This window comes from Kitasatospora sp. NPDC003701 (genome assembly GCF_053587085.1).
Map to the genome: position 1 here is coordinate 171498 of NZ_JBSFNM010000003.1, position 56550 is coordinate 228047.

Genomic DNA, 56550 nt, shown 5'->3' on the forward strand with positions numbered 1-56550 from the left:
CGAGCTTGATGCCCTGCTCGGCGAGCGCCTTGAGCTCCGGCTCCACGACGAACTCGCGGATGTCCGGGGTGAGCAGCGAGTCGAGGTCGATGTCGCTGGCGTGCTGCGAGGAGACGACCACCGTGTCGAGGCGGACGGCCTTGTCGCCGTCGTACTCGATGGTGACCTGGGTCTTGCCGTCGGGGCGCAGGTACGGGATCGTCCCGTTCTTGCGGACCTCGGAGAGGCGACGCGACAGGCGGTGCGCCAGGGTGATCGGCAGCGGCATGAGCTCGGGCGTCTCGTCGGACGCGTAGCCGAACATCAGGCCCTGGTCACCGGCGCCCTGCTTGTCCAGGTCGTCCTCGTCACCCTCCACCCGGGCCTCGTACGCCGTGTCGACACCCTGTGCGATGTCGGGCGACTGGGCACCGATGGACACCGACACGCCGCAGGAGGCGCCGTCGAAGCCCTTCTTGGAGCTGTCGTAGCCGATCTCCAGGATCTTGTCCCGGACGAGCTGGGCGATCGGCGCGTACGCCTTGGTGGTCACCTCGCCGGCCACGTGCACCTGGCCGGTGGTGATGAGCGTCTCCACGGCGACCCGGGACGTCGGGTCCTCTCGCAGGAGAGCGTCAAGGATGGTGTCGCTGATCTGGTCAGCGATCTTGTCGGGGTGTCCCTCGGTCACGGATTCCGAGGTGAACAGGCGGCGAGACACAGCGCTCCCTGGGGTTGCAGCGGCTGCTGACTGAAGGCCCCCGGCGAACCGGGGACATCCGGAAAGACTTGATTCCTGGAGTGTAACGGTCAGCTACCGGCTATCGGGACTCGATTCCGGAAAAGGAGACCGGTTGCTCACCTCTTGAGATCACTCGGCGACCGGTTGCCACCGCTTCACGACCAGGTCCCAGACCACGTCGGCGAGCGCCTCCTTGGGCCCCACCGGCACCGCCGTCTCACTGCCGTCCGAGCCCAGTACCACGGCCTCGTTGACGTCCGTACCGAACGCCTTGCCGTTGCCGACCTCGTTCACCACCAGCAGGTCGCAGCCCTTGCGGGCGAGCTTGGCGCGGCCGTTCGCGAGCACCTCGTCGGTCTCCGCCGCGAAACCCACCACCAGTTGACCCGAACGGGGTCGGTGGGCGGAGAGCTCGGCCAGGATGTCCGGGTTGCGGACCAGCGCGACCGGGGCCGGCTCGACCCCGTCGACCTTCTTGATCTTGCCGCTGGCGTACTCGGCCGGCCGGAAGTCGGCGACCGCGGCGGCCATCACCACCGCGTCGGCCCCGGCCGCCGCCTCGAGCGCGGCCTCCCGCAGCTCCAGCGCGGTCGAGACGTGCACCACGTCCACCCCGGCCGGGTCGGGCAGCTCCGCGTTCGCCGAGAGCAGCGTCACCCGGGCGCCGCGCGCCGCGGCGGTCGCGGCGAGCGCGTAGCCCTGCTTGCCGGAGGAGCGGTTGCCGAGGTAGCGCACCGGGTCCAGCGGCTCACGGGTGCCGCCGGCCGAGACCACCACGTGCCGGCCGGCCAGGTCGGCGGCGGCGCCGCCCCGGCGCAGCAGCGCCCGGCAGGCGTCGACGATCGCGGACGGCTCGGGCAGCCGCCCCTTGCCGGTGTCCTTGCCGGTCAGCCGCCCGACGGCGGGCTCCAGCACGACGACGCCCCGGCGGCGCAGCGTGGCCACGTTCTCCCTGGTCGCCGGGTGCTCCCACATCTCGGTGTGCATGGCGGGTGCCAGGACGACCGGGCAGCGCGCGGTGAGCAGGGTGTTGGTGAGCAGGTCGTCGGCCAGCCCGTGGGCCGCCTTGGCCATCAGGTCCGCGGTCGCGGGGGCGACCACGACGAGGTCGGCGCTCTGCCCGATCCGCACGTGCGGCACCTCGTGGACCCGCTCCCAGGTCTCGGTGGCGGCCGGCCGGCCGGAGAGCGCGGCCCAGGTGGCCTCGCCGACGAAGTGCAGCGCGGCCTCGGTCGGCACCACGGTGACCTGGTGGCCGGATTCGGTGAACCGCCGCAGCACCTCGCACGCCTTGTAGGCGGCGATGCCGCCGCTGACGCCGAGGACGACGCGCGGGGCGTCCGCCCGGTCCGTGCTCGCGCTCATGCTTCCCACTCTCTCCTCGCTCGGGACGTGCTCACCCTACGACCCCCCGCCGGCCGGCGGCACGGTGCACCCCGCCCCGCCCCGGCCCGCGCCCGCGGGCACCGGCCGGCATCCGGCTCCGGGCACGCCGAAGGGCCCGCCGGAACGGATCCGGCGGGCCCTTCGACAATTCGACAGAACGAGAGGAGGCCGACTCAGGCCGCCTCGATCGCCTCCGCGGTGAGCATGCCGGCGTTGATCTCGCGCAGCGCGATCGACAGCGGCTTCTCGTGCACGTGGGTGTCGACCAGCGGGCCGACGTACTCCAGCAGGCCCTCACCGAGCTGCGAGTAGTACGCGTTGATCTGGCGCGCGCGCTTGGCGGCGTAGATCACGAGGCTGTACTTGGAGTCGGTGGCCTCAAGCAGCTCATCGATCGGCGGGTTGATGATGCCCTCGGGCGCGGTCATGGAAGAGGACACGCGAAAACCTTCCGAAAGGTGGAAAAGACAGACAGGTCAGGCTACACCGAGCAAGGCTAGCAGTTCGGCCGCTACCTGCTCGACCGAGGTGTTGACAAGACTCGTGTCGAACTCCGGCTCGGCGGCCAGCTCGACCTTCGCCGCGTCCAGCCGCTTCTCGATCACGTCCTGCGGCTCGGTGCCCCGGCCGGTGAGCCGGCGCACCAGCTCGTCCCAGCTCGGCGGAGCCAGGAAGACCAGCTGCGCCTCCGGCATCGACTCGCGCACCTGGCGGGCGCCCTGCAGGTCGATCTCCAGCAGGACCGGCACGCCGGCTTCCAGCTTCTCCAGTACGGCCTGGCGCGGGGTGCCGTAGCGGTTTCCCGCGAACACGGCCCACTCCAGCAACTCGCCGTTGGCGATCAGCTTGTCGAACTCGTCGTTGTCGACGAAGTGGTACTGGACCCCGTGCTGCTCGCCCGGCCTCGGGTGGCGGGTCGTCGCCGACACCGAGAGCCAGACCTCGGGGTGCTGCTTCCTCATATGAGCGACGACCGTGCTCTTGCCGACCCCCGAGGGGCCGGAGAGCACGGTCAGCCGCGGACGCTCACTCATGCACCGATTATCCCGGATCGCGGACGCTCCCGGGACCACGGGGGCACGGTCAGGCGGCACCGCCGCCGAACTCCCGCTCCAGGGAGGCGATCTGGTTCGTACCGAGGCCACGGACACGACGGCTCTCACTGATGCCGAGGCGCTCCATGATCTGCTTGGCGCGGACCTTGCCCACGCCCGGGAGGGACTCCAGCAGTGCGGAGACCTTCATCTTGCCGATCACGTCGTTGTCGGCCTTGCCGGCCTTGATCACCTCGTGCAGGGAGGCGCCGGAGTGCTTGAGCCGGTTCTTGACCTCGGCGCGCTCCCGGCGAGCCTCGGCGGCCTTGGCGAGCGCGGCGGTGCGCTGTTCAGGGGTAAGGGGCGGAAGAGCCACGCCGTTCACCTCAGGGTGTGGAAGGAAGGGATTGAGCTATGACTGGTTTGGTTCCCAGGGCACCGGTTGCAGTGGAACCTCACGGCTCTGACCTGCGAGAGCAACGGGAATCGCCGCTCTTCGATGACCTATCGCCGGACACTACCCGGATTGCGGCGCCACGTCAGGAAAAGAACACGAAAAGTCCTGGTCAGCCAAGGCCGACCAGGACTTTCCCGGGCAAAATGACCGCGATTGCGGACCTTTGGCACCGCCGATGTGACGGCGCTCACGTCAAGTGGCCCGGTCCCGCGCCACCCCGTCGCGCCATCGCAGCACATCACGCCACCTCTCCGGCGGCCGTTCCGCACCCTCCGGCAACCCTCCGGCAGCGCCGCGGCAGCCGTCCGGCAGCGCCCCGACGGCGCTTCGGCGCCCGCTACTTCACCGCGTCCGCGTACTCCTGGACGAAGCGCTCCGCCGCCTCCCGCAGGGCCGGCACCGACGGCCCGTGCCGCAGGACGTCCCGGCTGACGCTCGGCACCACGTTGCGCACCGAGGAGCCGAACACCCGCGGCAGGTCCGCCATCGTGGCGCCCTGGGCGCCGATCCCCGGAGCCAGCAGCGGGCCGTTGATCGCCAGGTCGACGCCGGCGTCCGCCAGCGTCGCGCCGACCACCGCGCCGAAGGAGCCGAGCGGCTCGGCGCCGGCGTTCTCGGCGGCCAGCTGCCGCAGCACCGAGGCCGCCACCGACTCGCCGTCCGCGCCGGTCGCGCGCTGCACCTCGGCACCCTCCGGGTTGGAGGTGAGCGCCAGCGCGAACACCCCCGCACCGCCGGCCGCCGCCAGGTCGAGCGCCGGGCGCAGCGAGCCGAAGCCCAGGTAGGGGCTGACGGTCACGGCGTCCGAGAAGAGCGGGCTGCCCGGCGCGAGGAAGGCCTCCGCGTAGGCGGCCATGGTGGAGCCGATGTCGCCGCGCTTGGCGTCCATCAGGACCAGCGCGCCGGCCGCGCGGGCCTCCTCGACGGACTTCTCCAGCACCGCGACGCCCTTGGAGCCGAAGCGCTCGAAGAAGGCGGCCTGGGGCTTCAGCACGGCCACCCGGTCGGCCAGGGCCTCGACCACGGTGCGGCTGAAGGTCTCCAGGCCCGCGACGGAGTCCTCCAGCCCCCAGGCGGCGAGCAGGGCGGCGTGCGGGTCGATGCCGACGCAGAGCTGGCCGCGGGTGTCGAGGGCGTGGCGCAGGCGGGCACCGAAGGGGGCGAGGGTCATGACGTCCTTCCAGGGCGTACGGCGTGGGTGAGGGGGTGCGGGGGCGGCCGGCGGCGGCACGGGACCGCGGCCGGCGCTCCGGGGGCCGGCTGCGGCGCTCAGGAGGCCTTGGCGCTGCCGACGGCGGCCGCCAGGTTGCGGAAGCCGCCGGCCCGGACGCGGGCGGAGAGGCCCTTGTGGATCCGCCGGCACCAGAACGGGCCCTGGTAGATGAAGGCGCTGTAGCCCTGGACCAGGTCGGCGCCGTGGACGATGCGCTGCCAGGCGTCCTCGGCGGTCTCGATGCCGCCGACCGAGACCAGGACCAGCCGGCCCTCGGTGCGGGCGCGCAGGCGCTGCAGCACCTCCAGCGCGCGGGCCTTGAGCGGGGCGCCGGAGAGGCCGCCCATGCCGATCTCCTCGATCCGCGCGGCGCTCTCGCGCAGGCCCTCGCGGCCGATCGTGGTGTTGGTGGCGATGATGCCGTCCAGGCCCAGCTCCAGGGCGAGGTCGGCGACCGCGTCGACGTCCTCGTCGGCCAGGTCGGGGGCGATCTTGACCAGCAGCGGCACGTGGTGCGCGGTGGAGCGGTCGGCGGCCTCACGGACGGCGGCGAGCAGCGGGCCGAGGTGCGAGACGGCCTGGAGGTTGCGCAGGCCCGGGGTGTTCGGCGAGCTGACGTTGACCACCAGGTAGTCGGCGTACTTGGCCAGCCGCTCGGTGGACTTCACGTAGTCGCCGATCGCGTCGGCCTCCTCGACCACCTTGGTCTTGCCGATGTTGATGCCGACGACCGGGGTGGAGCTGGTGTGCGGGCGCCGGGCGAGGCGGTCGGCGACCCGGGCCGAACCCTGGTTGTTGAAGCCCATCCGGTTGATCAGCGCGCGGTCCTCGACCAGGCGGAACAGCCGCGGGGCCGGGTTGCCGGGCTGCGGCTCACCGGTGACGGTGCCGATCTCGACGTAGTCGAAGCCGAGCATCGACAGGCCGTCGATGCCGACGCCGTTCTTGTCGAAGCCGGCCGCCAGGCCGAACGGGCCGGGCAGGTCGAGGCCGAGGGCGGTGGTGCGCAGCGCCCGGTCGCGCGGGGCCAGCACCAGCCGCACGAGGGAGCGCAGGCCGGGCACCGAGGAGGCCAGCCGGACCCAGAAGAAGGCCAGGTGGTGGGCCTTCTCGGGGTCCATCTTCTTGAAGACGAGGTCGAACAGGAGCTTGTACAAAACGGGCCTCCAACGTGGGCGGGCGCGGCCGTCGCAAAGAAGGGTGGTGGGCATGGCAGTGGGGGGCACCCGGCGGTTCGGTGCCCCCCACTGCGGTGGTGCTACTTCGTGCGGCCGGCGTTGATCAGCTGGGCGTGCTCCTGGAGCGACATCACCCCGACCTCGTCGCGCAGCAGCGCGTCGATGCCCTGGACGGCGGCGCCCATGGCCTGGACGGTGGTCAGGCAGGGCACGGCGCGCGCGACGGCGGCGGTGCGGATCTCGTAGCCGTCGAGGCGGCCACCGGTGCCGTACGGCGTGTTGATGATGAGGTCGACCTCACCGTCGTGGATCAGCTGGACGATGGTCCGCTCGCCGTTCGGGCCCTCGCCCTCGCTGTGCTTGCGCACCACGGTGGCGGGGATGCCGCCGCGCTGCAGCACCTCGGCGGTGCCGGCGGTGGCGAGGATCTCGAAGCCGAGGCCGACCAGCGCGCGGGCCGGGAAGACCAGGTTGCGCTTGTCCCGGTTGGCGACGGAGACGAAGACCTTGCCCTTGGTCGGCAGCGCGCCGTAGGCACCGGCCTGCGACTTGGCGTACGCCGTGCCGAAGACCTTGTCGATGCCCATGACCTCGCCGGTGGAGCGCATCTCCGGGCCGAGCACGGTGTCCACGCCGCGGCCGTAGATGTCGCGGAAGCGGCTCCACGGCATCACGGCCTCCTTGACGGAGATCGGGCAGTCGGCGGGCAGGGTGCCGCCGTCGCCCTCGGCCGGGAGCAGGCCCTCGGCGCGCAGCTCGGCGACGGTGGCGCCGAGCGAGATCCGGGCGGCGGCCTTGGCCAGCGGCACCGCCGTGGCCTTGGAGGTGAACGGCACGGTGCGGGAGGCGCGCGGGTTGGCCTCCAGCACGTACAGGATGTCGCCGGAGAGGGCGAACTGGATGTTGATCAGGCCGCGGACGCCGACGCCGCGGGCGATCGCCTCGGTGGAGGTGCGCAGCCGCTTGATGTCGTAGCCGCCGAGGGTGATCGGGGGCAGCGCGCAGGCGGAGTCGCCGGAGTGGATGCCGGCCTCCTCGATGTGCTCCATGACGCCGCCGAGGTAGAGCTCGGTGCCGTCGTAGAGCGCGTCGACGTCGATCTCCACCGCGTCGTCGAGGAAGCGGTCGATCAGCACCGGGTGCTCGGAGATCAGGCCGGCGTGCCGCTCCAGGTAGGAGGCGAGCGAGGGCTCGTCGTAGACGATCTCCATGCCGCGGCCGCCGAGCACGTAGGACGGGCGGGCCAGCACGGGGTAGCCGATCTCGTCGGCGATCGCCTTGGCCTCCTCGAAGGAGAAGGCGGTGCCGTGCTTGGGGGCGGGCAGGCCGGCGTCGCGCAGCACGCGGCCGAAGGCGCCGCGCTCCTCGGCGAGGTCGATCGCCTCGGGCTGGGTGCCGACGATCGGCACGCCGTTGTCCTTGAGCGCCTGGGCCAGGCCGAGCGGGGTCTGGCCGCCGAGCTGGACGATCACGCCGGCCAGCGGTCCGGCCTGCTGCTCGGCGTGGACGATCTCCAGCACGTCCTCCAGGGTGAGCGGCTCGAAGTAGAGCCGGTCGGAGGTGTCGTAGTCGGTGGAGACGGTCTCCGGGTTGCAGTTGACCATCACGGTCTCGTACCCGGCGTCGGCCAGCGCGAAGGAGGCGTGGACGCAGGAGTAGTCGAACTCGATGCCCTGGCCGATGCGGTTCGGGCCCGAGCCGAGGATGATCACCGCGGGCTTGGTGCGCGGGGCGACCTCGTTCTCCTCGTCGTAGGACGAGTAGAAGTACGGGGTCTTGGCGGCGAACTCCGCGGCGCAGGTGTCGACGGTCTTGAACACCGGGCGGATGCCCAGCGCGTGCCGGACCTCGCGGACCACGTCGGGGCGCAGGCCGCGGATCTCGCCGATCTGCTGGTCGGAGAAGCCGTGCCGCTTGGCGTGGCGCAGCAGCTCGGGGTGGAGCTTGTCGGCCTCGGCCAGCTCGGCGGCGATCTCGTCCAGCAGGAAGAGCTGGTCGACGAACCACGGGTCGATCTTGGTGGCCTCGAACACCTCCTCCTCGGTGGCGCCGGCCCGGATGGCCTCCATGACGGTGTTGATCCGGCCGTCGGTGGGCACCGCGGCCTTCTCCAGCAGCGCGGCCTTGTCGCCGACGGGGCCGGCCCAGGTGAACTGGGAGCCCTTCTTCTCCAGCGAGCGGAGCGCCTTGTTGAGCGCCTCGGGGAAGTTGCGGCCCATGGCCATGGCCTCGCCGACGGACTTCATGGTGGTGGTCAGCGTCGCGTCGGCGCTCGGGAACTTCTCGAACGCGAAGCGCGGGACCTTCACCACGACGTAGTCGAGGGTCGGCTCGAACGACGCCGGCGTCTGCTCGGTGATGTCGTTGGGGATCTCGTCCAGCGTGTAGCCGACGGCGAGCTTCGCCGCGATCTTGGCGATCGGGAAGCCGGTCGCCTTCGAGGCCAGCGCTGAGGAGCGCGAGACGCGCGGGTTCATCTCGATGACGATGACCCGGCCGTCCTCGGGGTTGACCGCGAACTGGATGTTGCAGCCGCCGGTGTCGACGCCGACCTCGCGGATGACGGCGATGCCGACGTCGCGCAGGATCTGGTACTCGCGGTCGGTCAGCGTCATCGCCGGGGCGACGGTGATCGAGTCACCGGTGTGCACGCCCATCGGGTCGAAGTTCTCGATGGAGCAGACGACCACGACGTTGTCGTTCTTGTCGCGCATCAGCTCCAGCTCGTACTCCTTCCAGCCGAGGATGGACTCCTCCAGGAGCACCTCGGTGGTCGGCGAGAGGGTCAGGCCCTGGCCGGCGATGCGTCGCAGCTCGTCCTCGTTGTGGGCGAAGCCGGAGCCGGCGCCGCCCATGGTGAAGGAGGGCCGGACCACGACCGGGTAGCCGCCGAGCGTGTCCACGCCGGCCAGCACCTCGTCCATGGTGTGGCAGATCACCGAGCGGGCCGACTCGCCGTGGCCGATCTTGGCGTTGACGGCCTCGACGACGCCCTTGAAGAGCTCGCGGTCCTCGCCCTTGTGGATCGAGTCGACCTTGGCGCCGATCAGCTCCACGTTGTACTTGGCGAGCACGCCGTTGGCGTCGAGCGCGATCGCCGTGTTGAGCGCGGTCTGCCCGCCGAGGGTCGGCAGCAGGGCGTCGGGGCGCTCCTTGGCGATGATCTTCTCGACGAACTCCGGGGTGATCGGCTCGACGTAGGTGGCGTCGGCGATCTCCGGGTCGGTCATGATCGTGGCCGGGTTGGAGTTGACCAGGACGACCCGCAGGCCCTCGGCCTTGAGCACCCGGCAGGCCTGCGTGCCCGAGTAGTCGAACTCGGCGGCCTGGCCGATCACGATCGGGCCGGACCCGATGACCAGGACGGACTTGATGTCGGTGCGCTTAGGCACGCTGGCCCTCCATGAGCTCAACACTGTTCTTGTCGTCGCCCCGCATGAGCGCGACGAACCGGTCGAAGAGGTAGGCCGCGTCGTGCGGGCCGGCTGCCGCTTCAGGGTGGTACTGCACGCTGAAGGCGGGCACGTCCAGCGCCTGGAGACCCTCGACCACGTCGTCGTTGAGGCAGACGTGGGAGACCTCGACCCGGCCGAAGGGCGTGTCGCTCACCTTGTCGAGCGGTGCGTTCACGGCGAAGCCGTGGTTGTGCGCGGTGACCTCGACCTTGCCGGTGGTGCGGTCCTGCACCGGCTGGTTGATGCCGCGGTGGCCGTACTTGAGCTTGTAGGTGCCGAAGCCCAGCGCGCGGCCGAGGATCTGGTTGCCGAAGCAGATCCCGAAGAACGGGGTCCTGCGCTCCAGCACGCCCTGCGCCACGGCGACCTGGTGGTCGGCGGTGGCCGGGTCGCCCGGTCCGTTGGAGAAGAAGACGCCGTCCGGGTTGACCGCGTAGATGTCCTCCAGCGTGGAGTTCGCCGGCAGCACGTGCACCTCGATGCCGCGCTCGGCCATCCGCTGCGGGGTCATCGCCTTGATGCCGAGGTCCAGCGCGGCCACGGTGAACTTCTTCTCACCGACGGCGGGCACCACGTACGGCTCGCTGGTGGCGACCTCGGGGCAGAGGTCGGCGCCCTTCATCTCGGGCGACTGCTGCACCCTGGCCAGCAGGGCGGCGTCGTCCGCCAGCGCCGGGCCGGAGAAGATGCCGCAGCGCATCGCGCCGCGCTCGCGCAGGTGGCGGGTGAGGGCGCGGGTGTCGATGCCGCTGATGCCGACGACGCCCTGGTTGACGAGCTCCTCGTCGAGCGAGCGGCGCGAGCGCCAGTTGGAGGCGACCCGGGCGGGGTCCCGCACGATGAAGCCGGCGACCCAGATCCGGTTGGACTCGTCGTCCTCGTCGTTCCAGCCGGTGTTGCCGATCTGCGGGGCGGTCATCGCGACCACCTGGCGGTGGTACGACGGGTCGGTCAGGGTCTCCTGGTAACCGGACATGCCGGTGTTGAAGACCGCCTCGCCGAAGGTCTCGCCGATCGCGCCGTAGGCCTGGCCACGGAAGGTCCGGCCGTCCTCCAGGACGAGCACGGCGGGGACGCGGTCCCGCCGTTGGCGCTGCGTGGTGGGGGCAGGTGCGGTCATTGAGCGGCCTCTTCCGTCTTCGTCTGCGTACGTGTTGCAAGGTGAGCGATCGCCTCGACCCAGGCGGCGTGCTCGTCGGGGTGGTCGGCCCGGAAGCCGGAGTCCAGTGCGGTGCCCTCGTGCGTCCAGGTGACGACGAGCAGTCCGGACGGCACGACCTTGCCGGCGATCCCGGAGTCCGTCCGGGCCCCGGTCAGGTGCTCGGCCGGGATCCAGAAGTCGACGTCACCGGGGCGCTGCACCAGCAGGCCGTCCGCGCCGAGGGTCAGGTCGGCACGGCTGCGGGTGCCCAGGCCGTGCGCGACGACCCGGTCCAGCCAGTTCCCGGCGGTGGTGGTGCCGTGGTACCGGCCGCTGCTCTCCAGGATGGTCCGGCCGGCGCGAGCCGGCACGGCGGGCAGCGGCGGGATGCCGGACTGCAGGGTGCGCCGCCAGTTCCAGCCCTGGCGCATCAGCCAGTAGACCAGCCCGATCACCAGCAGCAGGCCGACGGCCCAGCCGATGTACCCGGGCCAGTTGGTGACCTTGGCCTGCTCCTGGGCGAGCGGGGCGAAGGTGTTCACGCGAGCCCGCCCTGCTCGACCAGCTCGCCGGCCAGCACGGTGGCGGCGCCGCGCAGGAAGGTGGCGTGCACCCGTCCGGGCAGGTCCAGACCGCGGTAGGGGGTGTTACGGCTGCGGGTGGCGAAACTGTCGGGATTCACGGCACCACGGTACGCGGGATCGAACAGCACCAGGTTCGCGGGCTCACCGACCGAGACGGGCCGCCCGTGGCCGGTGAGACGGCCGATCCGGGCCGGGCGGTGCGACATCCGGTCGGCGACGCCCTCCCAGTTCAGCAGGCCGGTGTCGACCATGGTCTGCTGCACCACCGAGAGCGCGGTCTCCAGGCCGACCATGCCCATCGCGGCCACGGCCCACTCGCAGTCCTTGTCCTCGGACGGGTGCGGCGCGTGGTCGGTGGCGACGGCGTCGATGGTGCCGTCCGCGAGCGCCTTGCGCAGCGCCTGGACGTCGGCCGCGGTGCGCAGCGGCGGGTTCACCTTGTACACCGGGTCGTAGGAGCGGACCAGCTCGTCGGTGAGCAGCAGGTGATGCGGGGTGACCTCGGCGGTGACGTTCCAGCCCTTGGCCTTGGCCCAGCGGATGATCTCCACCGAGCCGGCCGTCGAGACGTGGCAGACGTGCAGCCGGGAGCCGACGTGCGCGGCGAGCAGCACGTCACGGGCGATGATCGCCTCCTCGGCGACGGCCGGCCAGCCGCCGAGCCCGAGCTCGCCGGAGACCTGGCCCTCGTTCATCTGGGCGCCCTCGGTGAGCCGCGGCTCCTGGGCGTGCTGGGCGACGACCCCGTCGAAGGCCTTCACGTACTCCAGGGCCCGGCGCATGATCACCGCGTCGTCCACGCACTTGCCGTCGTCGGAGAAGACCCGCACCTCGGCGGCCGAGTCGTGCATCGCGCCCAGCTCGGCGAGCTTCTTGCCCTCCAGGCCGACGGTGACGGCGCCGACCGGCCGCACGTCGCAGTAGCCGGACTCCTGGCCGAGCCGCCAGACCTGCTCGACCACACCGGCGGTGTCCGCCACCGGGAAGGTGTTGGCCATCGCGTGCACGGCGGTGAAGCCGCCCATCGCGGCGGCCTGGGTGCCGGTGAGCACCGTCTCGGCGTCCTCGCGGCCGGGCTCGCGCAGGTGGGTGTGCAGGTCGACCAGGCCGGGCAGGACGATCAGGCCGGTGGCGTCGATCTCGATGTCCGCCTCGACCGCGAGCGCGGTGCCGATCTCCTTGACCACGCCGTCGGCGAGGTGGAGGTCCTGCGGGGCGCCGCCGAGGATCTGGGCGTTGCGGATCAGGTAGGTGGTCACTGAGCGGTCTCCACGGAGTCGGTGCGGGGGGCGGCGTCGGCGAGCGTGGCGCCGCCGAGCAGCAGGTACAGGACGGCCATCCGGACGGAGACGCCGTTGGCGACCTGCTCGACCACGGTGCAGCGCGGCGAGTCGGCGACCTCGGCGGTGATCTCCATGCCGCGGACCATCGGGCCCGGGTGCATCACGATGGCGTGGTCGGGCAGCTTCGCCATCCGGCTGCCGTCCATGCCGTAGCGGCGGCTGTACTCGCGCTCGGTCGGGAAGAAGGCGGCGTTCATCCGCTCGCGCTGCACCCGGAGCATCATCAGCGCGTCGGTCTTGGGGAGCACGCTGTCCAGGTCGTAGCTGACCTCGCAGGGCCAGTTGTCGATGCCGATCGGCACCAGCGTCGGCGGGGCCACGAAGGTGACCTGGGCGCCGAGCGTGGTGAGCAGGTGGACGTTGGAGCGGGCCACCCGGCTGTGCAGGACGTCGCCGACGATGGTCACCCGCCAGCCGGCCAGGTCGCGGCCGAGGCCGGCGTTGAGGTGGCGGCGCATGGTGAAGGCGTCGAGCAGCGCCTGGGTGGGGTGCTCGTGGGTGCCGTCACCGGCGTTGATGACGCTGCCGTGCAGCCAGTCGGACTGCGCGAGCCGGGCCGGCGCGCCGGAGGCGTGGTGCCGGATGACGACGGCGTCGGCGCCCATCGCCTGCAGGGTCAGCGCGGTGTCCTTGAGGCTCTCGCCCTTGGAGACCGAGGAGCCCTTGGCGGAGAAGTTGATGACGTCGGCGGAGAGCCGCTTCTCGGCGACCTCGAACGAGGTCTTGGTGCGGGTGGAGTCCTCGAAGAAGAGGTTGACGACGGTTCGACCACGGAGCGTAGGCAGCTTCTTGACGGCCCGTCCGGAGAGCTGGGCCAGCTCCTCGGCGGTGTCCAGGATCAGCAGCGCGTCGTCGCGGGTGAGATCGGCGGCGGAGACGAGGTGGCGCTTCACGCGGGTTACTCCGGGAGGTGCGGTTCGGACGGCCGGGAGGCCAGGGCCTGCGAGCTGCGCTCACCGCGCGGGGACCGCGCGGCGGCCGCGGTGTCGCGGTCGCCGACCAGGACGGCGTCCACGCCGTCGCTGTCGGCGAGGCGGACCTGCACGGCCTCGCGCAGCGAGGTGGGCAGGTTCTTGCCCACGTAGTCGGCGCGGATCGGCAGCTCGCGGTGGCCGCGGTCGACCAGGACGGCGAGCTGGACGGCCCGCGGGCGGCCGATGTCGCTGAGCGCGTCGAGCGCGGCCCGGATGGTGCGGCCCGAGAAGAGCACGTCGTCGACGAGGATGACGAGCCTGCCGTCGATGCCGCCGGCCGGGATCTCGGTGTGCTCCAGGGCCCGGGCGGGCTTCAGCCGCAGGTCGTCCCGGTACATGGTGATGTCCAGCGTCCCGAACGGGATCTCCCGGCCGGTGATCTGGGCCAGCCGGTCGCGCAGGCGGCGGGCGAGGTGCACGCCCCTGGTGTGGATGCCGAGCAGCACGACGTCCTCCGCGCCCTTGGCGCGCTCGACGATCTCGTGCGCTATCCGGGTGATCACCCGGGCGATGTCCGTGCCGTCCAGCACCTGGTGCGGCGGGCGCGGCGTCGTTTCGTGTTCTGCGGTCATGCCGAAGCGGACCTCCTTCCCCGCCTCACTGGACGGGCCTTAAAGGATGCCTGGAACGCCCCCGCCGACGCGGCGCGGGCTCCGGTCATCGTACCAGCGCGGCCGACGGCAAACAGGCCTCCATGATTCCGCTTCACCCGGTTAACGTCCTCGACGCACCGCCGATGCGGGCCATTCGCACGACTGCCCCATTCGGCTTGACGCAGCTACCTCACTCTACGTAACCTCACAGTGAGTTACGAGACTGACGTCGAACCCACCGGTAACGGCGTCGGCAATCGCCCGTGACCCACCACTGAACGCGAAGCAATCTCGTCCGGGGAGATCAATGTCCAGCGACTACGCGAAGCAACTCGGAGGCAAACTCCGAGCGATCCGCACTCAGCAGGGGCTCTCCCTGCACGGTGTCGAGGAGAAGTCCCAGGGGCGCTGGAAGGCAGTCGTCGTCGGCTCGTACGAGCGCGGTGACCGTGCGGTCACCGTGCAGCGGCTGGCCGAGCTGGCGGAGTTCTACGGCGTCCCGGTACAGGAGCTGCTGCCCGGCGGTACGCCCGGTGGTGCGGCCGAGCCGCCGCCGCGCCTCGTCCTGGACCTGGAGAGACTGACCCAGGTCCCCTCCGAGAAGGCCGGTCCGCTGCAGCGCTACGCCGCGACCATCCAGAGCCAGCGCGGTGACTACAACGGCAAGGTGCTCTCGATCCGCCAGGACGATCTGCGCACCCTGGCCGTGATCTACGACCAGTCGCCGTCGATCCTGACCGAGCAGCTGATCTCCTGGGGCGTCCTGAACCCCGACGCGCGCCGTGCGGTGCGCGAGGAGGAGGCGAGCTGAGGCTCGCCCGCACCGGCTCCCGACCGCAGGAACAGGCAGGGCCCAGCAGAAACGTCACGGCGCGGCACCCCGATCCGGGGGCCGCGCCGTCGCGCGTGCGGCCGCCGGCGCCGGGCCCGGGGGTCCACGGGGGCCCTCAGCGGACCGTGCCCAGGCTGTAGCCCGGCTCCGCCGCCACGCCGTCCAGCCGCACCGCCGCCGCGGTCGGCGCCCAGTCCTGTCCGCCGCTGGCCCAGGCCCACGCCGTCCGGCGGAAGCCCCGGTCGGCGGCCCCGCCGCGGGGCTCGTCGGCCGCCGCCGAGCCCCGGGTGCCGTGCAGCACCGCCAGCGCCGGCAGCTCCCTGGTCAGGCCCGCGCAGAGCACCGCGCAGACCAGCTCCAGGTCCTCGTCGTTGATCCGCACCACGCCGTCCTCCCACTGGAGCACCCGGGCGGTGGCCGTCAGCCGGCCGCCGGGGGCGTCCACCGCGAGGCGCAGCTCGTACACGCCGCCGCCGGCGCCGACCAGCATCCGCCGGAACACCTCGGCGCCGCGCTGGTAGGCCTCCCGCACGGAGCGGCCGCGCTCCTCGTAGAGCCCGCCGTCCAGCAGCAGGTCCGCGTGGCGCAGCGTCAGCCCGTTCTCCCGGGCCCGGACCAGCCGGGGCACGAAGTCCCCGGCCAGGTCCTCGCCCTGGTAGGCGAGCAGCTGGGTCTGCAGCGGCGGATTGACCAGGTAGCGGTCGCGGGCGCCCGGCTCGGCCGGGTCGAGGCCGTGCAGCAGGCAGAACTCCTCGAAGTCCTGCGGGTGGAACATCCGGGCCCGGACGGTGTCGAAGCCGCGCCGGGCCTCGGCGAGCAGCTCGGCGGTGTCGCGCAGGTAGCTGTCGTAGTCCGGGGCGTCGGACAGGCGCCAGGCGCCGGCCCGCTCGAAGTCGGCGGCGCTGGTCAGCACACCGATGACGAAGGCCTGTTCGGCGCTGTCCGCCCGGCGGCGCTCGTGCCGCGACCGCGCGCGCGGGCGGGGGCCGGCGGCAGTGCAGTCGGGGGTGCGGCGGGCGCGGCCGTTGCGGCTCATCGGAGGCTCCTGGGGCGGTGGCGGTCGGCGGCGGGGCTGCCGTCGACCGTTGTCCTCCCCAGCCCCGCGTGTCGCACACGTACGGCGTGTCACAGGAATGTAACCGACCGTGAGGCGGGCGTGTCGCGGCCGCCGGAGGCCCCGACCGTGGTGCGGCCGGCCCGGCCGGACCGGTCGCACCACGCCGTCAGGCCGCCCCGGTCACGCCGGTCGCGGGACCCGGGCGAGCTGGCGGGACTGCGCGACGAGGCGGCCGGACTCGTCCCAGACCTCGGCGTCCTCCTCGAAGTAGCCGCCGGCCACGTTGCGGGTGGCGTGGGTGACGCGCAGCCAGCCCGGCACCGGCTTGGCCCGCAGGTGGACGGTCAACTCGATGGTGGGGGCCCAGCCGGGCATGCCGAGGTCGAAGGTGACCGGCGGCAGGGCGTCGGCGACCAGCAGGAGCAGCAGCGGGTCGGGCTCGCGGCCGTCGGCGAGCCGGAACCAGCCCTGGATCCGGCCGTGGCCGGAGGGCTGCCCGAGCGCCCAGCCGATGGTGGCCGGGTCGAGCCGCAGGTCGAACCGCTCCAGCAGGGCGGCCTGCGCGATCAGTTCCTTGGGGGCGTGCTCGACGCCGATGCACTGGTCCGGCGGCGGCAGCTGCGGCGGCTGTGCGGTGGTGCGCACGTCTCCGGCGGCGTCGGCGAGGTCGCCGTGGGTGGCGACCACGCGCAGCCGCTCCACGCCGTCCTGGCTGAGCGAGGCGGTGCCGGTGGAGAGCGAGCGGCCGGCGCGGAGCACCTCGGTGCGGACGGTGGCCGGACCGGGGTGGGAGGCGGACAGGTAGTACCCGCTGATCGAGACCGGGTCGGCGTGGTCGCCGTGCTCCAGGGAGAGGGCGTGGCCCGCCATGGCGAGCAGCAGCCCGCCGTTGACGCCGCCGCCGATCTGCCAGCCGGCGCCCAGTTCGCCGTCGTAGCGGCCCGGCTCGGCCGGGTGCCGGGTGAGGGCGATGCCCTGGTCGAACTCGCTGCGGATCGCCGTGGTCATGGGGGGTGGCCTGCCCTTCGCTGCGGGGGTCACCGGCGAGCGGGGTCACCGGCGCACCAGGTTACTGGCGAGTAGGCCCCCAACATACGCCACCCGGGGCGAACGCACGACGGCCGCCGGACCCCTGACGGGATCCGGCGGCCGTGCGTCGGGGTGCTGCTACCGGCGGATGCTCGGCTTGAGCTCCAGGAAGCGGGCGAGCAGGCCGTTGACGAAGGCCGGGGAGTCGTCCGTGGAGAACTCCTTGGCGATCTCGACGGCCTCGTCCAGGACGACCGCGTCCGGGACGCCGTCCTCCCAGATCAGCTCGTACGCACCGAGCCGCAGGACGTTGCGGTCCACGATCGGCATCCGGTCGAGCGTCCAGCCCACCGCGTACTCGGAGATGAGGTCGTCGATCCGGCGGGCGTGCTGGACGTACCCCTCGATCAGCTCCATGGTGTACTCACCGACCTGCGGGGTGCCCTCGTCCGGCTTGGGCTCCCGGGCCCGGGCCACCCAGTCGGCGAGGACCCGCTGCGGGTCGACCCCGCGGTGGTCGGCCTCGAAGAGGATCTGGAAGGCTCGCGTACGGGCCTTGCTGCGTGCGGCCGACACGGACTTACTTCACCCGGCCGAGGTAGCTGCCGTCGCGGGTGTCGACCTTGATCTTCTCACCGGTCACGATGAACAGCGGGACGGCGATCTCGGCACCGGTCTCCAGGGTGGCCGGCTTGGAGCCACCGGTGGAGCGGTCGCCCTGGACGCCCGGCTCGGTGTGGGAGATGGTCAGCTCGACCGAGGCCGGGAGCTCGATGTACAGGGGGGCGCCCTCGTACATGGCGACCAGGGCCTCGAAGCCCTCCAGCAGGTACTTCGCGGCGTCGCCGACGACGGCGGGCTCGATCGTGGTCTGGTCGTACGTGTCCGTGTCCATGAACACGAAGTTCTCGCCGTCCTTGTACGAGAACTGCATGCCGCGCTTGTCGACGTTGGCGGTCTCGACCTTGGTGCCGGCGTTGAAGGTCTTGTCGACGACCTTGCCCGTCAGGACCTCCTTGAGCTTGGTGCGCACGAAGGCCGGGCCCTTGCCGGGCTTGACGTGCTGGAACTCGACGACGGACCAGAGCTTGCCGCCCTCCAGCTTGAGAACCATGCCGTTCTTGAGATCGTTCGTGGAAGCCACGGGCGCACTTACTCCTGGATATAGCTGTCAAGGAACCAAGGGGTGCGTCCTGCCGCCTGCGGCCGCCTCCGGGCGGCCGCGGGTCACAGGGCGAGGAGCTCCTTGGTGGTGATGGTGAGCAGCTCGGGCCCGCCCTCTTCGAGGGGGCGCACCACGAGCGTGTCCTCGATCCGGACACCGCCCCGACCCGGGAGGTGAACCCCTGGGCCGACGGTGACCGGCACGCGGCTGTCCAGTTTACCCATGTCCGACGGCCCGAGGCGCGGGGCCTCCCGGATCTCCAGCCCGATGCCGTGCCCGACGGGGTGCGGCGAGCTCTCGGTGTGCCCGGCCGCGTGGAGGATCTCCCGGGCGGCCTGGTCGGGCACGTACTGCTCGACGCCCGGGCCGAGCGCCTCCCGCCCGGCCCGCTGGGCCCGGAACACCAGCCGGTGCAGCTCGACCTGCCAGGGCGCGGGGGCCGCGCCGATCACGAAGGTCCGGGCGGTGGAGACGCCGTACCCGCGGTACTGGGCGCCGAGGACGACGGTGAGGAAGTCGCCCTCCTCGACCCTCCGGTCGGTGGGCTGGTGGGCCTGCTGGCCGGAGTGGCTGCCGGTGCCGACCGAGACCGGGAACGCCGCCCGGTCCGCACCGTGGTCGATCATCCGGCGCTCCAGCTCCATCGCCAGGTGCCGCTCGGTGCGGCCGACCAGGATCGACTCCAGCAGTTCGCCGAGCGCCTGGTCGGCGATCTCGGCCGCGATCCGCAGGTCGGCGATCTCGTGCTCGTCCTTGACCACCCGCAGCCGTTCGACCGCCCGGCCGAGGTCGCCCAGCCGGACGCCCTCCGCCAGGCCCGCCACCGCCCGGTGCCGGGTGACGGTCAGGTCGTGCTCCTCCACCGCCAGGTCGGCCACCTGCAGCCGGGCCGCGGCCGCGGCGGCCGCCAGCGCGGTGTCCGCCCCCGCCGCCACCGGTACCCGGGTGACGTCCTCGGCGATCAGGTGCTCACCGGTGTCGTCCGGCGGCAGGTCGTCCGGCAGCGCCAGCAGCACCTGCTCCCGGGTGAGCAGCAGCGTCGCGCCGCACGGCGGGCACCCGGTCAGGTACCGCACGTTCGCCGCCCGGGTGATCAGCGCCGCATCGGCCCCGGCCGCACTGCAATGCTCCCTCAGACGCTCCCGCCGGCCCGCGTACGCATCAGACATGCGTCGAGCCTACGGAGCCGCACCACGATCCGCCCGCCGAGCGGATCCGACCGGGCACCGGGCGGGCGGGGCCCGGGCGGTGACGCGCCCGGCGCCGCTCGGATGCGACCGGTGCCGGGCGGGTGCGCCGGGCGGACGGGCAGATGTGCCGGGCGGACGGTCGGAGCCGGCGGCGCAGCGCGAGCCCCGGCGCGTGCGCGGTCGCGCGCGACTTACGGCCCGCGGCCGGTGGCCCGCGGCCACCCGGGAATGGGCGGGGGCGGGGCCGCGTTACACCTCACGAAAACGACTTCCATTTCGGTGTGCGGCTTTCGGCCGGGCACCCGGCCGGCTCCCGCCGAGCCGCCCCTTCCAGGAGGAGGACTCATGGCCCGCAGCGAACTGCGCCCCGTCGTCAAGCTCAGGTCCACGGCCGCCACGGGCTTCACCTACGTGACCCGCAAGAACCGCCGCAACGACCCGGACCGGCTGGTGCTGCGCAAGTACGACCCGGCCGCGCGCCGGCACGTCGACTTCCGCGAGGAGCGCTGACCCCGCCGCCGCACCGAGCCCCGCCCCGTCCCTCTCCCCCTCGACCCGAGAGGAGCCCCGCTGATGAAGCCCGGCATCCACCCCGTCTACCGCCCGGTCGTCTTCCGCGACAAGGTCGGCGGCCTGACGTTCCTGACCCGCTCGACCCTGGTCCCCGGCCGGACGACCGAGTGGCAGGACGGCACCACCCACCCGGTGGTCGACGTCGAGATCTCCTCGGCCAGCCACCCCTTCTACACCGGCCAGTCCCGCGTCATGGACACCGCCGGCCGCGTCGAGCGCTTCCACCGGCGCTACGGCACGCAGCACAGCTGAGCCCGCCGGACACGGGGAGCGGCGCCCACCCGATCGGATCGGGTGGGCGCCGCTCCGTGAGCGCGACCGGGCGCGGCCGGGCGCGGCCCGGCTACTTCGCGATCTCGGCGGAGTCCTCGGTCCCGGCCGCCCCCTGGGCGGGCACCCCGCCGGCGGCCTTCACCGACTGCGGGCTCCAACGCCGCTCGACGCCGGCCAGCCGCCAGTAGGCGATCGCCGCCGCCCAGACCACCACGAACAGGCCGACGATCACGTAGCCGACGTTGTCCAGCGAGAGGTCGGCGATCCAGCCGCTCACCGGGTCGGTGAGGTCCAGCTTCTCGTGCAGCACGCCGACCAGCTCGATGGTGCCGATGATGAACGCCACCGCGATCGACAGCCCGGTGATCGTCAGGTTGTAGTACACCTTGCGCACCGGGTTGGAGAACGCCCACTGGTAGGCGAAGTTCATGAACGTCCCGTCCAGCGTGTCGAACAGGCTCATCCCCGCCGCGAACAGCAGCGGCAGGCAGACGATCGCGTACCAGGGCAGCCCGGAGGCCGCGCCGGAGCCGGCCATCACCATCAGCGTGACCTCGGTCGCGGTGTCGAAGCCGAGGCCGAGCACCATGCCCACCGGGAACATCTGGCCGGGCCGGGTGATCGAGCGCGTCGCCCGGTTGAGCACCCGGGCGAGCAGACCGCGCGCGTTGAGGTGCTCCTCCAGCTCCGCCTCGTCGAACCGCCCCGCCCGCATCGACCGGAAGACCTTCAGGATGCCGAACAGGGCGGCCAGGTTGAGCGCGCCGATCAGGTAGAGGAAGGCGCCGGAGGCCGAGGTGCCGACCACGCCCAGCCACTGGTGGGTGGGGGAGTCGTCGTCCATCAGCGTGTTGGCCAGCTGCGCGCCGCCCGCCACCAGGGCGGCCATGAGGACCACCATCGACGAGTGCCCGAGGGCGAACCAGAAGCCCACCGAGACGGGCCGCTTGCCGTCCGCCATCAGCTTGCGGGTGGTGTTGTCGATGACCGCGATGTGGTCGGCGTCGAAGGCGTGCCGCATGCCGAGGGTGTACGCGGTGATGCCCAGGCCCACCCCGAAGACCTGCGTACCGACCGCGTAGCCCTCGGGTGCGACCAGGAAGACGAGCGTCCCGAACGCCACCACGTGCATGGCCAGGATCACCCCCATCAGCCCGGCCGTGCGGATGGTGTCCTCGCGCTTCCAGCGGAAGGTGGGCAAGGCGGAGGGCGCCGCGGGGGCGGCGGTTTCGGGCAGGGTCATTCGGGGATCACGCTCCAGCACCTCGTGGAAAGTCGTTCGTGAGATGCCGTGGCCGGTCTCCTGGCTTACGGGGCTTCCGCACCCGCCTTCCCGGGCGCGCGGGGCACCCAGTGGCGTCGTGGGCACGGACGACTCCCCCGATCACAGTGGCGAGGGCCGCTCCGGACTCCGGGCTCCTGAGAGCCCGTCACCGGTCTTCCCGAGCACCACGGCGGGCAACACCGTAGGTGCCCCCGCCGCACCCTTGCAAGGCTGCGCACCTGCGCAGGTGTCCGGAATCACAGGCCCGGGCTGCGAGAATGTCCGCATGCATCTCGTACCGGCCGACCGCGCGGGCCACCGCACCATCGACGGACACCGGGTCTGCGAGGCCATCGCCGCGATCGGCGACCCCGGGCACGTCCGGTCCTGGGCCGAGCGGTTCTCACTGCTCGCCGACCCCGGCCGGCTCGCCCTGCTGCTCGCCCTGCACCGGGCCGGCCCGCTCGCCGTCACCGACCTGGCGGTCGCCACCGGCATGCGCGACCCGGCCGTCTCCCAGGCGCTGCGACTGCTGCGCACGGCGGGTGTGGTCACCGGCGACAAGGACGGACGGGTGGTGCGCTACCGGCTGCTGGACGAGGCGATGCGCCCCCTGCTCGATGCGTGCGCCGCCGCCGAGCACCACGAGCCGGCCGAGGCGCCCGAACACCGCGAGCGCGGACACCGCGAGCCCACCGCGGCGGCCGACCCGCACGAGCCCGGACACCACGAGCCGGGACATCACGACCCCGGGCGCCACCGGCCCACCGCCGCGGCCGGCTGACCCGCCGTCCGGTCAACCGCCCCGGTCCGGGCCCGGGTGAGTACGATCTTCGTGTGCTGATCCGCCGCAGGCCCCGGGCCCGGACCTGGCCCGACGACGACCGCTGGAACACCCGGCCGGTCGAGGCACGCGTCCTGGCGGTCGTCCGCACCCTCACCTCCGCCACCCGCGTGCTCGACGTGCTCAGCCTGCTCCGCGACCGCGACGGCATCCGCTTCTACCTCACCGTCAACCCCGGCTCGGCCTTCACCGCCGGGCTCGACGCCTTCCTGCACGGCCTGCCCGGATTCACCGTCCTGGACTGGCCGGAGGCCACCCGCCACCGCTTCGACCTCGCCGTCGCCTGCGCCGTCCACTCCTCGATGGGCCGGCTGGACGCCCCGCTGATCGTCCTGCCGCACGGCGCCGGCTACAACCGCCTGGTGCGCCAGTCCACCGGGGACACCGTCACCGCCGCCGGCCTCTCCCGGCGTGAACTGACCTACCGCGGGCAGGTGTTCGTCGACGTCCTCGGCCTCTCCCACGAGGAGCAGCTGGACCGGCTGCGGATCTCCTGCCCCGAGGCGCTGCCGCACGCGCGGGTGGTCGGCGACCCGTGCTTCGACCGGATGCTGGGCAGCCTCGCCGCCCGGGACGCCTACCGCGCCGCCCTCGGCGCGGTGGACGGCCGCCGGCTCGTGGTGGTCAACTCCACCTGGAGCGAGCACTCGCTGTTCGGCCGCCACCCCCGGCTGCCGCTGCGCCTGGTCGGCCAACTCCCCGCCGACGAGTACGCGGTGGCCGTCGTCCTGCACCCCAACATCTGGGCCCGGCACGACCCGCAGGCGCTGCTCGCCGCCGCCGAACGCTCCGGGCTCCGGCTCGTCCCGCCGCACCAGGGCTGGCAGGCCGCCCTGGTCGCCGCCGACTGCCTGATCGGCGACCACGGCTCGGTCTCCTTCTACGGCGCCGCCCTGGAACGCCACACCCTGCTGGTCGCCACCGGCGCCGACGAACTCGACCCGCACTCCCCCGGCTACGCCTTCGGCCAGAGCGCCCCGCCGCTCGATCCCGACGGCGACCTGCTCGCCCAGCTCGAACAGGCCGTGGCGCAGCACGATCCGGCGGCGCTGCGCCCGGTCACCGACCGCTCGCTCGGCCGGCGCGGCCGGTCGGCCCGGCTGCTGCGCCCGCTGCTCTACTCCTACCTGCCCCGCCTGGACGAACCGGCCGACGAACCCCGCCTGCCGCCCTACCCCGAACCGCGACCGCTGCCGGGGAGCACCCGCGGCCCGTCGGCGTACGACGTGACGGGGACGGTCTCGGGCACCGAGGTCTGCCTGCGGCGCTACCCCGTCGGGCCGGACCACGGGCCCGCCCGCGGGATCTACGCCGTCCGCGCCGACGAAGGGCGGCTCGAACTGCGCGACGTCGCCGAGGTGCTGGCCCGTACCGAGGTCCGGGCCGAACTGCCCGCCGAACGCTGGCTGGCCGACGCCTTCCGCTCCCCGGGGCTCGGCCTGGCGGTGGCCGCCCTCGGCACGAGCCGCCACCTGCTGCGCCTGCCCGCGGGCCTGCTGCTGGAGGCACACGCCGAGCGGCCGTGGGGGGCGCCGAAGCCGCTGCTCGACCCGCTGCTGCTCGGCGCGGCCGTGGCCCTCTGGCTCCAGCAGGGCGGCGACCCGCAGGCGCTGCCGCGGATCGGGCTCACCATCCGCACGGGCGGGCGCCGCGTCCCGGTCACCTTCACCACCCGGCCGTAGCCGCCCGCACCGCGCGCGCCACCCGGCCGTCGCACCCAGGGCGCCTTTGCAAAGCCCCGCCGGGTCCGACGCGACTTTGCAAACACGCCCTACGCCCCGCCGGGTCCGACCCGACTTTGCAAACACGCCCTACGCCCCGCCGGCACCCGGCGGCCCGCCGAGGACGCCCGCCCGCTCGCGCAGCTCCCGCAGCCGGGCCCGGGCGCCGGCGGCCAGCTCCACGTCGCCGAGCTCGTCCGCCAGTTCGGCGAGCAGCTCGCGGGCCTGGGCCTCCTTGACGAGCTCGCCGCGCCCGGCGGCCCGGTCCGCGGCCGAGGAGACCAGCCGCGCGGCTTCGTCCGGCCGCCCCAGCGCCCGGTGCGCCCGGCCCCGGACCAGCGGCAGCTTCACCAGCATCGAGCGGTCCCCCGTCTCCTCGGCCAGGGCGGTCGCCTCGTCCAGGACGGCCAGGGCCGCCGCCGCTCGGCCGGCCGCGATCAGCGCCTGGCCGAGCTGGTAGCTCTGCACCACCACGCCGTGCGCGTCCCCCGCATTGGCCTCCCGGGCCCGGGTGAACAGCTCCACCGCCCGCTCCGGCCGGCCGTCGGCCAGGCAGAGCAGCCCCTCCGTCTCGACCAGCACACCGGCGAGGCGCGGGTCGTCCACCAGCGGCAGCAGCTCGCCCGCGGCGGCCAACTGCTCGGCCGCCGCCGGGTACCGGCCCAGCTCGTAGTGGGCCCGGGCGAGCTGGTTGCGCATCCGGATCCCGGCGTCCGGGCGGTTGTCCCACTGCGCCGCCTCGACGCCCAGGAGGTGGGAGGCGATCCAGTCGCCGTAGTGCTTGCGGCCGTGGTACAGCGGCCAGAGCGACTCGCAGAGCCGCCAGACCTCGCCGTGCCAGCCCTGCTCGGCGGCCGCCGTCAGGACCGCCAGCAGATCGGCCCGCTCGACCTGCAGCCAGGCCATCGCCCCGGCCGGGTCGGCGAAGCCGGGCAGGGACGGCTCCGGGGGCTCCTGCAGCCTCAGCCGGTCGCCGAGGATCGCCCGGTCGGCCACCGCGGCCCGGCCCCGGTAGTACGCCACGATCCGCCGCAGCAGCTCCTGGCGCTCCGGATCGGCCTGCGCATGCCGCCGGGCGTGCAGCCGGACCAGGTCGTGGGTGCGGTAGCGCTCCCCCGGCTCGGGGGTCTCGTCCGCCACCGGGCGCAGCAGGTGGGCCCGCACGAGGTCGCCCAGCGCCTCGCCGGCCTGCTCGACGCCGGCCGCCTCGGCCAGCTCCGGGGTGAGGTGCCAGCCGGGGTGCAGCCCCAGCAGGTGGTAGAGCCGGCGGGTGTGCGCCGGGAAGTGCGCGTACACGGCCTCGAACGGTTCGACCACGGAACCCTCCCGGTGCTCGATCGCCGCCAGCCGGCCGCCCTCGTCGGTCAGCTCGGCCAGCACCCGCTCCACCGGCAGCCCGCCGCGGGTGATCAGCTCGGACCCGACCGCCTGGAGTGCCAGCGGCAGCCCGCCGCAGAGCCGGACCAGGTCGTGGAGCTGGTCCTCGGTGCCCCGCCCGGGGCCGAGCCAGCTGCGGACCAGGGCCGAGCCGGCCGCCGGGAGCAGCGGTTCGACGTCGAGCAGGGTCGCGCCCACCAGGGCGAGGCCCGGCAGCCGTGCCCGGCCGGTGACCACGACCAGCCCGGCCGTCGGGAGCAGCGCCCGGACCTCCGAGGCGTGTTCGACGTTGTCGAGGAAGACCAGCAGTCCGCCCGCCGAGGTGACCGTGCGGAACAGCGCCGCCCGCTCGGGCAGCCGCTCGGGCACGAAGTCCCGGTGGACGCCGAGCGCCCGCAGGAAGCCGCCCAGGACCTCGCCGAGATCGACGCCGCCCTGGTGGCGGACGGTGGTGAGATCCGCGTACAGCTGACCGCTCGGGAAGACCGGGGCGTGCTGCTCGGCCCAGCGCGCGACGACCTCGGTCTTGCCGACGCCGCCGAGCCCGGTCAGCGCGACGACGGACGGGCGCAGCGGATCGGCCGCCTCCAGCGCGGCGGTCAGCGCGGCGAGTTCCGCGCCGCGGTTGACGAACGCACCGCTGGAGGGCCGGATCTGGCGGGGCACCCCCGCGGGCGGCGCCGGCGCCTGGACGAAGGTGTGCGCCTGCACCACGCTTCCGTACACCGTGCCCGACACGATGTTGGCCGCCTCGTAGCCGTCCATCCGCCCGCTCCCTCCGTGCCGGACCAAGAGCCTTCGACGCATGGGGGCGGCTTCACCCACCCCGCGTGTCGAAGGCTCCAAGCCTACGGCGGATCCTGAACCCGCATCATCCCTCCCGCACCAGCCGGGCGAACCGGTGCAGCGAACGCCGGGCCAGCGGGTCCGTGGCGGGGCGCAGCACGCCGCCGACCACGCCGCCGGCCGGCACGCGGAAGGCGCCGAGGAAGGCGAAGCGCGTGCCGTCCGGCTCGGCCCGGGCCGCCATGCCGCCGAGCAGGAACCGGCTGCGCATCAGACACCAGCCGGGCTCCAGCTCGACGTCGAAGCGGGCCCGCAGCCTGCTCCGGCCGATCACCAGGGCCTGCCGGCGACCGCCCTCCCGGGGTGCGGCGAGCCGGACCTCGCGGATGTCCGGCAGCCAGCGCGGCAGCCCGTCCTCCAGGTCGGCCGCGGCGGCCCAGACCCGGTCGAACGGCGCGTCCAGCAAGGTCTCCCGGACGGCGGCGCCGGGGGTGACGGCGGCGATCACGTGCAGCCGGCGCACCGGGTCGAAGCCGGCCACCGGCCAGGGGGTCTGCGTGCTCACTGCTGCCACGCCCTTCGGAAGCTGAGTCGGGCCCGGGACAGCCGGGACTTCACGGTGCCGGTCGCCACGCCCAGCAGCTCGGCGGTGGAGCGCTCGTCCAGGCCTTCGAGGTCGCGCAGCACCAGGACGGCCCGGTGCTCCGGCGTCAGCCGGGCCAGCACGTCCTCGATGTCGGTGGCGAGCTGCGGGTCGCCCGGGCGCGGCAGCTCCGACAGGTCGGCGGGGACGCAGTGCGCGACCCGCCGGACGTGCCGGACGGCCTCCCGGACCGCGATCGAGCGGACCCAGCCGAACAGCGCGGCCGGCTCCCGGAGCTGGCGCAGCTTGCGGAAGACCGCGATCAGCGCCTCCTGGGTGGCGTCGGCGCCGTCGTCCAGCGCGATCGGGCCGCAGAGCCGGCGCACGTACGGCGTCACCAGCTCCAGCAGTTCGCCGACGGCCAGCTGGTCGCCCCGCTGGGCGGCGCGCACCAGCGCGGCGAGGTCCGGCTCGGCCGGGGCGGCATCGGGTTCTTCGGGACCATCCACATCCGGGTCAGAGGCCCCGAACCGGCCGGAGGTTCCCTCGCTCCCGCGACGTGCGGGTGTGACGCTCGCCACCGGAACGTCCGCGTGCCCGGCCGGCTCCTGCGGGGTGACACACCGTCGAGGATTCCAGGAGGACTCCGTGAACCGCCACCGCATCTGCGCACTCACCGTGGCCGGCGTGCTCGCCGCCGACGGCCTGCTGCACGTCTACTGGGCCACCGGCAGCACCTGGCCCGCGCCGGACCCCGTGTCGCTCTCGCACGCGGTGCTCAACGCCGAGGTGCCGTTCACCCCGCGCGTGGTGCTGCCGCTGGCCGCCCTGCTGTTCTCCGGCGCGACCGTGGTGCTGGCCGACGGCGGGCTGCTCGACGGCGCGGCACGGCGACTGCCCGGCGTCGTGCTGCGCTGGGGGCCGCGCGCGGTGGCCGGCGGGCTGCTCGTGCGGGGGCTGGCCGGGCTGGTCTGGGCGAGCGGGATCGGCACCGAGGCCGGCTCGGCCTTCCACCGGCTCAACCTGGCGCTCTACACCCCGCTCTGCCTGGCCGGCGCGGCCGCCGCCGCGGCGGTGGCCCGGGGGCCGAGGCCCGCACCCGGCCGCCCCGCGGGCGGCGGCCCGACGACGGGCCGCCAGGCCCGCCAGGCCCGCCAGGCCCGCTAGGCCCGCTAGGCCCGCTAGGCCCGCTGGCAGCCGGGGCACCAGAACAGGTTGCGCGCGGCGTGCTGCTCCGTCCGCACGTCGGTGCCGCAGACCAGACAGGGCATGGCGGCCCGGCGGTAGACGTAGACCTCGCCGCCGTGGTCGTCCACCCGCGGGGGCCGGCCCATCGCCTCGGGGGTGTGCTCGGGGCGGACGGTGTCGATCCGCCCCGCGCCGACGCCCTCGCGCATCAGCGCGACCAGATCGGCCCAGACGGCCTCCCACTCGGCCCGGGTGAGGTCGCGCCCAGCCCGGTGCGGGCTGATGCCGTGGCGGAACAGCACCTCGGCGCGGTACACGTTGCCGACGCCGGCCAGCACCTTCTGGTCCATCAGCAGCGCCGCGACCGTCGTCCGGCTGCCGGACACCCGCCGCCAGGCGAGCTCCGGATCGGCGTCGGTGCGCAGCGGATCGGGACCGAGGCGGGCGGCGACGGCGGCCTTCTCGGCGCCGGTGATCAGCGCGCAGGTGTTCGGGCCGCGCAGGTCGGCATGGGCGTCGTCGTTCCGCAGCCGCAGCCGGACCAGGCCGACCGGCTCGGGTGCGGGGCCGTCGCCGAAGGTGAATCCGCCGTAGAGGCCGAGGTGGATGTGCACCCAGGAGCCGCCCTCGAAGCCGAGGAAGAGGTGCTTGCCGATGGCCTCCGCCCCGGTCAGCACCTGGCCGTCGACCAGCGCGGCGCCGTCGGCGAAGCGGCCCTGCGGGCTGCTCGCCCGGACCGGCCGGCCGCCGAAGGTTCTGGCGTTCTCGGCGGCGAGGCGGTGGATGATGTGGCCTTCCGGCACGGGCGTCGGCTCCCCCGGGTGGTCGAACAGGACGCGTCCATCATCGCAGCCGGCACCGACAGGCCGGCGGCGCGAGGCCCGCAGCACGAGCGGCCGGGAGCCCGGGCCGGCCGGGGCTCGGCGGACCGGGGCTCAGCGGACCGGGATGCCCATCAGCCGGGCCAGGATCACCCGGTCCAGCTCGGCGGCGGTGGCGGCGACGTCCAGGTGGGAGTTGTCGATGATCGGCAGCCCGGAGTTGTACCAGCCGGCCATCCGCCCGTGGATCCGGGCCACCTCCTCGTCGCTCAGCCGCCGGTTGCCGCTGCGCCGGGCGTTGCGGCTCAGCACGGAGTCGAGGCTGGGCAGCAGCACGACCGGGATCATCCCGGGCCCGATGTGCCGCTTCCAGCCGCCGAGGCCGATCGCCGGGCGGTCCGGGAAGACCGCGTCGTCGATGATGCAGGAGATGCCGTTGGCCAGGTAGTTGCGGCAGGCGAAGCCACAGGTACGGCGGGCCAGCCGGTACTGCGCCTCGGACGCGTTGTTCCAGCCGGACTGCGGGTTGGCGAAGCCGGACTGCACCCACTCGCGGACGTCGTCGAGGCTGATGTGGGCGGTGGGCGTGGGCCGTCGCTCGGCCCAGTGCCGGGCGACGGTGGTCTTGCCGGCGCCGGCCGGGCCGATCAGCAGCACGGCGAGCGGGCCCGACGGCGTGTGCGGCTGCGGCGGGTGGGTCGGGAGCTGGACGGGCGAGCCGGAGGGCAGCAGGAAGTGCCCGGTGGCACCGGCGGGAACCGGTGCGGGCGCGGCGGGAGCCGACGGCGGGACCGGCCGCGCGGGCGGCGCGGCGGGACCCACCGGGGCGCCGGCGGGCGGCGCGGCCGGCCGGCCGGCGTACGGGGGCCGGCCGTCGGGCTCGCGCGCGGGCTGGGTCGCACCGTGGCGGACGGACTGGCCCGCTGCCTGCGGTACTCCGCGGGACGCGCCCGGCGCGGCACCGGCGGGCGGTGCGGTGGTGGCGCTGCCGGGGTACGGCGGGGCCGGCGGAGCGACGGGACGTGGGGGGACCTGTCCACCCCCGGCGTACTGCGTCACGGTCACCTCCCGACTTCTTTCAGCGGGGACACTACACGGCGGCCCCGCAGCCGGCACAGTCCGCCGCCGGGCCGCTGACGAGGGCCGGAGTACCGGACCGGGCCGGCCGCGGCCGGGCCGATCCGGTACCCGGGCCCCGGGTGTCAGCCTGTGGTGAGCTGCCCGCCGAGGGCCCGCAGGGCCAGCTCGTACGAGCCGAGGCCGAAGCCGGCGATGGTGCCGGAGGCGACGGCGGCGATCACCGAGGTGTGCCGGAAGGTCTCCCGGGCGTACGGGTTGGAGATGTGCACCTCGATCAGCGGGGCGGTCCGCTGGGCGGCGGCGTCGCGCATCGCGTACGAGTAGTGGGTGAAGGCGCCCGGGTTGATCACCACGGGCACCGCGCCGTCGGCGGCCTCGTGCAGCCACTCCACCATCTGCTGCTCGGAGTTGGTCTCGTGCACCTCGACCTCGAAGCCGAGCTCCTTGCCGAGCGCGGTGCAGCGCTCGACCAGCCCGGCGTAGGAGGTGGCGCCGTAGACGTCCGGCTCACGGCTGCCGAGCCGGCCGAGGTTGGGGCCGTTGAGCACCATCACCCGGGTCACGAGGAGACCTCCGCGTAGGCGCCGACCAGCAGGGACGGGTCGGGGCCCTCCAGCATGGAGGTCCGGCCGAGGCCGTCCAGGACGATGAAGCGCAGCAGGTCGCCGCGCGACTTCTTGTCGATCTTCATGGCGTCCAGCAGCTTCGGCCAGGCGTCCGCGCGGTAGCTCAGCGGCAGGCCGACCGAGGCCAGCACGGTACGGTGCCGGTCGGCCGTCTCGTCGTCCAACCGGCCCGCCAGGCGGCCGAGTTCGGCGGCGAAGACCATGCCGATGGAGATCGCCGCGCCGTGCCGCCACTTGTAGCGCTCGTTGCGCTCGATGGCGTGGCCGAGGGTGTGGCCGTAGTTGAGGATCTCGCGCCGGCCGGACTCCTTGAGATCTCCGGAGACCACGTCGGCCTTGACCTGGACGGCCCGCCGGATCAGCTCGACGGTGTGCGGCCCGGCCGGGCTCCTGGCGCCCTCCGGGTCCGCCTCGATCAGGTCGAGGATGACCGGGTCGGCGATGAAGCCGCACTTGATGACCTCGGCGAGACCGGAGACGTAGTCGTGCTTGGGCACGGTCTCCAGGGTGTCGAGATCGGCCAGCACGCCCACCGGCGGGTGGAAGGAGCCGACCATGTTCTTGCCCTCGGCGATGTTGATGCCGGTCTTGCCGCCCACCGCCGCGTCGACCATGCCGAGCAGCGTGGTGGGCATGGCGACCCAGCGCACCCCGCGCAGCCAGGTGGCGGCCACGAAGCCGGCCAGGTCGGTGGTGGTGCCGCCGCCGAGGCCGACGATCACATCGCTGCGGGTGAAGCCGGTCTGGCCGAGCACCGACCAGCAGTACGCGGCGACCTCGGCGCTCTTGGCGTCCTCGGCGTTGGGCACCTGGAGGACGATCGCCTCGTAGCCCTCGCCGAGCAGGTCCTCACGGATGGCGTCCGCGGTGGCGGCCAGCCCCTCGGGGTGGATCAGTGCGACCCGCTTGGCCTGGGTGCCGATCAGCGGCCCCAGCTCGCCGAGCAGTCGGTGTCCGATCAGCACGTCGTACGGGTCGTGGCCGGCATTGCCACCGACGTGAATCCTGACGATGTCACTCATGGGGGGTCTTCAGCTCCAGTGCTTCCATTACGGCGTCCGCGACCTGCCCGGGGGTGCGGCCCGCGGTGTCGACGACGGCGGTGGCCACCTCCAGGTACAGGGGCCGACGCGCCTCCATCAACTCACGCCAACGCGCCCGGGGATTGACCGCCAGCAACGGACGCGGCGCGTCCAGCCCCACCCGCCGGACGGCGTCCGCCAGCGGGACCTCCAGGAACACCACCGGCAGGTCGTGCAGCAGTGCCCGGGTCGCCTCGGCCATCACCGCTCCGCCGCCCAGCGCCAGCACACCCTCGTGGCTCTGTGCGGCGCTGCGCACGGCGGCCGTCTCCAGCTCGCGGAAGTGCGGCTCGCCCTCGTCGATGAAGATCTCCGGAATGGGCTTGCCCGCCGACTGCTCGACGTCGGCGTCGGTGTCCCGGAACCCGACGCCCAGGCGCTCGGCGAGGTCCCGCCCGACGGTGGACTTGCCACTGCCGGGCGGGCCGACCAGCACCACCAGGGGGGCGGTCATCGGACGATCAGGTTGTCCAGGTACCCCTGGACGTTGCGGCGGGTCTCGGAGACGTGGTCGCCACCGAACTTCTCGCTCACCGCGTCGGCCAGCACCAGCGCCACCATCGCCTCCGCGACGATCCCGGCGGCCGGCACGGCGCAGACGTCGGAGCGCTGGTGGTGCGCCTTGGCCGGCTCGCCGGTGCGCACGTCCAGGGTCTGCAGGGCGCGCGGCACGGTGGCGATCGGCTTCATCGCCGCCCGGACCCGCAGCAGCTCGCCGGTGGACAGGCCGCCCTCGGTGCCGCCCGAGCGGCCGGAGGTCCGCTTGATCCCGTCGGCCGTCGGCACGATCTCGTCGTGCGCCTGCGAACCGGGCACCCGGGCCAGCTCGAAGCCGTCGCCGACCTCGACGCCCTTGATCGCCTGGATGCCCATCAGCGCGGCGGCCAGCCGCGCGTCCAGCCGGCGGTCCCAGTGCACGTGCGAACCGAGGCCGACCGGCACGTTGTAGGCCAGCACCTCGACCACACCGCCCAGGGTGTCGCCGTCCTTGTGGGCCTGGTCGATCTCGGCGACCATCGCCTTCGAGGCGTCCTGGTCCAGGCAGCGCACCGGGTCGGCGTCCAGCCGCGCCTCGTCCGAGGGCAGCGGCAGCACCCCGGCCGGAGCCTTCGCGGCGGCCAGCTCGACCACGTGGCTGACGATCTCGATCCCGCAGGTCTCCTTGAGGTACGCGCGGGCGACGGCGCCGAGCGCGACCCGGGCGGCCGTCTCCCGGGCGCTGGCGCGCTCCAGGATCGGGCGGGCCTCGTCGATCGAGTACTTCTGCATGCCCGCCAGGTCGGCGTGGCCCGGACGCGGCCGGGTCAGCGCCTCGTTGCGGGCCAGACCGGCCAGCACCTCCGGGTCGACCGGGTCGGCCGACATGACCTGCTCCCACTTCGGCCACTCGGTGTTGCCGACCATGACCGCCACCGGGCTGCCCATGGTCTCCCCGTGCCGGACCCCGCCCAGGAAGGTGACCTCGTCCTGCTCGAACTTCATCCGGGCGCCGCGGCCGTAACCCAGCCGGCGGCGCGCGAGCGCGTCGGCCACCACCTCGGTGGTCACCGGAACGCCGGCGGGCAGGCCCTCCAGCGTCGCGACGAGTGCGGGGCCGTGCGACTCCCCCGCCGTCAGCCAGCGCAACGTACCCAACGGAGCTCCTTCGTCAGCGGACCGGCCACGGCCCCTGCCGCAGCCCGCCCGGGCGTTCCTTCTCCCTTGAATCCTTTCATGCCGTCGGCGTGCCCGGGAGCAGAGTCCGGGTGACGGACAGCAACCGGTCGACCCTCGGACGCGGTGCACGGGGGCGGCCGCCGGACGACCCGGGCACGGCCGGGCCGCACCGGCGGAGCACCGGCCCGCGGCGCGCACCGGCGCAGGCGGCACCGGACCCCGGCCCGGCACGACACGCCGTCCTGGCACGACACGCCCAGGTGACACGGCACGCTGTCAGGGCACGAACTGCCGTCCTGGCACGACACGCCCAGGTGACACGGCACGCCGTCAGGGCACGAACTGCCGACCTGGCACGACACGCCGTAGTGGCACGATCCGCCACCCCGGCGCCGGCGTCAGCGGGTGGCGAGCGCCGCCTCGCCCGCGGCCCGGATGGCCGCCAGCGGACCGGGCGACCGGCCGGTGAAGCGCTCGTTCTGCAGCACCGCCTGGTGGACGAGCAGGTCCAGACCGCCCAGTACGGCGGCCCCGCGCTCCGCGCAGGCGGCGGCCAGCGCCGTCGGCCACGGGTGGTACAGCACGTCGAACAGCGCACCGGGCGCGGCCGGCAGCGCATCGGCGAACACGTCCGTCGCCCCCGCCGGAGTGGTGGACACGGTGAGCGGCTGCGCGAGCGCCTCGGCGCCCCGCTCCCAGTCGGCGGTCCGCACGGCCACGCCCAGGCGCTCGCCGAGCTCGGCCATCTCCCGGGCCCGCTCCGCACTGCGGACGTAGACCGTCACCTCGCCGGTGCAGATCTGGGCGAGCGCCGCCAGCGCCGACGAAGCCGTCGCCCCGGCACCCAGCACCGCCGCACCCGCCACCTCGGTGATGCCGCGCTCGCGCAGCGCGTTGACCAGGCCCGGGATGTCCGTGTTGTCCCCGGTGCGCCGCCCGTCGGCGGTGAAGACCACCGTGTTCACGGCCTCGACCGAACGCGCGGTCGCGCTGACCTCGTCGAGCAGCGGGATGACCGCCCGCTTCAGCGGCATGGTGAGCGACAGCCCCGCCCACTCGGCCTCGTCCAGACCGTCGAGGAAGGCGGGCAGCCCGGCCTCGTCCACCTCGAAGGCGTCATAGCGCCAGCCGTCCAGCCCGAGCGCCGCGAAGGCGGCCCGGTGCAGGTGCGGCGAGAGCGAGTGGGCGATCGGCGAGCCGAGGACCCCGGCCCGGTGCTTGCTGGTCAACGCTGCTTCTCCGTGAACGACTCGCCCGTCAGGGCTACTTGGTGGTGCAGTGGACGGCCGCCTTGTCGAAGCCCTGACCGGCCGCCTTGCAGTACTCCTCGACGTTGGCCGCGAACTCCTTGTCCGTCTCCGAGAAGCGGGTGGTCTTCGGGTCCATCGCGATGAAGTACAGCCACTTCCCGTCCGCGGGGTTCAGCACCGCGTTGAGGGCCGCGTCACCCGGGTTGGAGATCGGCCCCGGCGGCAGGCCCGCGTTGACGTAGGTGTTGTACTTGTTGGAGCCGTCGTTGATGTCCTTCTTGTCCAGCGTCTTGCGGCCCAACGCGTACTGCAGCGTGGTGTCCATGCCGAGCTTGCCGTCGATCTTGCCCTTGTCGGCCAGCCGGTTCTGGATGGTCCTCGCCATCTTGGCGAAGTCCTCCGGGTTGTTGCCCTCGGCCTGCAGGATGCTCGCCTCGATGACCACCTCGTAGCCGGTCTTGAGGCCGATCTTGGAGGCGTCCGCGTCCAGGCCCGCATAGCGGTCGACGGCGTTCTTGACCATCTGCTTGAGCAGGTCCTCGGGCTTCATGCCCGCGGCGATCGAGTAGCGGGCCGGCCAGAGGAAGCCCTCGATGTTGCCGCCGGCGTACGCGGGCAGGCCGAGGTTGGCGACCTGGGCCTTGGCCACGTCGGCCGTGGTGCCCTTGGCCAGCTGCAGCTTCTCGTCGATCTTGGCGTAGGTGGCGGCGGCCGTCAGCCCCTCCTGGACGATCAGCTTCTCACCGCCGTTCGCCTCCACCAGGTTGGTGACGGCGGCCTCGCCCGACATCTCCTTGGGCATGGTATAGGTGCCGTACTGGATGGTGGTGCACTTCGGGTTCTTCCCGCACGCCTGGGTGAAGGCCTCGACGCTCTTGACCACGCCGGCCTGCTTCAGCGTCATGCCCATCTGGGCCCCGACGGCACCCTTCTTGATCTCCACCGTGACCGAGCCGCTGCCCTGCCCGGTGAAGTCCGGCGGCGGGCCGAAGTGGTCCTGGTAGAAGCCGTAGCCCCACCAGCCGCCGCCGGCGACGCCACCGAGCATCACCAGGGCGACCAGCAGGCACGCGCCACCGTTGCGGCGGCCGGACTTCTTGCCCTTCTCCTTGCGCTTCTTCTTGCCCTCGCGGGAGTTGTCCTCCTCGCCGAGGAAGCCGCTCTGCTCGTCCTCGCCGTGCTCGGCGAAGTCGTCCTCGTGCCCGTCCCACTCGTCCTCGTCCGGCACCGGCGGCGCCTCGACCGGGCTGCCGCCGGCCTCCAGCGCGGCGGCCTCCGCCTCCCAGTCGATGCCGTCCGGACCGGGCCCGGCCGGGGCCTCGGGCTCCTGGCGACGCCGCCCGGCCCGCCCGCCCTGCGGCTGCCCGCCCGGCTGCTGCGGCGGCACCTGCTGCTGACCGGGGTGCTGCGCCGTCCCGGCCTGGGGCACGCCCGGCTGGGGCACGCCCGGCTGGGGCATCCCGGGCTGCGGGACCCCCTGCTGGGCCGCCTGCTGCTGATACGCCTGCTGCTGGCCCGCCTGCTGCCCCTGGAAGTTCTGCTGCTGCCCGGGGAAACCCTGCTGCGGGTACCCCTGCTGCTGATCCTGGTACCCCTGCCCGCCGGGGAAGCCCTGGCCGCCCTGGCCCTGCTGCGGATAGCCCTGCTGGTCCCCGAAGCCCTGGCCGCCGTACTGCTGCTGCCCCTGCGGGAACTGCTGCCCGCCGCCGTACTGCTGCTGGGGCTGCTGGGGCTGCTGCACCTGGCCGCCGCCCGGGTACCCCTGCTGCGGGTAGCCCTGCTGCGGGTACCCCTGCTGCGCCGGCTGCTGCATCTGCTGCGGGTAACCCTGCTGGTCCGCGAAGCCCTGCCCGCCGTACTGCTGCTGCTGGGGATGCTGCTGCCACTGGCCGTCCGGCTGGCCGGGGACCGGCTGCTGGCCACCGTACCCGGGGTCGCCGGGGTGCCACGGCTCGGAGCCCTGGGGGCCGTAGCCCCGACCCAGATCGGTCATTGATCCCCTTACACCGACGGAGACGGCCGGAGGATCGGACCGGCCGTCCGGGACGGCGTCCCGGCTGATTCTCGAACCGGCGTGCTACTGCATCGCCTGGAGGGAGACGTTACCGTACCGCAGCCGGGCCTCCGGCAGGGCCGATGTCCCCTCACTGCCCGGTCGGAGCGGCCGGCGCACCCGCCGGCTGGCCCGCGGTGGCCTCCGCGGAAGCACCGGCCGAGGCGCTCGCCGACGTGCTCGGCTGCGCGGCCCGGAGGGCGTTGAACTCGGCCACGTTGCGCTGCTGCACCTCGAAGCTGTCGGTGAACCGGGTGTCCCCCGGCTTCACGGTGACGAAGTACAGCCAGTCCCCCTGCGCCGGGTCGACCGCCGCCATGATCGCCTGCCGCCCCGGGTTGCCGATCGGCGTCGGCGGCAGTCCGGTGTGCAGGTAGGTGTTGTACGGGGAGTCCAGCTTGGTCTCGGTCACGGTGGTGTTCAGGGTCGAACGCCCGAGCGCGTAGTTGATCGTGGAGTCCAGCTGCAGCGGCATGTTCTTGGCCAGCCGGTTGTAGATCACCCGGGCCACCTTGGCCATGTCCTCGGTGTTGTCCGCCTCCCCCTGCACCATGCTGGCGATGGTCACCAGCCCGTACAGGCTCTGCCCGAGGTTCTGCGCGACGACCTCCGCGTCGTCCCGGGCGAACTCCTTGCCGGCCCGCTCCACCATCTGCTTCAGCAGGTCCACCGCGGTGGTCTCGTCGGTCACGCTGTACGTCGCGGGGAAGAGGTACCCCTCCGGGCTGCCCTTGGCGAAGTCCGGCAGGCCCAGCTCGCCGCCCTGCTCCTGCGCGGCCCGCTGGGTGGTGCCCTCGGGCAGGTTCAGCTTCTTGTCGATCGCCGTGAAGATCTGGTTGCCGCGCCAGCCCTCGGGGATGGTCAGGCCGTTGGCGTTGGCGGGGTCGACCAGGATCGCCAGCGCGGCGGACGCCGACATCTTCCGCTTCAGCGTGTAGGTGCCGGGCTGGATCCGGCCGGCGGCGGCCGCGCTGCCCTTCGCCGCCCGGGTGAAGGCGAGCGAGCTGGCCACCACACCGTTGCGCACCAGCGCGGAGGCGATCTGGGTGAGCCCGGCGCCCTCGGGCACCGAGACCTGGACGTCACCGGTCCCCGCCCCCGCGTAGTCGGCGGCGGCCGGCGGCTTCTGCTGCCCCTGCAGCCAGCTGTACCCGGCCAGACCGGCGCCGCCGAAGACGACCACGAGGGCGAGCGCCGTCAGCCCGCAGGCGAGCCCGTTGCGCCGGCGGTGCGGATCCGGCGCATCGGGGCGGGGGCGGGGCGCGCCCGGCGGACGACCCTCGGGTTCCAGCACCGGCGCACCGAGGTGGCCGGGCGTGAGCCCGGGCGTGAAGTCCTGGTCGGTCATTGCGCCCCCTCGGCGGTCCCGGAACGAGCAAGGGGCCCGTGCGGACGCGTCCGCACGGGCCCCTTCACCGGGACGTTAGATCAGGCCGGTCAGCCGACCGCCTCGACGCTCTCACCGGGCGGGCGTCCGCTCACCCGTTCGGACTCAAGGGCGGTCTGCAGGATCACCACCGCGGCGGCCTGGTCGACCACCGAGCGGCCCTTCTTGGCCTTGACCCCGGAGGCACGCAGCCCGTGGGTGGCCGTGACGGTGGACATCCGCTCGTCGACCAGCCGGACCGGCACCGGGTAGAGCCGGTTGGCCAGCCGGGTGGCGTAGGCGCGGACCTTCTCCGCCGCCGGGCCCTCCTTGCCGCTGAGCGAGCGCGGCAGGCCGACGATCACCTCGATCGCGTCGTACTCCTCGGCGATCGCGGCGATCCTGGCCTGCGACTTCACTCCGGCGGGGACGGTCTCCACCGGCGTGGCGAGCACCCCGTCGGGGTCGCAGGACGCGACCCCGATCCGGGCGTCACCGACGTCGACGGCGATCCGCCGCCCCCGCCGGAAGGGCCGTTCCTGGTCCTGGTCGAGCATCAGCTGGCGCGCTCCGCGACCAGGCCGCGCACCGCGGCGATGGCCTCGCCGACCGCACCCGGGTTGGAGCCGCCGCCCTGGGCGACGTCGTCCTTGCCGCCACCGCCGCCGCCGAGGGTCTTGGCGGCGACCCGGACCAGCTCACCGGCCTTGATGCCGCGCCCGCGCGCGTCCTCGTTGGTGGCGATCACGGTCAGCGGGCGGTCGCCCGCCACGGTGAAGGCGGCGACCACGGCCGGGCGCGAGCCGAGCCGGCCGCGCACGTCCAGGACCAGCTTGCGCAGCTCGTCGGCACCGGTGCCGTCGGCGACCCGGGCGGCCACCACGGCGATGCCCTGGACGTCCTCGGCGGAGTCGGCCAGGCCCGCCGCGGCGGCCAGGACCTTCTCGGCGCGGAAGCGCTCGATCTCCTTCTCGGCGTCCTTGAGCTTGGCGAGCATCCCCGAGATCTTCTCCGGCAGCTCCTCCGGGCGGCCCTTGACCAGATCGGTCAGCTGGGCGACCACGGTGTGCTCACGGGCGAGGAACTTGTAGGCGTCCACGCCGACCAGCGCCTCGACGCGGCGCACGCCGGAGCCGATCGAGGACTCGCCGAGCAGCTTCACCAGGCCCAGCTGGGCGGTGTTGCCGACGTGCGTACCACCGCAGAGCTCCTTGGAGAAGTCCCCGATGGTGACGACGCGGACCTCGTCGCCGTACTTCTCGCCGAACATCGCGATGGCGCCGGCCTTGCGGGCCTGGTCCATCGTCATGACCTCCGCGGTGACGTCCAGCTCGCGGGTCAGCACGTCGTTGATCTTCTGCTCGACGTCGACCAGCACGCTGCCGGGCACGGCGGCGGGCGAGCCGAAGTCGAAGCGGAAGCGGCCGGGCGCGTTCTCGGAGCCGGCCTGGGCGGCCGTCGGGCCGAGCGCGTCGCGCAGCGCCTGGTGGGTCAGGTGGGTGGCCGAGTGGGCGCGGGCGATCGCCCGGCGGCGCTCCACGTCGATCGTGGCGTACGCCGAGGCGCCGAGCACGACCTCGCCGAACAGCACACCGCCGGAGTGCACGGTCACGCCCGGGACGGGCTGCTGCACGTCGCGGATCTCCACCACCGCGCCGGAGTCCAGCCGGATCCGGCCGTGGTCGGCGAGCTGGCCGCCGCCCTCGGCGTAGAACGGGGTGCGGTCGAGGATGATCTCGACCTCGTCGCCCTCGCTCGCGGCCGGCGCCGGGACGCCGTCCACCAGCAGGCCGACCACGGTGGCCTCGCCCTCGGTGAGGTTGTAGCCGGTGAAGACGCTGGCGCCGGACTTGTCGGCGACCTCGCGGTACGCGGCGACGTCGGCGTGGCCCATCTTCTTGGCCTTGGCGTCGGCCTTGGCGCGGTCCCGCTGCTCCTGCATGAGGCGGCGGAAGCCGGCCTCGTCCACCTGGAGGCCCTGCTCCTCGGCCATCTCCAGGGTGAGGTCGATCGGGAAGCCGTAGGTGTCGTGCAGCTTGAACGCCTGCTCGCCGGAGAGCACCGCGCCGCCGGACTGCTTGGTCTCGGTGACCGCGGTGTCCAGCAGGCTGGTGCCGGCCTTCAGGGTCTGCAGGAAGGCCGCCTCCTCGCCGACGACGACCGTCTCGATGCGCTTGCGGTCGGCCTCCAGCTCCGGGTACTGCGGGGCCATCGCCTTGATGGCGACGTCCGTCAGGTCCTTGGCGACCACACCGGTGGCGCCCAGCAGGCGCATGTTGCGGATGGCCCGGCGCAGGATGCGGCGCAGCACGTAGCCGCGGCCCTCGTTGCCGGGGGTGACGCCGTCGCCGATCAGCATCAGCGCGGTGCGGATGTGATCGGTGACCACGCGCAGCGAGACGTCCGCCTTGTGGTCGGCCCCGTAGGTGTGGCCGGTCAGCTCGGCGGCGCGGTCGAGGATCATCCGGCTGGTGTCGATCTCGAAGAGGTTGTCGACGCCCTGGAGGATGGCGGCGAGGCGCTCCAGGCCGAGGCCGGTGTCGATGTTCTTGCTCGGCAGGTCGCCGAGGATCTCGAAGCCGTCCTTGCCGTCACCGTGGCCGCGCTCGTACTGCATGAAGACCAGGTTCCAGATCTCCAGGTAGCGCTCGCCGTTGACGGCCGGGCCGCCCTCCTCGCCGTACGCGGGGCCGCGGTCGTAGTTGATCTCCGAGCACGGGCCGCAGGGGCCGGGGACGCCCATCGACCAGAAGTTGTCCTTCATGCCGAGGCGCTGGATGCGCTCGGAGGGCACGCCGATGACGTCGCGCCAGATCTGCTCGGCCTCGTCGTCGTCCTTGTAGACGGTGATCCAGAGCTTCTCCTTCTCCAGGCCGTAGCCGCCGTCCGCGACGGGAGTGGTGAGCAGCTCCCACGCGAACTTGATGGCCCCTTCCTTGAAGTAGTCGCCGAAGGAGAAGTTGCCGCACATCTGGAAGAAGGAGCCGTGCCGGGTGGTCTTCCCGACCTCCTCGATGTCCAGGGTGCGCACGCACTTCTGGACGCTGGTGGCCCGGGAGAACTGCGGCTTGACCTCGCCGAGGAAGTACGGCTTGAAGGGCACCATGCCGGCGTTGACCAGCAGCAGGGTGGGGTCGTCGGCGACCAGGGACGCCGACGGAACGACGGTGTGGCCGCGCTCCTCGAAGAAGCGCAGCCAGCGGCGGCGAATCTCTGCCGACTCCATTAGTGGTCCTTCCGGTTCGGGGTACCGCCCGGCTGCGGCAGTGCGCGGCCGGGCGTCTTTTCGATGGCTGGGGTGGTGCGGGCACCGTCGGACGATGCGCGGGCACTGCTGGACGGGGGCAGGGCGGCGGCCGGGCTGCCGGGCGCCGCCGAGATAGCTCGGTACTGCGGCTCGCCGCGCAGCACCCGGCGGCGGCGGGGCTCGACGACGGCGGTGCCGTCCAGTCCGAGGTCCTCGCGCAGTTGCTCCTCGCGCTCGGCCATGCCGGCCTTCACGTCCTGGGCGAACCGCTTGGCCGCGTCGCCGAGGTGCAGCGCGCCGCGCGCGGCGGTGCCGGAGAGGCTGTCCGGGGTGAGCCGGTGCACGGCCTCGTTGGCCTTGTTCATGGCCCAGACGGTGGCGCCGGCGCCGACCGCCATCCAGAAGATGCGTCGCACCATGCCGTCAGCCCCTCACCGCGCGCCGGACCCGGGCGAACAGGCCGCTCCTGGCCGCGGTCGCGGCGCGCACCTCGGCCCGGATCAGCCGCGCCAGCTCCTCGCGCTCACCCGGCTGGGTGGGCAGCGGCAGAGTGCCGTTCTGCTTGGCGACGGCCTTGCGGACGCCGTAGCTGAAGGCCGCGACCTTGACCAGCGGCCCGCCCAGGGTGGCCGCGACGGTGGAGGAGAGGGCGTTGGCGTTGGCGGCGGCGTCCTGGACGTTGGCGGTGATCTCGTCCACCCGCTCCAGCTGCTCGTTGGCGCTGCGCACGGCGGCGCCGGCGTCGGTCAGCAGCGGCACGGCCTGCTCGGTCACGGCGGAGACCAGGACGGCGGCCTCCTTGAGGACCCGCGAGAGCCGCACCAGCACGACGGCGAGCAGGGTGACCAGGACCGCCCAGAACACGGCGACGAGCAACCCGGCCAGCTCTCCCACGGACACCTTGTGCGCTCCCTCGCCTTGCTGTTCTCCGAAGGAGACCCTATCGCGACCACGGCCGGTTTCCGGACCGGATATCGGCCGGGGGCGTCCCCGCGCCCGCCGGGCGGATCCGGTCGGGTGTGCGAGCCGCGCGCGTAACCTACCGGTCGGTCACCTCGTTCTGCCAGGCGGGCCGTCGCCTGTACGGCCCATGGGCACGCCCGGACCGCGGAGGTCCGGGCCCGGAGACGGGAGCAGCGCTTGGCCGGCGACTCGACAGCACAGCCCCGGGCGGCTGCGGCGCGCCGGGAGCCCGCGCCCGGCCGGCTCCCGGCGGAGGTGACCAGCTTCGTCGGACGGCGGCAGGAGCTGGCCGAGCTGGCCCGGCTGCTGGCCGCCGCCCGGCTGGTGACGGTGACCGGGCCCGGCGGCGTGGGCAAGAGCCGGCTGGCCCTGCGCGCGGCGGCCCGGGCGGCCGGCGCCTTCCCGGACGGCACCTGGCTGGTCGAGATCGCCCCGGTGCAGGACCGGCTGCTGCTCGGCCACGCCGTGCTGGAGGCCCTGCGGCTGACCGACGGCACCGCCCGGCCACCGCTGGACGTGCTGACCGAGCAGCTCGCCGGGCGCCGGATGCTGATCGTGCTGGACGGCTGCGAGCACCTGGTGGACGCCTGCGCGGAGCTGGCCGACGCGCTGCTGCGGGCGCTGCCGGGCCTGCGGGTGCTGACCACCAGCCGGACGACGCTGCGCGCCCCGGGCGAGCACCTGCTGGTCCTGGCACCGCTGCCGGTGGGCCCGGCCGGCCCCGGCGCGCTGCCGGACGCGGTGCAGCTGTTCGCCGACCGGGCCCGGGCGGTGCTGCCCTCCTTCGAGATCTCCGCGGCCACCGCCGACGGCATCGCCCAGCTCTGCCGCCGGCTGGACGGCATCCCGCTGGCCGTGGAGCTGGCCGCCGGCCGGCTGCGCGCGCTCTCCGTGGAGCAGATCGACGCCCGGCTGAACGACCGGTTCCGGCTGCTCACCGGGGGTGCCCGGGCGGCCCTGCCGCGCCACCAGACGCTTCGCACGACGATCGGCTGGAGTCACGAGCTCTGCACGGTGCAGGAACGTTTGCTCTGGGCACGCCTCTCGGTCTTCGCGGGGAGCTTCGACCTGGAGGCCGCCGAGTACGTCTGCGCCGGCGAGGGCATCGAACCGGACGACCTGCTCGACCTGGTCTCCGAGCTGATCAACAAGTCCGTGGTGCTGCGGGCGGACGCGCCTTCCGGCCACCGGCCCGAGGACGGGAGCACCGTCGGCGTCCGGTTCCGACTGCTGGACACCCTGCGCGAGTACGGCCTGCAGTGGCTGCGCGCGGCCGGCGAGGAGCAGCGGCTGCTGCGCCGCCACCGCGACTGGTACCTGGGCGTGGCCACCTGGGGCGAGGTCGAGTGGTTCGGCCCCCGGCAGGCGGAGACCGCCGAGCGCACCGAACTCGCCCACTCCAACCTCCGCGCGGCGCTGGAGTTCTGCCTGGCCGAGCCGGGCGAGGAGCAGCTCGCCCTGCTGCTGGCGGGCACGCTCTGGTTCTACTGGGTCGGCTGCGGCCACCTCGGCGAGGGCCGGCACTGGCTGGACCGCGCGCTCGCCCTCGACCCCGAGCCGACCGAGGCCCGCGCCAAGGCGCTCTGGGTCACCGGCTACATGGCGACCCTCCAGGGCGACCTGCTCACCGCCCGCCCCGCGCTGGAGGAGTGCCGCCGCCAGGCGCTGGACACCGGCGACGACCGGGCGCTCGCCTACGCCGTCCACCGGCAGGGCTGCGCGGCCCTGATCGGCGACGAGCCGGCCCGCGCCGCCGAGCTCTTCGAGGAGGCGCTCTGGCACTACCGGACGATCGGCGAGCTCAACAGCAACGTGCTGATGGCCATGTTCGAGCTCGGCATCGCCTACCTGTTCCAGGGCGACCAGGAGAGCGGCGAGTTCTGGCTCGGCCAGGTCCGCGAGCTGTGCGAGGAGCACGGCGAGCAGTGGGCGTACGCCTACGGGCTCTACGCGCTCGGGTACTCGCACTGGATGGACGGCGAGGTGCGGCTGGCCCGTGCGCGCGCCCGGGAGAGCGTCCGGCTCAACCACCTCTTCCACGACCTGCTGGGCATCGTGCTGGCGATCGACCTGCTGGCGCTGCTGGAGACCGAGCCCACCGGGCCGGGCCGGCCGGGCGACCTGCGCGAGGCCCGGGTGCTGCAGGGCGCGGCCCACCGGATCTGGCAGGCCGTGGGCAAGCCGTTCTTCGGCTCGCGCACCTTCAACGGCCCGTACCGGCACTGCGAGGAACGGGCCAGAGCCGGGCTGACCGAGCAGGAGTTCACCGAGTACTTCGACCGCGGCGCCCGGCTGGACCTCGACGCCGCCGTCCGGCGGGCCCTCGGCGGGGACGGCCGCGCGGGCGGTCCGGGGGCGCTGCCGGGCCCGCGCCCGGTACCGCCGGCGCCGCAGCCCTCGCCGGCCAGGAATAGTTGAAACTTGTCCATTGCTACAGCGGTCGGCACCCCGACCGGCACCCCCGCCGGACGGGCACCCGGAAGGAGCAACCGTGACCGTCCACACCGCCGCCGACGAGTACCGCCTCGCGACGTTCTACTTCGACTCCAAGGCGTACTCCGACGCCGCCCGCATGCTGGAGGGCGTCCTCGCCGAGGAGCCGGCCAACCTCTCGGTCCGGCTGCTGCTGGCCCGCAGCTACTACCACTCGGCCCAGCTCCCCCGCGCCGAGGCCGAACTGCGCCGGATCCTGGACGCCCACCCGGCCGAGGACTACGCGCGGCTGATGCTCGGCCGGACCCTGGAGCGCCAGGGCCGCGCCGAGGAGGCCCGCCCGCACCTGCGGCTGGCCGCCGCGATGGCCGGCGAGGAGATCTGAGCCCGGCCCGGACCGGGCGGGGCACCACACAAAGGGACGAGCCCCCGCCGCCTCGAAAGGCGACGGGGGCTCGCAGTGGTACGGCAGGCGTACCGCTCGCGGGTCAGCGCGAGTAGTACTCGACGACGAGCTGCTCGTCGCAGATCACCGGGACCTCCTTGCGCTGCGGCGCGCGGTCCAGGCGGAAGGCCAGGGCCTTCAGGTTGACCTCGAGGTACTTCGGGGTCTGGCCCTCGCCCGCGTAGCCACCCTCACGGGCGACCTGGAACGGGACCTTCTCCTTGCTGCGCTCGCGAACAGTCACGACGAAGCCCGGCTTCATCTGGTACGACGGCTTGTTGACCTTGCCGCCGTTGACCTCGATGTGACCGTGGACGACCATCTGGCGGGCCTGGTAGATGGTGCGGGCAATGCCCGAACGCAGCACCAGGGAGTCCAGACGGGTCTCCAGCTCGGCGACGAGCGCCTCACCGGTCTTGCCCTCGGCCTTCTTCGCGCGGTCGAACGCGCGCGCCATCTGCTTCTCGCTCAGGTCGTACTGAGCGCGCAGACGCTGCTTCTCGAGCAGACGGACCTTGTAGTCCGAGTTCTGCTTGCGGCCACGGCCGTGCTGGCCGGGCGGGTACGGGCGGGCCTCGAAGTACTTGACGGACTTCGGGGTCAGCGGCACGCCGAGCGCACGCGCGATCTTGACCTTGGGACGCTTCTGGTTCGCCATGAACCAAACCTTCCTTGCTTACGAATACGGCTTCACCAGGTGTTGACGGAGGTCGCTTCTCGCGGCCCGGAGACAACCCCACCGCCCGAGGGCAGTGCGATCAGCCGCTCTCCGAGGCCGGGCACGAATGTGCAAGCACACGAGTGGCCCACCGAACCGGAGTTGGTGGGCTGCACGCGACACCGAAACGGTGCGCGACGCTCCTGGGGCCTCCCGGAGGAGGCCGCGGCCATTGCCCCGCTGGTGCGGCCGGTCGGTCAGGGTCACCCCTGCCGCCGCGCCCGGGACACGGCACTCCGCACGAGTATACCCACTGCCGTTCGCCCGCTCGCCCACGGGCCGCTTCGACCCGGGGCCGGCCGCCGGCCCTCCGTTCACTCGCCCTTGAGCCGGGCCCTGGTCCACTCCACGATGTCCGCGTACCGGGCCTCGCCGCCGTGCCGGGTCGGCCGGTAGTACGCCTTGCCGTGCACGGCGTCCGGCGCGTACTGCTGCGCCGCGATGCCCTCCGGCAGGTCGTGCGGGTACTGGTAGCCCTGGCCGTGCCCGAGCTTGCCCGCGCCGCCGTAGTGCGCGTCCCGCAGGTGCGGCGGCACCGCACCCGCCAGGCCCTGCCGGACGTCGGCCAGCGCCGCGTCGATGGCCAGGTAGGCGGCGTTGGACTTGGGCGCCAGCGCCAGCGCGATCGCCGCCTGGGAGAGGATGATCCGCGCCTCCGGGAAGCCGATCAGCGCCACCGCCTGGGCCGCCGCGACCGCCGTGGCCAGCGCCGTCGGATCGGCCAGGCCGACGTCCTCGCTCGCCGAGATCATCAGCCGCCGGGCGATGAACCGGGGGTCCTCCCCCGCCTCGATCATCCGGGCCAGGTAGTGCAGGGTGGCGTCCACGTCACTGCCCCGGATCGACTTGATCAGCGCGCTGGCCACGTCGTAGTGCTGGTCGCCGTCCTTGTCGTAGCGCACCGCGGCCTGGTTGACGGCCGTCTCGGTGGTGGCCAGCGTGATGCTCGCCTCGCCCTTCTCCAGGGCCGCCCCGGCCGCCGCCTCCAGCGTGGTGAGCGCCCGCCGGGCGTCCCCGCCGGCCAGCCGGACCAGGTGGTCCTCGGCCTCCGCGGTGAGCTCCAGCGCGCCCTCCAGGCCGCGCTCGTCGGCCACCGCGCGGTGCAGCAGGGCGCGGATGTCCTCGTCGGTCAGCGACTCCAGGGTGAGCAGCAGCGAGCGCGACAGCAGCGGGGAGATCACCGAGAAGTACGGGTTCTCGGTGGTCGCGGCGATCAGGGTGACCCAGCGGTTCTCCACGGCGGGCAGCAGCGAGTCCTGCTGGGCCTTGGAGAAGCGGTGGATCTCGTCCAGGAAGAGCACCGTCTCCTTGCCGCTCATGCCGACCGCCCGGCGGGCGCCCTCGATGACCGCGCGGACCTCCTTGACGCCCGCGGTGATCGCGGACAGCTCGACGAAGCGGCCCTCGACGGACTGGCTGATCACGTGCGCCAGGGTGGTCTTGCCGGTGCCGGGCGGGCCCCAGAGGATCACCGAGCTGGTCGCCGCCGGACCGCGCGAGCCCACGACGAGCCGGCGCAGCGGCGAGCCGGCCTTCAGCAGCTGCCGCTGCCCGGCGACCTCGTCCAGGGTGCGCGGGCGCATCCGTACGGCGAGCGGGGCCCGGCCGGGCTCCTTGGCCTGGCGTTCCTCGGCGGCGGCGGTGAAGAGGTCCGGTTCGTCCACACCGGAAGCCTATGCGAGCCGACCGACAGCCCCGGCCCCCTCGGGCCCGCCGGTGCCGGTACGCCGGGCCGGCCCGGTCCCGCCGGGGGTACCGGCACCGACCGGACGACGCGGCTAGCGCCGGTTCGGCAGGTCCAGCAGGACGGCCTCGAACTCCTGCACCGAGCGCACGGTGATCCCCCCGGCCGCCACCGCCTCCGCCCGCGCCCGCGCGACCGGGCCGCGGGAGGCCACCAGGGCCGCCCGGTCGGCGAAGAGGCCGCCCACCGCGCCGCGCTCGTCCTCGACGGCGAGCAGCATGGAGCCGCCGAGGTACCCGTCGTTCTGCCGCAGCGCGGGCAGCGACACCTCGCGGTACGCGGCGGCCAGCCGGTCGGCCCGCGCCCGGTCGAAGTCGAACATGGTCATCCGGAACCAGGCGCCGGGGCCGGCCTGGGCGGGCCGGACGGCCACCACGGCCTCCCAGACGTCACCGGTCACCGTTCCCGCGAAGGGCGCCAGCAGCTCGGCACGCCGCCCGCGCAGCTGCGCGTCGCTGTCCCGCTGCGCCTGCTCGCTCTCCCACCAGGACCCCATGGTGAGGATCCCGAGCTCCCGGTCGGCGAACAGGCCGAAGCCCCGGTACCCGGGCTGGCCGGAGAGCAGGCCGACCGCCTCGGCGCGCAGCCCGTCGAGGGCCCGGTCGAGCTCGGCCGGATCACCGGTCGCGTAGACGGTACGAACGAACATGGGCGGTTCTCCTGCCGTCCGGCGGGCCCCGCGGCGGGCGCCCGCGCCTTGCTGAGCACCTCCCATCGCACGCTCCGGGCCCGGTACCGGCAACGCCGCGGAGCCGTTCGGAGGAGCGGGCTACCCGATCCCCGCCGCGTGGTCCGGCACGTAGGTCTGCAGGTCGCGCGGCGGGCGCTGGTAGCCGCGCGAGCGCGGCCGGGGCGGCAGCTCGATCGGCCGCGGCGCCACCTCGTGGTACGGGACGGTGGAGAGCAGGTGGGCGATCATGTTGATCCGGGCCCGGCGCTTGTCGTCGCTCTCCACCACGTTCCACGGCGAGTCCGGGGTGTCGGTGTGGATGAACATCTCGTCCTTGGCCCGCGAGTAGTCCTCCCAGCGGCTGATCGACTCGATGTCCATCGGGGAGAGCTTCCAGCGGCGCATCGGGTCCTCCAGCCGGGCCCGGAACCGCCGCTCCTGCTCGGTGTCGCTCACCGAGAACCAGTACTTGCGCAGCAGGATGCCCGCCTCGATCAGCATCTGCTCGAAGGTCGGGCACTGGTGCAGGAACTGCCAGTACTCCTCGGGCGTGCAGAAGCCCATCACCTTCTCGACGCCGGCCCGGTTGTACCAGCTGCGGTCGAAGAGCACGATCTCCCCGGCGGCCGGCAGCTGCTCGACGTACCGCTGGAAGTACCACTGGGTGCGCTGGCGCTCGGTGGGGGTGGGCAGCGCCGCCACGCGGGCGATGCGCGGGTTCAGGTACTCCGTCACCCGCTTGATCGCGCCGCCCTTGCCCGCCGCGTCGCGCCCCTCGAAGACGACCACCAGCCGGGCGCCCTCGGCCCGCACCCACTCCTGGAGCTTCACCAGCTCGTTCTGGAGCCGCAGCAGCTCCCGCTCGTACGGCTTCTTCGCGAGCCGTTCCCGCTGGTGCTCCGGCCCGGTGCCGGTGACGCGCTCGGCCTTGGCTGCCACCTGGGTGCCTCCGTTCGGCAAGGGCTGATGAGCCCTCACCGTAGGCGCAACCCGGGGTTCGCGCAGGTCGTCGGCGCCGGTCCGGCAGCGGCGGCCCCCTGAACCGCCGCTGCCGGGCTCCCCCGTGGCCCGGCCCGCGGGCCGAGCGATCAACCATGTCGCAGACCTGCCGGACCGGTCCAATATCCCGTTCCATAACCTTGGGGCATGGACGTGGACACCCGACTGCTGCGCAGCTTCGCCGCGGTCTGCGAGGAGGGCCAGCTGACGGCCGCGGCGGCCCGGCTGTTCGTCTCGCAGCCGACCCTCACCAAGCAGATCCGCCAGCTGGAGGCCCTGCTCGGGGTGGAGCTGTTCGAGCGCTCGCGCCGGGGCATGGCACCCACCCGCGCCGGCCGGGCGCTGGCCGAGCACACCGGCACGATGCTGGCCGGCTGGGACGACGCGCTGCGCGCCACCCGGGCGGCGGCGGCCGAGCAGGGCTCGACGCTGCGGGTGGGCTTCGAGGGCGGCATCATCAACCTGATGACCCGCCGGACGGTGGCGGACTTCACCCGGCGGATGCCCGGCTGGCAGGTCGAGCTGCGGCAGAACAACTGGTTCGACCCGACCTCGGGCCTCGCCAGCGGGGAGATCGACCTGACGCTCTGGCACGCGCCGCCGTCGATCTCCGAGCAGTACAACGTCGCGGTGCTGGGCGAGGAGCCGCGCTGCGCGGCGCTGCCGGCCGGGCACCGGCTGGCCGCCCAGGACGTGATCGAGTTCGGCGAGCTGCTGGACGAGCCCTTCGTGGCGATCCCGCTGGAGGCCGGGCAGTGGCGCGACTACTGGTTGGCGGTCCGGGAGCGGGGCGGCCGGCCGGTGCGGATCGGCGCGGTGGCGCACAACTCCGACGAGTGGCTGGCCGCGGTGGTGTGCGGCCAGGGCATCGGCTTCGCCCCGGAGGCGATGAGCAGGCTGGCGGCGCGGGAGGATGTCGCGTACCGGCCGGTGCGGGGGCTGCCCCCGAGTCAGGTCGGGCTGTACTGGCCGAAGGGCCGGGAGCTGACGCCCGCCATGGCCGCGTTCGTGCGCAGCTGCCGGGCGACGGTCGGGTTCTCGGCCGGCCCGGCGATCCCGGGCCAGTCGGGTTGGGCCGACGCGAACGGTTGAGCCGACGCGGACGGTCGGGCCGCCGGCGGGGTCAGGCCGCCTCGAAGGGCTCCGGGTAGCGGCAGAGGCCGCGCGGGCCGCCGTCGTACGCCGGCAGGGCGAGTGCCTGGAAGTAGGCCTCCGGCACCTCGAACGGGCCGGTGACCTCGTGCTGCCCGGCCGGGGTGAAGCCGAACCGGCCGTAGTAGTCCGGATCGCCGAGGACGACGACGAGCTTCTCCGCCGCCTCCTCCGCGGCCGTCAGCGCGGCCCGGACGACGAGCTCGCCGACCCCCTTGCGCTGCCACTCCGGGGCGACCGCGACGGGCGCCAGCGCGAGGCCCGGGCCGTCGCCGACCCGCAGCCGGGTGAGCAGCGCGTGGCCGACCACCAGTCCGGTCTCGTCCACCGCGACCACGGACAGCCCGGGCAGCCAGGCGGGGTCGCGGCGCAGCGCGTCCACCAGGTCGGCCTCGTCGGGGCCGGGGAAGGCGGCCATGTGGACCCGTCTGGTGGCGGGCGCGTCCTCGGGACACTCGATTCTGGTGGTGACCTTCATGGGGGGAAGCCTCTCTCCGTCGCACACCGTTGTGGACCGGCCCCGGACGGCGGGTATGCCGTCCGGGGCCGTGAAAGGTTAGCCGATCGAGCGTCAGGCCTTGGGCTGGGCCTCGGACTTGGCCTCGGCGGCCTTGGCGTCCTCGCGGACCTTCGGCTGGGCGTCGACGCCGGCCTCGCGACGCTGCGCCGGGGTGATCGGGGTCGGGGCACCGGTCAGCGGGTCACCGCCGGTGGACGTCTTCGGGAAGGCGATGACGTCCCGGATGGTGTCGTACCCGCCGAGCAGGGTGACGATCCGGTCGAGGCCGAAGGCGACGCCACCGTGCGGCGGCGGGCCGTAGTTGAAGGCGTCCAGCAGGAAGCCGAACTGCGAGGCCGCCTCCTCCTCGGAGAGGCCGATCGCGTCGAACGCCCGCTTCTGCACGTCCCGCTGGTGGATACGGATCGAACCGCCGCCCAGCTCCGAGCCGTTGAGGACCAGGTCGTAGGCGTTGGAGAGCGCCGCGCCCGGGTCGGTGTCGAAGGTGGCGAGCGACTCGGCGGTCGGGGCGGTGAACGGGTGGTGCACCGCGTGCCAGCCCTGGAACTCGCCCTTGTCGTCCTCGATCGGCTCGAACATCGGGAAGTCGACGACCCAGAGGAAGGCCCACTGCGACTCGTCGATCAGCTCGCAGCGGCGGCCGATCTCCAGGCGGGCGGCGCCGAGCAGCTCCTGCGAGGGGCGCTCCTTGCCGGCCGCGAAGAAGATCGCGTCGCCGTTCTTGGCCCCCGCGGCGGCGGCCAGGCCGGCCAGGTGCTCCTCGGAGAGGTTCTTGGCGACGGGGCCGCGCAGCTCGCCGGTCTCGGCGTCGATGACCACGTAGGCCAGGCCGCGGGCGCCGCGCGCCTTGGCCCAGTCCTGCCAGGCGTCCAGCGCCTTGCGGGGCTGCGAGGCACCGCCGGGCATGACCACGGCGCCGACGTACGGGGCCTGGAAGACGCGGAACGCGGTGCCGGCGAAGTACTCGGTGAGGTCCGTGAGCTCCTGGCCGAAGCGGACGTCCGGCTTGTCGGAGCCGTAGCGGGACATCGCGTCCGCGTAGGTCATCCGGGGCAGCGGGTTGGGGATCTCGTACCCGTGCACGTCGCGCCAGATCGAGCCGACGATCTTCTCGCCGAGGGCCAGGACGTCCTCCTGGTCGACGAAGGAGGCCTCGATGTCCAGCTGGGTGAACTCCGGCTGGCGGTCGGCGCGGAAGTCCTCGTCGCGGAAGCAGCGCGCGATCTGGTAGTACCGCTCCATGCCGGCCACCATCAGCAGCTGCTTGAACAGCTGGGGCGACTGCGGCAGCGCGTACCAGTGGCCGGGCTGCAGGCGGACCGGGACGAGGAAGTCGCGGGCGCCCTCGGGGGTGGAGCGGGTGAGGTACGGCGTCTCGATGTCGAGGTAGTCGTTCTCCTCCATCACCCGGCGGATGATGTTGTTGACCTTGGAGCGCAGGCGCAGGCCCTTGGCCGGGCCCTCGCGGCGCAGGTCCAGGTAGCGGTAGCGGAGGCGGACCTCCTCGTTGACCGTACCGGGCTCGTACTCGGCGACCGGGAAGGGCAGCGGGGCGGCCTCGGAGAGCACCTCGATCTCGCTGACCACGACCTCGACGGCACCGGTCGGGATGTCCGGGTTCTCGTTGCCCTCGGGCCGCACGCGGACGTCGCCGACGACCTTGACGCAGTACTCGGCGCGCAGGCCGTGCACCGAGTCGAGGTCGCGGACCACGATCTGCACGGTGCCGGAGGCGTCCCGCAGGTCGATGAAGGCCACGCCGCCGTGGTCTCGGCGGCGGGCGACCCAGCCGGCCAGGGTGACGGTGGTGCCTGCGTGCTCCGGGCGGAGCGTGCCCGCGTCGTGCGTGCGGATCACAGCTGCTTCTCCTTCAGGGTGGTGACGAGAGCGTCGAGGGCGACGGGGTTCTGCTCGCCGGTGGTCAGGTCCTTGAGCTGGACGACGCCGTCGGCGAGGTCCCGGTCACCGGCGAGCACGGCGAAGCGGGCGCCGGAACGGTCCGCGGACTTCATCGCGTTCTTGATGCCCTTGACGCCGAAGGCGAGGTCGGTGGCGACGCCCTCGCGGCGCAGCTCGACCACCTTGGCGAAGAGGACGTTCTTGGCTTCGTCGCTGAGCGCGACGGCGTAGACGGAGGTGGCGGCCGGCAGGTCGAGGACGACGCCCTCGGCCTCCATCGCCAGGTAGCTGCGGTCCACGCCGAGGGCCCAGCCGACGGACGGCAGCGCGGGGCCGCCGATCATCTCGGAGAGCCCGTCGTAGCGGCCGCCGCCGCCGATCGCGGACTGCGCGCCGAGGCCGTTGTGCACGAACTCGAAGGTGGTGCGGGTGTAGTAGTCCAGCCCGCGGACCAGCTTGGGGTCGTCGACGAAGGCCACGCCGTTGGCGGTGAGCAGCTCGCGGACCTTCTCGTCGTAGGCCTTGCACTCCTCGCAGAGGAAGTCGCGCAGCATCGGCGCGCCGCCGAGCTGGGCCTGCACCGACTCGCGCTTGTCGTCCAGCACGCGCAGCGGGTTGATCTCGGCCCGGCGGCGGGTGTCCTCGTCCAGGTCGAGGCCGGCGAGGAACTCCACCAGCGCGGCCCGGTAGACCGGGCGGCACTGCTTGTCGCCGAGGCTGTTGAGCAGCAGCGAGTAGTTGCTCAGGCCCAGCGAGCGGAAGGCGTCGTCGGCCAGGATGATCAGCTCGGCGTCCAGGGCCGGGTCCTCGGCGCCGATCGCCTCGGCGCCGACCTGCGAGAACTGGCGGTAGCGGCCCTTCTGCGCCCGCTCGTAGCGGTAGTAGGAGCCGGAGTACCAGAGCTTCACCGGCAGGTTGCCCTGCTTGTGCAGATTGGCCTGGAGCGCGGCGCGCAGCACCGAGGCGGTGCCCTCGGGGCGCAGCGCGAGCTCGTCGCCGCCCTTGGTGGTGAGGGTGTACATCTCCTTGCTGACGATGTCGGTGGACTCGCCGACGCCGCGGGAGAAGAGCTTCACGTCCTCGAAGACCGGGGTCTCGATGTAGCCGTAGCCGGCCCGGCGGGCCGGCGCGGCGATCCGCTCGCGGATCGCCAGGAAGGTCGCGGAGCTGGGGGGCAGCAGGTCGTAGGTGCCCTTGGGGGCGGTGAAGGTGCTCAACTTCTCTTCCGTCACATTCCTCGTCGCGGGAAGGCTGTGTCCTCGACGGAGCCGGAGCTCCGCGCCGCCTGTCGGAGGTAGGGGTTGGTGGCGCGCTCGCGGCCGATGGTGGTCTGTCCGCCGTGGCCGGAGAGGACCACGGTCGCGTCGTCGAGGGGCAGGCACACCCGGGCCAGCGACCGCAGGATCGCCTCGCTGTCCCCGCCCGGGAGGTCCGTGCGCCCGATGGAGCCGGCGAAGAGCAGGTCGCCCGAGAAGAGCACCGGGGGGAGCTCCTCGGCACCGGGCGTCCGGAACGTCACCGACCCCTTGGTATGGCCGGGCGCGTGGTCGACGGTGAGCTTCAGGCCGGCCAGCTCCAGCACGCTGCCGTCGGTGAGCTCGCGCACGTCGTCGGGCTCGCCGACGGTGAGCTCGCCCATCAGCTGGGTGCCGAGCGAGCGGCCGAGCGCCTTCTCCGGGTCGGCCATCATGTAGCGGTCCTCGGGGTGGATCCAGGCCGGGACGCCGCGCGCGCCGCAGACCGGGACCACGGAGGCGACGTGGTCGATGTGGCCGTGGGTGAGGACGACCGCGACCGGCTTCAGCCGGTGCTCGCGGACCAGCTCCTCCACGCCGCGGGCGGCCTGGTGGCCCGGGTCCACGATGACGCACTCCTCGCCGGCGGCCGGTGCGACCAGGTAGCAGTTGGTGCCCCAGGCTCCAGCGGGGAATCCGGCGATGAACAACGCGCGTCCTTCGTGATTCGGGTCGGCCGTGGCGGCTGCGGGATGCGGCTACACGATGTGATGTAACGGAAGCCTACCGGCGGTCCGGGTCGGGTTGCGAACCAGATAGGGGTGACGGGTTCACTTCCGCCTGACAGGTTCACCGCGTTCTTACAGCCGCGGTCCCTACACTTGGCCGCCGATGGATGCGATGATCCGCTTCAGCATCCGCACACGATCCCCCCTTGTCCGCCCCTGGACAGGAGGGGCCGACAGCACCCATGTAGGAGACACGGCCGGTGGTCACCAGCGAACAGCGGCGGCGGCAGCTCGCCCGCGAGAAGTACGAGCGCCAGGCGCAGCGCCGGGCCGAGATCCACGCCGCGCGCCGGCGTCGCAACACGATCCTCGGCAGCTCGCTCGCCGTGGTCGTGCTCGCGGGCGGCGGTGCCCTGGTGGGCACGGGTGCCTTCGACTCGGACGACAAGAAGGACAGCACGTCCTCCGCGCAGGCCGCGCCGACCGCCACCGAGGAGCCCACCACCCCGACCCGCAAGCCGGTCGAGGGCTGTGGCGACCCGGCGCCGGGCACGCCGAACGGCAAGCAGTGGCAGGCCGAGCCGGCCATGAGCATCGACACCGCCGGCAGCTACACGGCGACCCTGGACACCAACTGCGGCAAGGTGACGCTCTCACTGGACGCGGCCAAGGCGCCGCACACGGTGAACTCCTTCGCCTTCCTGGCCGGCCAGCAGTACTTCGACCACACCAAGTGCCACCGGCTCACCACCGGCGGCATCTACGTGCTGCAGTGCGGCGACCCGACCGCCAGCGCGACCAACCCGGGCGGCACCGGCGGCCCCGGCTACAAGTTCGCCGACGAGAACCTGACCGGTGCGACGTACCCGGCGGGCACCCTGGCGATGGCCAACTCCGGCCCGGGCACCAACGGCAGCCAGTTCTTCCTGGTCTACAAGGACACCCAGCTCGGCCCGAACTACACCCCGTTCGGCAAGATCACCGGCGGTCTGGACGTGCTCCAGAAGATCGCCGCCGCGGGCACCCTGGAGGGCGGGACGGACGGCCACCCGATGGCCGACGTCACCCTCAACTCGGTGACCGCCGCGAAGGGTTGACCCCTACCGGGACCGCGCCGCGCCCGCCCGCGCGGCGCGCCGGCGCGGTCCCGGCCCGAAATCGCCCGGCCCGGATGCGGACAGCACCGGGCCTGGTCGCCTATGTTGGCGTTGTGTAGGGTGCCCAGACCCGCCGGCCGTCACCCTCGGCAGCAAAGCACGGCGGACGGGACGGCGGACCCATCGGTCCGCCGCACATCAACTGTGGACGACGTACGCGTACCGCCTCGGCGCGGGCGCGACGTCATGTGGAGGACGCGCTATGAGCAGCGACCCGTGGGGCCGTGTCGACGAGCAGGGCACGGTCTACGTCAGGACGGCCGACGGCGAACGCGTCGTGGGTTCCTGGCAGGCCGGCTCGCCCGAAGAGGCTCTCGCCTACTTCGAGCGCAAGTACCAGGGCATCGAGGTGGAGATCGGCCTGCTGGAGAAGCGGGTGCGCACCACCGACCTGGCCGCCAAGGACGCCCAGGCCGCGCTGGACCACCTGCGCGCGCAGGTGACCGAGGGGCACGCGGTCGGCGACCTGGACGCGCTGGCCAAGCGGCTGGACGCGCTCGCCGGTGACATCGAGAGCCGCCGCGAGGAGCGCAAGGCGGCCCGCGCCAAGGCACAGGACGAGACCCGTACGGCCAAGGAGGAGCTGGTCGCGGAGGCCGAGCGGCTCGCCGAGTCCACCCAGTGGCGGGAGGCCGGGGACCGGCTGCGCGCGCTGGTGGACACCTGGAAGGGCCTGCCCCGGCTGGACCGCAAGAGCGACGACGAGCTGTGGCACCGCTTCTCGCACGCCCGCTCGGTCTTCTCG

General features: G+C 73.3%; 54 protein-coding genes, 1 pseudogene and 1 riboswitch (2 of these 56 running past the window's edge). Of the genes and pseudogenes, 12 read left to right on the forward strand and 43 right to left on the reverse strand.

From position 1 onward, the window contains the following. The 13 genes from metK to pyrR form a co-directional block, all read right to left on the reverse strand. A protein-coding gene (gene metK, locus ACWDRR_RS04375; RefSeq protein ID WP_449770673.1) for a methionine adenosyltransferase crosses the window boundary here: on the reverse strand, nt 1-700 show its 5' portion. 509 nt of this gene lie to the left of the window's left edge; the window shows 700 of its 1209 coding nt (coding positions 1-700); its start codon is at nt 698-700; its stop codon lies off the left edge, out of view. A 150-nt stretch (nt 701-850) separates the two neighbouring features. Then, the gene (coaBC, locus tag ACWDRR_RS04380; protein ID WP_449770674.1) at nt 851-2086 is read right to left on the reverse strand and encodes a bifunctional phosphopantothenoylcysteine decarboxylase/phosphopantothenate--cysteine ligase CoaBC; all 1236 of its coding nucleotides are present in this window, start codon (nt 2084-2086) and stop codon (nt 851-853) included. A 194-nt stretch (nt 2087-2280) separates the two neighbouring features. Further along, the gene (rpoZ, locus tag ACWDRR_RS04385) at nt 2281-2547 is read right to left on the reverse strand and encodes a DNA-directed RNA polymerase subunit omega (protein ID WP_030240625.1); all 267 of its coding nucleotides are present in this window, start codon (nt 2545-2547) and stop codon (nt 2281-2283) included. A 36-nt stretch (nt 2548-2583) separates the two neighbouring features. Further along, nucleotides 2584-3141 carry a guanylate kinase gene (gmk, locus tag ACWDRR_RS04390; RefSeq protein WP_387894410.1) on the reverse strand — a complete coding sequence of 186 codons (558 nt, stop codon included), beginning with the start codon at nt 3139-3141 and terminating at the stop codon, nt 2584-2586. A gap of 49 nt (nt 3142-3190) precedes the next feature. Then, nucleotides 3191-3517 carry an integration host factor, actinobacterial type gene (gene mihF / locus ACWDRR_RS04395; RefSeq protein WP_030056187.1) on the reverse strand — a complete coding sequence of 109 codons (327 nt, stop codon included), beginning with the start codon at nt 3515-3517 and terminating at the stop codon, nt 3191-3193. Between the two features lie 418 nt (nt 3518-3935). Further along, complete coding sequence (gene pyrF / locus ACWDRR_RS04400) at nt 3936-4769, reverse strand: orotidine-5'-phosphate decarboxylase (RefSeq protein WP_449770675.1); 834 nt, start codon at nt 4767-4769, stop codon at nt 3936-3938. Between the two features lie 98 nt (nt 4770-4867). Next, nucleotides 4868-5968, reverse strand: a complete 1101-nt coding sequence (locus tag ACWDRR_RS04405) for a quinone-dependent dihydroorotate dehydrogenase (RefSeq protein ID WP_449770676.1) — start codon at nt 5966-5968, stop codon at nt 4868-4870. Between the two features lie 101 nt (nt 5969-6069). Then, entirely contained in the window at nt 6070-9381 is a 3312-nt protein-coding gene (carB, locus tag ACWDRR_RS04410) for a carbamoyl-phosphate synthase large subunit (protein ID WP_449770677.1), read from the reverse strand. Beyond that, on the reverse strand, nt 9374-10564 hold the full coding sequence (gene carA, locus ACWDRR_RS04415) for a glutamine-hydrolyzing carbamoyl-phosphate synthase small subunit (RefSeq protein ID WP_449770678.1): 1191 nt from the start codon (nt 10562-10564) through the stop codon (nt 9374-9376). The genes carB and carA overlap by 8 nt, the downstream gene beginning before the upstream one ends. Continuing rightward, complete coding sequence (locus ACWDRR_RS04420) at nt 10561-11127, reverse strand: PH-like domain-containing protein (RefSeq protein WP_449770679.1); 567 nt, start codon at nt 11125-11127, stop codon at nt 10561-10563. Before ACWDRR_RS04420 ends, carA begins: the two co-directional genes overlap by 4 nt. Further along, on the reverse strand, nt 11124-12428 hold the full coding sequence (locus tag ACWDRR_RS04425; protein ID WP_449770680.1) for a dihydroorotase: 1305 nt from the start codon (nt 12426-12428) through the stop codon (nt 11124-11126). Before ACWDRR_RS04425 ends, ACWDRR_RS04420 begins: the two co-directional genes overlap by 4 nt. Next, nucleotides 12425-13405, reverse strand: a complete 981-nt coding sequence (locus tag ACWDRR_RS04430) for an aspartate carbamoyltransferase catalytic subunit (protein WP_449770681.1) — start codon at nt 13403-13405, stop codon at nt 12425-12427. The genes ACWDRR_RS04425 and ACWDRR_RS04430 overlap by 4 nt, the downstream gene beginning before the upstream one ends. A 5-nt stretch (nt 13406-13410) precedes the next feature. Beyond that, the gene (pyrR, locus tag ACWDRR_RS04435) at nt 13411-14058 is read right to left on the reverse strand and encodes a bifunctional pyr operon transcriptional regulator/uracil phosphoribosyltransferase PyrR (RefSeq protein WP_449770682.1); all 648 of its coding nucleotides are present in this window, start codon (nt 14056-14058) and stop codon (nt 13411-13413) included. A 328-nt stretch (nt 14059-14386) separates the two neighbouring features. On the opposite strand from pyrR, the gene bldD reads away from it, so the two are divergent. Further along, nucleotides 14387-14890 carry a transcriptional regulator BldD gene (bldD, locus tag ACWDRR_RS04440; RefSeq protein ID WP_031072501.1) on the forward strand — a complete coding sequence of 168 codons (504 nt, stop codon included), beginning with the start codon at nt 14387-14389 and terminating at the stop codon, nt 14888-14890. 136 nt (nt 14891-15026) lie between these two features. On the opposite strand, the gene ACWDRR_RS04445 is transcribed toward bldD, so the two are convergent. From ACWDRR_RS04445 to ACWDRR_RS04465, 5 genes are all read right to left on the reverse strand, one after another. Then, the gene (locus tag ACWDRR_RS04445) at nt 15027-15947 is read right to left on the reverse strand and encodes a hypothetical protein (protein WP_449770683.1); all 921 of its coding nucleotides are present in this window, start codon (nt 15945-15947) and stop codon (nt 15027-15029) included. 201 nt (nt 15948-16148) lie between these two features. Beyond that, nucleotides 16149-16976, reverse strand: coding sequence for a thioesterase family protein (locus ACWDRR_RS04450; protein ID WP_449770684.1), 828 nt, complete (start codon nt 16974-16976; stop codon nt 16149-16151). 159 nt (nt 16977-17135) lie between these two features. After that, nucleotides 17136-17573: a transcription antitermination factor NusB gene (gene nusB / locus ACWDRR_RS04455; protein WP_329486782.1), complete on the reverse strand. Its 438-nt coding sequence runs from the start codon at nt 17571-17573 to the stop codon at nt 17136-17138. A 4-nt stretch (nt 17574-17577) separates the two neighbouring features. Continuing rightward, nucleotides 17578-18141 (reverse strand): elongation factor P, encoded by a 564-nt coding sequence (gene efp, locus ACWDRR_RS04460; RefSeq protein ID WP_329486783.1) that lies wholly within the window; start codon nt 18139-18141, stop codon nt 17578-17580. Nucleotides 18142-18224: 83 nt separating this feature from the next. Continuing rightward, nucleotides 18225-19331, reverse strand: coding sequence for a M24 family metallopeptidase (locus ACWDRR_RS04465; RefSeq protein WP_449770685.1), 1107 nt, complete (start codon nt 19329-19331; stop codon nt 18225-18227). A 366-nt stretch (nt 19332-19697) separates the two neighbouring features. On the opposite strand from ACWDRR_RS04465, the gene rpmG reads away from it, so the two are divergent. Both rpmG and ACWDRR_RS04475 read left to right on the forward strand, forming a co-directional pair. After that, on the forward strand, nt 19698-19862 hold the full coding sequence (gene rpmG / locus ACWDRR_RS04470) for a 50S ribosomal protein L33 (RefSeq protein ID WP_449770686.1): 165 nt from the start codon (nt 19698-19700) through the stop codon (nt 19860-19862). Between the two features lie 63 nt (nt 19863-19925). Then, nucleotides 19926-20177 carry a type B 50S ribosomal protein L31 gene (locus tag ACWDRR_RS04475; protein ID WP_449770687.1) on the forward strand — a complete coding sequence of 84 codons (252 nt, stop codon included), beginning with the start codon at nt 19926-19928 and terminating at the stop codon, nt 20175-20177. A gap of 91 nt (nt 20178-20268) precedes the next feature. Here the strand turns inward: ACWDRR_RS04475 and ACWDRR_RS04480 are convergent, their stop codons facing one another. After that, nucleotides 20269-21441, reverse strand: a complete 1173-nt coding sequence (locus ACWDRR_RS04480) for a HoxN/HupN/NixA family nickel/cobalt transporter (protein ID WP_449770688.1) — start codon at nt 21439-21441, stop codon at nt 20269-20271. A 33-nt stretch (nt 21442-21474) separates the two neighbouring features. Further along, nucleotides 21475-21667, reverse strand: a riboswitch (cobalamin riboswitch). An 81-nt stretch (nt 21668-21748) separates the two neighbouring features. On the opposite strand from ACWDRR_RS04480, the pseudogene ACWDRR_RS04485 reads away from it, so the two are divergent. Both ACWDRR_RS04485 and ACWDRR_RS04490 read left to right on the forward strand, forming a co-directional pair. Next, nucleotides 21749-22090 (forward strand): annotated as a pseudogene (locus ACWDRR_RS04485) (ArsR/SmtB family transcription factor); the annotation flags it as partial. A 209-nt stretch (nt 22091-22299) separates the two neighbouring features. Beyond that, nucleotides 22300-23988, forward strand: a complete 1689-nt coding sequence (locus ACWDRR_RS04490; protein WP_449770689.1) for a hypothetical protein — start codon at nt 22300-22302, stop codon at nt 23986-23988. A 129-nt stretch (nt 23989-24117) separates the two neighbouring features. Here the strand turns inward: ACWDRR_RS04490 and ACWDRR_RS04495 are convergent, their stop codons facing one another. The 3 genes from ACWDRR_RS04495 to ACWDRR_RS04505 all read right to left on the reverse strand — a co-directional run bounded on the left by ACWDRR_RS04495 (nt 24118) and on the right by ACWDRR_RS04505 (nt 27282). Next, nucleotides 24118-26169 (reverse strand): hypothetical protein, encoded by a 2052-nt coding sequence (locus ACWDRR_RS04495; RefSeq protein ID WP_449770690.1) that lies wholly within the window; start codon nt 26167-26169, stop codon nt 24118-24120. Nucleotides 26170-26275: 106 nt separating this feature from the next. After that, on the reverse strand, nt 26276-26755 hold the full coding sequence (locus ACWDRR_RS04500) for an SRPBCC family protein (RefSeq protein ID WP_449770691.1): 480 nt from the start codon (nt 26753-26755) through the stop codon (nt 26276-26278). Then, complete coding sequence (locus ACWDRR_RS04505; RefSeq protein WP_449770692.1) at nt 26752-27282, reverse strand: RNA polymerase sigma factor; 531 nt, start codon at nt 27280-27282, stop codon at nt 26752-26754. Before ACWDRR_RS04505 ends, ACWDRR_RS04500 begins: the two co-directional genes overlap by 4 nt. Nucleotides 27283-27421: 139 nt before the next feature. Between ACWDRR_RS04505 and ACWDRR_RS04510 the strand changes: the two genes are divergently transcribed. Then, a complete protein-coding gene (locus ACWDRR_RS04510; protein ID WP_449770693.1) occupies nt 27422-27940 on the forward strand; it encodes a DUF3995 domain-containing protein in 519 nt (172 codons plus the stop codon). A gap of 14 nt (nt 27941-27954) precedes the next feature. Here ACWDRR_RS04510 and ACWDRR_RS04515 read toward each other — a convergent pair whose 3' ends face one another. From ACWDRR_RS04515 to mltG (ACWDRR_RS04550), 8 genes are all read right to left on the reverse strand, one after another. After that, nucleotides 27955-28764, reverse strand: a complete 810-nt coding sequence (locus ACWDRR_RS04515; protein ID WP_449770694.1) for an Fpg/Nei family DNA glycosylase — start codon at nt 28762-28764, stop codon at nt 27955-27957. Between the two features lie 132 nt (nt 28765-28896). Beyond that, the gene (locus ACWDRR_RS04520) at nt 28897-29847 is read right to left on the reverse strand and encodes an AAA family ATPase (protein ID WP_449770695.1); all 951 of its coding nucleotides are present in this window, start codon (nt 29845-29847) and stop codon (nt 28897-28899) included. 137 nt (nt 29848-29984) lie between these two features. Beyond that, a complete protein-coding gene (aroQ, locus tag ACWDRR_RS04525; RefSeq protein WP_449770801.1) occupies nt 29985-30413 on the reverse strand; it encodes a type II 3-dehydroquinate dehydratase in 429 nt (142 codons plus the stop codon). A gap of 8 nt (nt 30414-30421) precedes the next feature. After that, nucleotides 30422-31510, reverse strand: a complete 1089-nt coding sequence (gene aroB / locus ACWDRR_RS04530; RefSeq protein ID WP_449770696.1) for a 3-dehydroquinate synthase — start codon at nt 31508-31510, stop codon at nt 30422-30424. Continuing rightward, on the reverse strand, nt 31503-32024 hold the full coding sequence (locus tag ACWDRR_RS04535) for a shikimate kinase (protein ID WP_449770697.1): 522 nt from the start codon (nt 32022-32024) through the stop codon (nt 31503-31505). The genes aroB and ACWDRR_RS04535 overlap by 8 nt, the downstream gene beginning before the upstream one ends. Further along, nucleotides 32021-33205 carry a chorismate synthase gene (gene aroC / locus ACWDRR_RS04540; RefSeq protein WP_449770698.1) on the reverse strand — a complete coding sequence of 395 codons (1185 nt, stop codon included), beginning with the start codon at nt 33203-33205 and terminating at the stop codon, nt 32021-32023. The genes ACWDRR_RS04535 and aroC overlap by 4 nt, the downstream gene beginning before the upstream one ends. 419 nt (nt 33206-33624) lie before the next feature. Beyond that, entirely contained in the window at nt 33625-34455 is an 831-nt protein-coding gene (locus ACWDRR_RS04545; protein ID WP_449770699.1) for a shikimate dehydrogenase, read from the reverse strand. A gap of 34 nt (nt 34456-34489) precedes the next feature. Next, nucleotides 34490-35920, reverse strand: a complete 1431-nt coding sequence (mltG, locus tag ACWDRR_RS04550) for an endolytic transglycosylase MltG (RefSeq protein WP_449770700.1) — start codon at nt 35918-35920, stop codon at nt 34490-34492. Here mltG (ACWDRR_RS04550) and ACWDRR_RS04555 point away from each other — a divergent pair. After that, on the forward strand, nt 35879-36472 hold the full coding sequence (locus ACWDRR_RS04555; protein WP_449770701.1) for a hypothetical protein: 594 nt from the start codon (nt 35879-35881) through the stop codon (nt 36470-36472). The genes mltG (ACWDRR_RS04550) and ACWDRR_RS04555 overlap by 42 nt on opposite strands. A gap of 148 nt (nt 36473-36620) precedes the next feature. Here ACWDRR_RS04555 and mltG (ACWDRR_RS04560) read toward each other — a convergent pair whose 3' ends face one another. The 5 genes from mltG (ACWDRR_RS04560) to ACWDRR_RS04580 form a co-directional block, all read right to left on the reverse strand. Beyond that, nucleotides 36621-37877 carry an endolytic transglycosylase MltG gene (gene mltG / locus ACWDRR_RS04560; protein ID WP_449770702.1) on the reverse strand — a complete coding sequence of 419 codons (1257 nt, stop codon included), beginning with the start codon at nt 37875-37877 and terminating at the stop codon, nt 36621-36623. Nucleotides 37878-37966: 89 nt separating this feature from the next. Next, on the reverse strand, nt 37967-38452 hold the full coding sequence (ruvX, locus tag ACWDRR_RS04565) for a Holliday junction resolvase RuvX (RefSeq protein WP_449770703.1): 486 nt from the start codon (nt 38450-38452) through the stop codon (nt 37967-37969). Further along, complete coding sequence (gene alaS, locus ACWDRR_RS04570; protein WP_449770704.1) at nt 38452-41121, reverse strand: alanine--tRNA ligase; 2670 nt, start codon at nt 41119-41121, stop codon at nt 38452-38454. Before alaS ends, ruvX begins: the two co-directional genes overlap by 1 nt. Beyond that, on the reverse strand, nt 41121-41561 hold the full coding sequence (locus ACWDRR_RS04575; protein WP_449770705.1) for a DUF6167 family protein: 441 nt from the start codon (nt 41559-41561) through the stop codon (nt 41121-41123). Before ACWDRR_RS04575 ends, alaS begins: the two co-directional genes overlap by 1 nt. A gap of 4 nt (nt 41562-41565) precedes the next feature. Further along, complete coding sequence (locus ACWDRR_RS04580) at nt 41566-42042, reverse strand: DUF948 domain-containing protein (protein WP_449770706.1); 477 nt, start codon at nt 42040-42042, stop codon at nt 41566-41568. Between the two features lie 318 nt (nt 42043-42360). Here ACWDRR_RS04580 and ACWDRR_RS04585 point away from each other — a divergent pair, with 318 nt between their 5' ends. Next, a complete protein-coding gene (locus ACWDRR_RS04585) occupies nt 42361-44523 on the forward strand; it encodes an ATP-binding protein (RefSeq protein WP_449770707.1) in 2163 nt (720 codons plus the stop codon). A gap of 73 nt (nt 44524-44596) precedes the next feature. Then, nucleotides 44597-44923 (forward strand): tetratricopeptide repeat protein, encoded by a 327-nt coding sequence (locus ACWDRR_RS04590; RefSeq protein ID WP_449770708.1) that lies wholly within the window; start codon nt 44597-44599, stop codon nt 44921-44923. A gap of 103 nt (nt 44924-45026) precedes the next feature. On the opposite strand, the gene rpsD is transcribed toward ACWDRR_RS04590, so the two are convergent. The 4 genes from rpsD to ppk2 all read right to left on the reverse strand — a co-directional run bounded on the left by rpsD (nt 45027) and on the right by ppk2 (nt 48970). Next, the gene (gene rpsD, locus ACWDRR_RS04595) at nt 45027-45641 is read right to left on the reverse strand and encodes a 30S ribosomal protein S4 (protein ID WP_063346792.1); all 615 of its coding nucleotides are present in this window, start codon (nt 45639-45641) and stop codon (nt 45027-45029) included. Nucleotides 45642-46015: 374 nt separating this feature from the next. Beyond that, nucleotides 46016-47365 (reverse strand): replication-associated recombination protein A, encoded by a 1350-nt coding sequence (locus ACWDRR_RS04600; protein WP_449770709.1) that lies wholly within the window; start codon nt 47363-47365, stop codon nt 46016-46018. Between the two features lie 114 nt (nt 47366-47479). After that, nucleotides 47480-48094 (reverse strand): hypothetical protein, encoded by a 615-nt coding sequence (locus ACWDRR_RS04605; RefSeq protein ID WP_449770710.1) that lies wholly within the window; start codon nt 48092-48094, stop codon nt 47480-47482. A 120-nt stretch (nt 48095-48214) separates the two neighbouring features. Next, a complete protein-coding gene (gene ppk2 / locus ACWDRR_RS04610) occupies nt 48215-48970 on the reverse strand; it encodes a polyphosphate kinase 2 (protein WP_449770802.1) in 756 nt (251 codons plus the stop codon). Between the two features lie 291 nt (nt 48971-49261). On the opposite strand from ppk2, the gene ACWDRR_RS04615 reads away from it, so the two are divergent. Continuing rightward, nucleotides 49262-50206, forward strand: coding sequence for a LysR family transcriptional regulator (locus ACWDRR_RS04615; protein WP_449770711.1), 945 nt, complete (start codon nt 49262-49264; stop codon nt 50204-50206). 31 nt (nt 50207-50237) lie between these two features. On the opposite strand, the gene ACWDRR_RS04620 is transcribed toward ACWDRR_RS04615, so the two are convergent. From ACWDRR_RS04620 to ACWDRR_RS04635, 4 genes are all read right to left on the reverse strand, one after another. Next, nucleotides 50238-50744 carry a GNAT family N-acetyltransferase gene (locus tag ACWDRR_RS04620; protein WP_449770712.1) on the reverse strand — a complete coding sequence of 169 codons (507 nt, stop codon included), beginning with the start codon at nt 50742-50744 and terminating at the stop codon, nt 50238-50240. A gap of 93 nt (nt 50745-50837) precedes the next feature. Continuing rightward, a complete protein-coding gene (gene aspS / locus ACWDRR_RS04625) occupies nt 50838-52643 on the reverse strand; it encodes an aspartate--tRNA ligase (RefSeq protein ID WP_449770713.1) in 1806 nt (601 codons plus the stop codon). After that, nucleotides 52640-53902 carry a histidine--tRNA ligase gene (gene hisS / locus ACWDRR_RS04630; RefSeq protein ID WP_449770714.1) on the reverse strand — a complete coding sequence of 421 codons (1263 nt, stop codon included), beginning with the start codon at nt 53900-53902 and terminating at the stop codon, nt 52640-52642. The genes aspS and hisS overlap by 4 nt, the downstream gene beginning before the upstream one ends. A gap of 11 nt (nt 53903-53913) precedes the next feature. Continuing rightward, a complete protein-coding gene (locus ACWDRR_RS04635) occupies nt 53914-54630 on the reverse strand; it encodes an MBL fold metallo-hydrolase (protein ID WP_449770715.1) in 717 nt (238 codons plus the stop codon). 278 nt (nt 54631-54908) lie between these two features. Here ACWDRR_RS04635 and ACWDRR_RS04640 point away from each other — a divergent pair, with 278 nt between their 5' ends. Both ACWDRR_RS04640 and ACWDRR_RS04645 read left to right on the forward strand, forming a co-directional pair. Continuing rightward, nucleotides 54909-55745 carry a peptidylprolyl isomerase gene (locus ACWDRR_RS04640; protein WP_449770716.1) on the forward strand — a complete coding sequence of 279 codons (837 nt, stop codon included), beginning with the start codon at nt 54909-54911 and terminating at the stop codon, nt 55743-55745. Nucleotides 55746-56007: 262 nt separating this feature from the next. Next, a protein-coding gene (locus tag ACWDRR_RS04645) for a DUF349 domain-containing protein (protein ID WP_449770717.1) crosses the window boundary here: on the forward strand, nt 56008-56550 show its 5' end (the start). It continues 687 nt past the right edge of the window; only the first 543 of its 1230 coding nucleotides appear in the window; its start codon is at nt 56008-56010; the stop codon falls past the right edge of the window.

Excerpts from the sequence above, each read along its gene's own strand:
- aroQ (WP_449770801.1), bottom strand. The coding sequence starts at position 30,413 with ATGGTGCTCAACGGCCCCAACCTCGGCCGGCTCGGCAGCCGTGAGCCG.
- bldD (WP_031072501.1), top strand. The coding sequence starts at position 14,387 with ATGTCCAGCGACTACGCGAAGCAACTCGGAGGCAAACTCCGAGCGATC.
- ACWDRR_RS04445 (WP_449770683.1), bottom strand. The coding sequence starts at position 15,947 with ATGAGCCGCAACGGCCGCGCCCGCCGCACCCCCGACTGCACTGCCGCC.
- ACWDRR_RS04465 (WP_449770685.1), bottom strand. The coding sequence starts at position 19,331 with ATGTCTGATGCGTACGCGGGCCGGCGGGAGCGTCTGAGGGAGCATTGC.
- pyrR (WP_449770682.1), bottom strand. The coding sequence starts at position 14,058 with ATGACCGCAGAACACGAAACGACGCCGCGCCCGCCGCACCAGGTGCTG.
- gmk (WP_387894410.1), bottom strand. The coding sequence starts at position 3,141 with ATGAGTGAGCGTCCGCGGCTGACCGTGCTCTCCGGCCCCTCGGGGGTC.
- ACWDRR_RS04450 (WP_449770684.1), bottom strand. The coding sequence starts at position 16,976 with ATGACCACGGCGATCCGCAGCGAGTTCGACCAGGGCATCGCCCTCACC.
- rpsD (WP_063346792.1), bottom strand. The coding sequence starts at position 45,641 with ATGGCGAACCAGAAGCGTCCCAAGGTCAAGATCGCGCGTGCGCTCGGC.
- ruvX (WP_449770703.1), bottom strand. The coding sequence starts at position 38,452 with ATGCTCGACCAGGACCAGGAACGGCCCTTCCGGCGGGGGCGGCGGATC.
- aroB (WP_449770696.1), bottom strand. The coding sequence starts at position 31,510 with ATGAGTGACATCGTCAGGATTCACGTCGGTGGCAATGCCGGCCACGAC.
- alaS (WP_449770704.1), bottom strand. The coding sequence starts at position 41,121 with ATGGAGTCGGCAGAGATTCGCCGCCGCTGGCTGCGCTTCTTCGAGGAG.
- coaBC (WP_449770674.1), bottom strand. The coding sequence starts at position 2,086 with ATGAGCGCGAGCACGGACCGGGCGGACGCCCCGCGCGTCGTCCTCGGC.
- ACWDRR_RS04480 (WP_449770688.1), bottom strand. The coding sequence starts at position 21,441 with ATGACCCTGCCCGAAACCGCCGCCCCCGCGGCGCCCTCCGCCTTGCCC.
- carA (WP_449770678.1), bottom strand. The coding sequence starts at position 10,564 with ATGACCGCACCTGCCCCCACCACGCAGCGCCAACGGCGGGACCGCGTC.
- ACWDRR_RS04495 (WP_449770690.1), bottom strand. The coding sequence starts at position 26,169 with ATGGACGGCTACGAGGCGGCCAACATCGTGTCGGGCACGGTGTACGGA.
- ACWDRR_RS04615 (WP_449770711.1), top strand. The coding sequence starts at position 49,262 with ATGGACGTGGACACCCGACTGCTGCGCAGCTTCGCCGCGGTCTGCGAG.
- ACWDRR_RS04605 (WP_449770710.1), bottom strand. The coding sequence starts at position 48,094 with ATGTTCGTTCGTACCGTCTACGCGACCGGTGATCCGGCCGAGCTCGAC.
- rpmG (WP_449770686.1), top strand. The coding sequence starts at position 19,698 with ATGGCCCGCAGCGAACTGCGCCCCGTCGTCAAGCTCAGGTCCACGGCC.
- pyrF (WP_449770675.1), bottom strand. The coding sequence starts at position 4,769 with ATGACCCTCGCCCCCTTCGGTGCCCGCCTGCGCCACGCCCTCGACACC.
- ACWDRR_RS04620 (WP_449770712.1), bottom strand. The coding sequence starts at position 50,744 with ATGAAGGTCACCACCAGAATCGAGTGTCCCGAGGACGCGCCCGCCACC.
- ACWDRR_RS04575 (WP_449770705.1), bottom strand. The coding sequence starts at position 41,561 with ATGGTGCGACGCATCTTCTGGATGGCGGTCGGCGCCGGCGCCACCGTC.
- ACWDRR_RS04535 (WP_449770697.1), bottom strand. The coding sequence starts at position 32,024 with ATGACCGCCCCCCTGGTGGTGCTGGTCGGCCCGCCCGGCAGTGGCAAG.
- ACWDRR_RS04475 (WP_449770687.1), top strand. The coding sequence starts at position 19,926 with ATGAAGCCCGGCATCCACCCCGTCTACCGCCCGGTCGTCTTCCGCGAC.
- mltG (WP_449770702.1), bottom strand. The coding sequence starts at position 37,877 with ATGACCGACCAGGACTTCACGCCCGGGCTCACGCCCGGCCACCTCGGT.